A 52,662-nucleotide genomic window follows, 5' to 3' on the forward strand; every position below is an offset into this window, starting at 1 on the left:
CCCGCGGAGCGGGTCCCATAGCGCTGCGCGCTATGCAAGCGAACACCCGCGCTGCGCGCGGGTGTTGCGCTCACGCTCCGCGTGAGCGCTGGCGGGACGCTGCGCGTCCCGCCTTTGGGTGCCTCCCACACCGCTGCGCGGTGTGGGAGGCGGAGCCATCGCGCTGCGCGCGATGCAGGCAGGGTGAACCACTGCGCTGCGCGCAGTACACCGAACACCCCACCGCGCAACATGCGATGAGTGAATATCCCCGCTGCGCGGGGATATTGAAGTTCTGCCTTCAATTGGCGGCCCGCTACGCGGGCCTGCCGATCCCCTCCACTATGGAAGAAGCATGACGTTTCGTCCGCTGCACTCCCGAAATCGAGAGGGATGCTTCGCTACACGAAGCCAGCCCGGGGCCGGCGGGTCCGCTGCGCTCCCCCGCCTAAGCACGCCACTACATGGTGCCCCAAGTTGATGCAGCATGTACCAATGGCAGAAACACGAGACACCCAAAAACCTCACACAGCCAGCATTTGATCAGACGTCAAAACTTGGCAGCCTTCAACCCCAGCCACAGAACAACAACCCCACAAAACCCGAAACCAAAAAACCAGCCGACGGAGACACAGAAGACGAACGGCCCCCAGGGCCGAGCGGCGAAACCACCCACCCACACCGGCCACCCCTGCCCTTGCCTGTCCGTCACGGCCGGCACCACCCGAGACTCAGCAACGCTCCAGCTGTCCCCAACCCGCATCCAACCCACCAACCCGCACGCGAAGCGAGCCCAACCACAACACCCCAACCACCACGAACGAGTGATCATCAACGACGCCACGTGATGTTGCCACCCCTGTGAGGGGCAGGCCCTCACCCGTTCAGGACCCAGTTGGCGTCTTGTGACTACCTAAGAGGGCCCACGGCCTGAAAGAGCTCTGACCTGGGCAAACGTCGAATGGGGTGTTCTAGATCTCCAGAACAAGGGAGGGTCAGTTTGTTCTGGAGATCTAGAACAAACTCGGAGCGTGTCATGGGCTGCAGCAACTCGTTACGGACATGGCTTGTTCTAGATCTCTGAAACAAGACGGTTCCCCTAGTGATACCGTTCGGGCAGCTCGATGATCTTCCCTGGAGGCGTTGATGGAGCAGCTGCCAGTCGTTCGGCCCGGCCAGCGCGTGGTCGCGCGGTCTGACGGCAAAGGCGGCATGGTCGTCAGCGTCGAAAAGATCCAAGGACGTGAGTTCGCGGTCAGCGCGGAGGTCAAGGGATACGTCCTGGACGCACGGCTACTGATGGACGTCCTGGGCAGCCTCAAGATGCCAGGTAGCTGGTTCCAGGTGTGGTGCAAGCTCATGGCCGCTCAGGACCCGGCGTACCACGGAGTGGACCGTACGAAGGCACCTCGCGGGTACGTCCCGATCAACCAGCGCGACCTTCAGCAGTTGTGCAACCTGTCCGCCGCCTCGGTGAGCGAACCCTCGCAGTTCTTCCACCACATCGGCTGGATGCGGACCTCGAAGCCCGGCGTACTCCAACTGAACCCGTGGCTCACGGTGGCCGGCACCTCCGTAGAGCAGGAGCAGTGGCAGAAAGAATGGAACGCCGCGAAGGGCCCAGCCTGCATCATCCCGGCCCCGAACTACCCCGCCGAGTGGCGTGCGGAACGGGCGAAGGCGAAGAAGGAAGCCGAAGCCACCCGCCGCCGCGAGAAGGTCGTGACGCTGTCTCGCCGCCGGCCGCCCGCACGGAAGGCGAGCGCGTGACACCCACTGGCATATCCTCAAAGCCAGACGACATCGACCAGGAGGCCTTCGTGAGCACCACTTACGTACCTGGCCCCCCGTCCAACGAGCCGATCATGCTCTCCCGCGACGCTCTGCGGATGCTCGCCCTCGTGGACATCTCCCTGACCGCCCGCCGCGTGCTCGATGTACTCCTGGCCCTCCAGGACCCGGACAGCGGCGCCGTCGGCATCAGTCAAGCTGAGATGGCCCACGAACTCGGAGCCGGAAAGCCCGCAGTGAACCGCGGCTTCAAGGAACTGAGGGAAGCCGGCCTCGCCTGGATCCTGCGCCGCGGCTGCTACCAGCTCCACCCCGTCCTCACAGGCGGCCGAATCGCCCGCACCGCAATGGCAGTCCCTGAGATCAACACAACGCCCGCAGAAGACTTCACAGAGCAGCGCCGGGCCCGCTTCGCCGCCCAGGTCGCGAACCTCGCCAAAAGCGCCTGAGGAACCCCACAGGGACCTTCCCGGCATCGCGGCACCGCCGCCTCCTGGGCTCTGCGGCGCCGGTCGCATCCCCAGGGCACTGCAAGACAACGTCGGTATCACCAGAGATACCGACACGTTCTAGATCTCCAGAACACAAGCACCGCCACGAGCGGGATGCGGGGCACACACCGCCCCCTCCGGGGAAAACCGCAGTTCAACAGCGCGCAGCGCGGGCGACGGTACCACCAGGAGAACCGTCTTGTTCTAGTCCTCCGGAACAAGACCCAGCGGCCCTGGAGGCACGTACACGGCTCCCCTCCAAGGGAAGCCAGCGGGAAAGACGGCAGGCTTCGACAGCACTACCGTCCAAGCAGCCCACTCCTGCCCAACCCCGGCTCGCGGACGCTATAGCCTCGCTGACCGTCCTCCTCGTCGACACCACCCACCCCCGCGTCCAGGCCATCTACGAGAGCTGGCGCTACCGCAAGATCGGCGAACGCCGGCCCTTCGCCGACTCCCCCGTGTACGCCGTCATGCTCCGCGGCCTTCCCGAGGCTTAGCACCTTGGACCGGATCGTCCTGTATCCCGCCTGACCTACCCGCGCATCGGAGCCGCCCGTGTCACCCCGTCCGTACGTCCTTTTGTCCGCCGCTGTCTCCCTGGACGGCTGCCTCGACACCCGGCCGGGTGAGGAGCGGCTGATGCTGTCCAACGCCGAGGACTTCGACCGGGTCGATTCCGTGCGCGCGTCCGTCGACGCGATTCTCGTCGGTGCCGGAACGCTGCGTTCCGACAATCCGCGGCTTTTGGTGAATTCCGCGCGGCGGCGTGCTGATCGGGTCGCTGCCGGGCTTTCGGAGTATCCGCTGAAGGTCACCATCACCGGGAGTGGCGATCTTGATCCGAAATGGAATTTCTGGCATCACGGCGGCGAGAAGCTCGTGTTGGCCGTCGGTAGTAAGGCCGCGGAGAGGGCCGGGAAGGCGCTGGGCGGCCTTGCCACCGTTCAGGGCGTTCCGCACGGTGCGACGTGGTCGGTCGCCCTCGACGTCCTCGGCGACGTGTACGGCGTGCGCCGGTTGATGGTCGAGGGGGGTGGAACCGTCCACACCCAGCTTCTTGCGCAGCATCTCGCCGACGAGCTGCAGCTCGTCATCGCTCCGCTCCTCGTCGGTCAGAGCGATGCCGTCCGCATGCTCGGCCCCGCCCACTACATGGGCGGACCCTCCGCACGCCTGCGGCTTCTGGAGACCCGGCAGATCGGCGACGTGGTACTCCTCAGGTACGCACCCAAGGACATCAGCACGGAGCCCCGATGACTTCCACACCCGCCCCCTCCCCCGGCCCCGGCAGCTGCGGACAGCCCGGCCCCGGTCCCGAGGCCACCACCGCGGACCGGGCCTGGCTCGCCCTCGCCTGCGAACTCGCCGCCCACTGCCCGCCCTCGTCCACCGCCTTCAGCGTCGGCGCGGTCATCGTCGCCGAGGACGGCACCGAGCTCGCCCGCGGCCACTCGCGCGAGAACGACCCCCACGACCACGCCGAGGAAGGCGCGCTCGCCAAACTCCCCGCCGACGAGCCGCGTCTCGCCGGCGCCACCGTCTACAGCTCGCTCGAGCCCTGCGCGAGACGCGCCTCACGCCCGACACCGTGCGCCCAGCTCATCAAGGACGCCGGGATCCTGCGGGTCGTCACCGCCTGGCGGGAGCCCGACACCTTCGTCCCCGGCGCCGACGGCACCGAGCTCCTCCAGCACGCGGGCGTCACCGTCGTCGAGCTGGCCGAGTACGCCCGCGCCGCGAAGGCGCCGAATCGGCATCTGCTGTAGACAACGAGGGCAGTTCGGGGATGACGATGAGGCTGGTCCCCTTCAGGGAAGTCCACGGCCGCCCTGCAGTGAGCCCGAACGGCGTCACACCGCCCTGACCTGCGCCTTACCCCGTCGATCCGGACCAGCACTGTCACCCACTGCACTGACACCGAACGGAGAGATCAGAGTCAGGCGCCCGCGTGGACGTGTGCGGCCCACACCGACGGCAGGTTCGGGTATTTCGTCCTGAGCTGCCTGACCGTGCGGTGGACGGCCGTCGACGCGCACAACGCACCGGATCGATCCGCGGTCAACTCGTCGTAGATCAGCCGACTGAAGGCTGGTGCCACGGCGTCGTCGACGCGCCAGAGCGTGCCGACCACCTGGGAGAACCCGGCTATCTGAAAAGCCGCCAACGGGTGGATCGCCTCGTCGGACAGGCGCGCGGTGGTGCGGGCCGTGTCGCAGGCCGACAGGAACGCGAACTCCGCGTTCCGCAGGCGCAGCCGGGAAAGGTCCAGCACCCGAAACGGCGCGCGGTCGTGGTCGTGCAGCGCGAGGTGGCTGTCCGAAGGGTTGTCCGGGTCGCTGTACCCGTGGCAGGCGAAGTGCGCCCAGCCACTGGCCGGCAAGGCGTCGAGAACGGCGGCACGAGTCGCGTCCGCGCCGATCAGGACCGTGGCGCCGGGTAGGAGAGCGGCCAGGTGGTCGGCTTCGGCCTGTGCGCCAGGCAGGTCCGGGGCGTCCGGAGTGTGCGGCATCGCGACCACCAGCAGCCGCGGCTCGTTCCGGTCGTCGCGGCGGCCCGCGCGGGCGTGGGCCAGAGCGCGGATCGTCGGCGTCGTCGAGGAGACGACGCGGTCGAGGAGCACAGGTCCGCCGTCGCGGTGGTGACCCGCCGCGTGCAGGGGGAGCAGGCTGAGTGACCCGACCGGGGCCCACCAGATCCTTGGCCACGGAGCATCCGCCGCCGGTTCCGCCGTCAGCCCCAGTTCGCCGAGCACCGGGCCCACGACGGTGTCCCACAACCACTCGAGCGTGTCATGGATCGCCTGCTCGGCGGCGAGCCGCCCTTCCGTGAACGCGGTGTGCAGAGCGCGTACGCGCTGACTCACGGTCTCTTCGCTCAGCCCGTCCAGCGCCCGTGACCGGACCCCGTCCGGAGTGATGTTCAGCGCGTCACACCGGTGCCGGCTGACATTGACGTACACGATCGGGCCCTGGTGCGCCTGCGCGGTGAGGTCGGTGAGCAGCGGGGGCCGTAGGAACCGCTCCATCCCGGGCAGCGCGCGGATCCGGTCGGTCACCGCGTCGAGCTCGTCGGCGAGGGCCACGCGGTCGCTCGTGGTGTCGGTTTCGAACTCCGCGGTGAGTGTCCGGAAGCGTTCGGCCAGCTCCGGTGCCCGCTCGCGCAGGTCGGAAAGATCGCCGCGGCTGTCGAGTGCCTGGGCGGCGAGCACGCAGCGTCCGGATTCGAGCAGGGTCACCGCGCTCACCTCGTCGCCGACGGCCAGCGCGCACGCGGCCGCGTCGGCGGCGACCCCGGCGAACCGGCCGAGCCAGTACTGGGCGTCCTCGCGGCCCAGGCGGCGCCCGGCGAGCCGGGGGAGCAGGCGGACCGCGGCGGCGTACCCCTCGGCGGCCACGTCGAACTGCCCGGCCTCGGCGGCCAGATCGCCCCACCGGTCCGCCGCTTCCGCCCTGCTCTCCGTCGGCGATCCGGCAGACGCCGCGGCCTCCCGGTAGCAGTCGAGCGCCTCGGTCAGCGCGTCGCCGGCGCCGAGGTGCCGGAAGCCGAGCGCCAGGACGTTGGCGACGCTGGTCAGCAGGCCCGCCCGGGAATAGGCGTCCTGCCCGGGCCTCCGCGCCGCACTCCGGGCCAGGCCGATCGCCTCGGCGAGGATGTGCGGATCCGGTGGCTCCCGTCGCGCGACGGCGGGTGCGGCGGGGTTCGTGCACCAGTCGCCAAGCGCGGCGGCCAGGTTCGCGGTGTACCCGGGCCAGTCCGGGCTGTCCTGCGGAGTCGCGGCCACGGACGCGCGGCGCGCGGCGATCGCGTCCCGCAACGCGTTCCGGTCGCCGAACTTCTCGTAGGCCACCCCCAGCACACCGCCGAGGTTGGCGAGCCGCCCGGCCCGGCCGGGGTCGTCGTCCGCCGTCACGTCCGCGGCCGCTCGGTGCGCGGCGATCGCCTCGTCGAGCACGCTCGCCTTGCCCGTTCTGGTGAACCAGTCGGACAGCATGGTGCCAAGGTTGGAGAGCCGCTGGGCCTGCCCGACGACCAGGTTCGCGCCGAGGCGGACCGACTCCCGCGCACGGTCGACCGCCTCCGCCAACACCGCCAGCTCGCCGGTCACTTGGAACCGGTTGTGCAGCATGGCGGCGAGGATCGCGAGCGAACGCGGGTGGTCGCCCTGCCCGGCCGTGACCTCGGCGGCACGGCGGGCGACGTCGATCGCGTCCATGACGTGGGCGAGGTCTCCGGTCGCGTGGAACAACGCGTTCAGGTTGACGGCGAGGTTGCCCATGAACTGGACCCGCAGCGGATGGCCCGCCGGCGTGCAGGCGACCGCCTCCCGCTCGATGCTGACGGCCTCCGCGAGCGCGGCGTGGTCCCCGAACTCTTCACCCCGGGTGGCCAGCGCCGTGGCGAAGTGGTCCAGCCGCACCCCTCGGTGGGGGTGCCCGGCGGGGGTCGCGGCCGCCGCGGAACGACCGAGCTCGATCGCCCGGTCGAGCAGGGCCGGGTCCCGGGTCTGCTTGAACTCGGCGGCGTACCGGCCGCACATTTCGGCTTGGGTATCGGCGCGTTCCGAGCCACTGTGCGATGTCGGGCGCTCGCCGGTGAGCGCGGCCCAGTCCCCTTCCGTGGTCGTCAGCTCGAAGAGGTTCTGCGAGTGCCGGGGATCGGTGACCGGGGTGTGGGCCACCAGCGTCTGCCGGACCCGAAGCACTTCGGCCAGATCATCCCGCGCTCCGTGAGCCCGGTAGCGGTCGTCGAGAAGGTACGCGAGGTTCTTCAACCGGTCGAGCACGTCGGACGACCCGGCCGGCGTGAGCTCCACCGCTCGCCGCGCTACATCGACGGCTTCCTCCACGACACCGGTCTCGCCTGTCTCACGGGACCAGTCGCGCAGGACGACGGCGAGGAAGTGCAGGCTCGTGGCGGCGGACTCGTCATCGGGGGAGCATGCGACGGCGGCCCGTGCGTGCTCGGAGGCTTCCGCCAGGGCGGCGAGATCTCCCGTCACGTTGAACGCCGTCCGCAGCGCGACAACGAGATTGCCCAGGTAGAACGCCTTGCTCGTGGACGGTTCCTCGTCGACGGCCGTCCGGCTCCAGTCCAGCGCGTCGGCCAGGGTTGCGCGGTTCTGGTTCTGCCGGAACGCGGTGTGCAGCAGCATGCCGATGTTGTTGGCGTAGCTCGCCGATTCCTCCGGGCTCTCGTACGCCAGGAGGTAGGCCTCCGTGACCGCACGGATGGCTTCCTGCAGGAACGCGAAGTCGCCGGTCTGGTGGTAGCGGGTCTGCAGCAGGCCTCCGAGGTTCGACAGGACCGAGCGGCGCTCGGCCACGTCCTCGGCGGCCAGCAGGGCATGGCCGAGGTCGATCGCCTTCTCGACCGACGCGGGGTCCGCGCTGTGCCGGGCTACGCGGAACGCCTCCCAGAACCGGTCGGCCAGGTCGTTCGCGGGCCCGCCACCCACGCGTCAGTCCTCGGTGCCGTTCGAGGTGCCGGCCTTCCCGCCGGGTGCCTCGTCCGGCTCGGTGACCGTGCGTTTCGGGGTGTAGCCGCGTTCCGTGGCCTCCTGCAGCAAGGCCGCCTCTTCGGGCGAGAGTTCGGGTTCGTGCGCCATCATCGCTCCTCTTCCGGCGCGGTCGCCGGTTCTCCGGGTTCGACGAACTCCAGCACGTCGAAGTCTTCCGCCCGCAGCCGCAGGCCTGCCGTCCTGTGCACGCGCGCGCCGAACGACCCGTCGGCACCCATCACGCGCGCCGATTCGAGGTACAGCTCGGCCGGGTGGGGGTACGAGGAGGCGTACGAGCGGTCCCCGTACCAGCCGCCCGCCCAGTTGCCGTCCTTGAGCCGCACGCGCACGAAGCACGGTTCGCGGTCGCGGAACGCGTGGTCCCAGGCGCTGGGCGTGAGCAGGAACCGAGCTTTGCGCCGCTGCCGATCCACCAGGGAGACGGTGACCGCCGCCATGGCCGGCACGACGAGGAACAGCACCAGGGCGACGAAGCCGACCACTCGTGGCCGCTCCACGAAGCCGTCCCAGTCGCCGCCGTCGCCTTGAGCCAGGCGAACCAGCGCCGGCCCCGCCACCACGGCGTACAGGGCGTCCAGCGCGATCGACGCGACGATCGCCCGCAGCACCCGCTCACCCAGATCACGCTCACCGGGCACCGGCCCGCGGCGGCGTTCCCGGACGAACTGATAGGTGACCCCGGGCAGCACCAGAAGGACGAGCAGAGCCAGCTGCACGACGGTCGCAGGCGCCTGCACTCACCACCCCCAGGTCACACGGACTCCGTTCAATCAGGCTACTGGCTTGCGTCTTCGAGCGCGAACACCGGTTGGATGTAAGGCAGTTGGGGGCCGCGCGCTCGGTTCGGGCCGCTTGCTCCGTGCGGGCCTGTTGCTCGGTGCGGGACCTTCGCGTCAGTGACTCCAGTAGTCGCGGCGGGGCAGCTCGACCCACACATCGGGAGGTCCGGCCACGGCACGCCTGTCGGTCAGCCGCAGTCCCGCGAAGGCGCAGGAGTAGGCCACGGCGTTGTAGTGGTAGAGGTACGAAGCCAACACCTCCTCGGAGGTGTCGTTCTCGTACGGTCCCCCGCCCGGGTGCAGGTCCCAGCCCTCGACAGTTCCATGACGGGCGATGCTGCCTTGGTTGCCGCTCTTGGGATTGGCGTACAGGCCGTAGCAGACCGTGTCGGCAGACAACCGGGTCAGCACGCCGGGCATTTGCGGCGCGTACCCCCAGGGCTGTGTCACGACGCAGCCGCCCGGCACGGACGTCACGCCGATGATCTGCAAGCTCTCGTCCATGCCGTACTCGTACGGATCTTCCAGCAGTTCATCGATGACTTCGTCCGCCACCGGCGCTGCCTCCAGACGGCGCACCGCCTCGGCCGCGTCGATGCCGGCCACGCAGGCCAGCCCCGTACCGTCGTAGTGGAATGTGCCCAGTGCCGTGGTGAGCCGATCGGCCTCTTCCGCTGCCGCACGCTCCGTGTCGGTCAGGCCTACCCGTTCCGGTACCGAGAACAGCCGCGGCGTCGGTCCGGCCAGGCTCAGCCGCCCCGGTGACCAGGCGCCGATCGACAGCCGCCAAGGGTCGGCCCCGGCAGCGGCGAGGGCTCGTGCATTTTCCGGCTTCCCGAACACGACGGCCTCCCAAAGTGCCGTCACCCCGTTCTCCAGCGCGTCCACCTGCGCAACTCGACCAGCCAGCTCCGCGACGACCTCCGAGGACCCGAACACCGCTGCGCGATGCAGCGGTCGGCCCCCGCTCCATTTCTCTGGATCGGCCCCTTCGTCGAGACGGCGGCGGATGTCGTCGACATCCGTCCAGTCCCAGCCCATGCCAGCCCAGCCGTCACTCTCTGCTGTCACCGCTCCCCCTCCCACACGTCGCGTGCTTCGCGCTACACGCTCGCACACGGGTCCGACAGCAGGGCCGACCAGCGCGATCAAACCCCGCGCTGCGTTGCACCTGGCGTTGCGGGGCGTTGACGCACCTGGCGTCGGAGGTTCCTCGGGCCGGGGCGTGGTCTGGTGTCGCTCGCCAGTCCGGGGAGGACCGTGCCGTGTGCCGCCCCCGCTCGGCCGGGCCTGGGTTGGCGCCCTCCCTGCGGCCCGTGGCCGATGGTTGTGAACAGAGCCCGCTCGCCTTACTGGTTCAGGCGCTCAAGGTCCTCGTGAGCCCGCTCGGCGGCGCGGCGAGCTTTGCGCAGAGCAACCTCGGCACTCTTGACGGCCCTGCCTCCCTCGGCCGCTGCTGCGTCAATCTCCCGCTGCGCCTGCCGGGCGTCCTGCAGCTCGCTCTGAAGTCCGTGGACCCGCTCGCCGGCCTCCTCGGCCTTCGCCGCCGCGTCCTCGTGCACCTGCCGGGCCTCGCCGAGCGCCTGCTCGCGCCGTTCAACCTCGGCGTCGGCTGCCTGCGCCGCCGTACGAGCGCGCTCGAGATCGCGCAGCCGCGCCCCCTCACGTCCCGGCTTCGACTTCGACTTCGGCGCGGGCTCCTCGGCCGGGGCCGGGCGGGCGGGCGCCGCCTCCGGGGTGACGGCGCCGAAGCCGACCGCCGCTTCGGGCACCTTCACGAGCCGGCCCTTCGACCACCGCCCGGCGACGTCCGGGTCGGCGAGTACGCCGTGGAGGGTCTGCTCGATCTCGTGCAGCACCGTGTCGCTCACCGGTTGACCCGCGTCCCGGGCCAGTGCGGCGGCGGTGCGAGCGAGCGCGGAGATGAGCTGGTGCTGCTGCCGGCTCGCCGTACGCAGCTGCTCGGCATCCAGCGTCCGGTGGGCCTGCCGGAGCGTCTCGCCCAACGCCAGGAACTGATCGGCCTCCTGGCGCCGCTCGCGCGCCAGTAGGTTCGCCGCCCACGCCGCGAGCCCCGGCCGGCGCAGCCCGCCGATCGCCTTCGCCGCCGCCGAGTCCTTCGCCTTTCTCGCCTGGGCGACGTACGCGTCCCGCGCCGCGGTGAACTCGGACGGCTTCAGCCCGTACAGCTCCTCGGCGACCTCCTCGACATCCACACCCCTCACTGTGCGACGCCCTCGGCGATCAGCGGGGGCGCACCTCCGTCGGGAGGCCGATCGCCACCTATTCGGAGCGATGCGGATCCGAATCCCTATCCCTGGGGAACTCGACCTCCGCCCGCAGCGCGGGCCGATCTGCGGGCTTGTCGATACCGAGACTCCCCCACGGCGCGCACACGTCGCAGCACGTCTCCAGGTCCGGGCACTTCCTCGACCGCGCCCATCACGCCGTCAGGGTCCAGGAGCCCCCGGCCCCCATGACGGCGTCCCTGCTCAGGCCGCCTCGGCGCCGGCGGCGCTCACGGCGTCCGGCTGGGCCTTCGGGTGGAGCTTCAGCTCCGTGCGGGCCTTCACCAGCCCCGGGTCCTTCTCCAGAGTGGCCCAGTACGGGTGGGTGACCACAGCGACCGACAGCTCCCGGACGAGGTCCCACAGGCGCTTCTCCTCGGCCTCCTGCTCCGGCGTGTACCCGGGGGAGGCGTCGCGGCCGCCCGTGATCTCTCCCGTGTGCGGGTGGGCTGCGCCGGGCCAGCCGGGCAGCGGCTCCACCGACCAGGGAAGGGCCCGGAACAGGGCCGTGTACTCGGCGCGGGCCTGGTGGAGACGCTGCTGGGTCTCGATCAGGTCGTCGGGGAAGGGAGGAGTGTCAGCCACATTCGAATCATACGCCTGTTCGATTTTCTGTTGCTGGTCCACTGCCCCGACTCGCAGGGGCCGTCACTCGCACGGGCCATCCCCGCTCCTCACGGTGGACCCGCCCGCGCCGCCCTCACGTCCCGGGCCGACTCCGGCGCTTCTTTCGACCCGGGGCGGCCGTCGACCGGCTGCGGGCCCGCGGGCCACGCTGGAGCGGCTGGAGGACACCGACCCCGTCCGGGTACGTGACGATGTGCCCGCCGTGCTCGGGGAGCGGAGTTCATCGCGTACACCGGACATCCGCGGGGCGTGCCCGTACGGGCAGATGCGGGCCCGCTGCCGGCAGGAGAAGGCCCTGGAGGTCGAATCCCGGCACGCCAGCTGCCCTGTAGCTCCGTAGGACAGGCATCTGGACAGCACCGATCACGGGCATGTCTTCGGCCTGGACCGCCACCAGCACTGGCCCACGCAGTGGAGGGAGGAAGCACTGGCCACTGACGCGCTCGCGCTCGCGCTCGTGCGGAACTTCGTCGACCAGGTGCTCGCGGCCGGACACCGTGGTGCCGCACCCGCATGCGGCATCCGTGACGTCGCACGCGTGGCTCTGGCGTGACTGAGCGTCTCAGGTGGCCCGTGGCCCGTCCGGCAGGCTGAGACTGCGCGTGCAGCTACGCGCTCCGGGTCAGTAGACCGGCGTCGATGACCTCAGCGATAAGAGTGGCGCCGCGGCTGTTCTGGTGGATGTGGTCGGTCGTGAGCACGAGACCTCGGCGCCGGGAGATCGTGTCGAGGCTGCGGCGCAGCACCGCGTGCTGGACGAGGACGCCGACGACCCCCGCGGGCGTCACCTCCCGGTAGGGAATCGGCGGCGGGTCCGCTCGGCGCAGTTCCTCGATCTGGCGTTCGTGGAGCGGAAGGTAGGTCACCTCATTGGTGACGGCGACCTCGGCGATCATCCGGCTGTACGCCTGCGATGCCTGTGCCGCTGCTCCGTCGAGTCGCTGGCCCAGTACCGGGAGCGACAGCAGGCCGATCGTCGCGTCGGTCTCCGCTCGCAGCCGTGCGACGACGGCTCCCAGGCACTGCTGGAACCAGCCGGCTGACGGGCGCTCGGGGAGTTGCTTGCGCTTCGTGGCCTTCTCTACGGGGTAGCCGGCGAGGCTCGCTCGGGCGTCGTTGGTCCCGATCAGCACGGTGATCACATCGGGCGGGTCCGCGACGACGGCGTCGAGGCGCTGCAGGAGGTTGTAGGCGAAGTCGCCGTTGGCGCCGAAGCGGGCACGCCGCACGTCACCGGAAGGGTGGCCTCGTCCGAGAAGATCCAGGTAGTCGACGCTGAACTGCGCGCGGGTGAGGCTGTCGCCGAGGCACGCGATGCGTGTCGTCACGGCGCTTCCTCCGGGCCGGGCGTGCCGGCGCGTTCGGTCGGGCGCGTGTCCGTCCGAGGGCGGTGGTCGGTGCCGAGGCTCGCGGTGATGGACAGGATGGACGTCGGACCCTCCATGTCGACCACGTGCCATACCCCGGCCGGGTTGACGGTGGCCTCGCCCGGCCCGAGCAGAACGCGGTCGAGCACCCCGTCCACGTCGCGGGTGACCGTCACGGACCCGCTGAGGCAGACGACCAGTTCGTCGCCCGCGGGGTGGCTCTCCCAGTGGTCGCCGAGCCCGTCGCCGTCGAAGATCATCACCATCCGGCCCTCGGCGCCGTCCGCCGCGACGGCGGCGCTGTAGGCATGCAGCACCTCCGGGTCCCAGGCGAAGCCCTCGACGGGTTTCGCTCTCGATCCCAGTCCGAGGTGCACGGGGGTGGTCCGCAGGTCCATGGCGTTGCGTTCGTGGTTGAGGAGTCTCATGCCGACGATCGTCCACGACAGCGGTCGGGCGGTCTTGAAGAAAAGGGAAGAGGCGGCTACCCGGCTCCGAGGAGGACTTCGCCGCGGCGCCAGGCCGTCGGCGAACGGCCCGTGAACTCGCGCCAGTCCCGCACGAGATGGGCCTGGTCGGCATAGCCGGAGACGGTGGCCACATCGGCCCACGGGAGCGGGTCCCGCGCCGCCGCCAGTTCGTGCGCGTGCTCGAAGCGCAGGACCCGGGCGAAGGTCTTCGGTGACAGGCCCACCTCACCGCGAAACCGCTCGGTGAGGTACCGGCGGCTCCAGCCGAGTTCCGCCGCGACCGCACCGACCTGCACGCAACCCCGCGCGGTGACGAGGCGGCGCCACGCCTCGGCCACCTCGGGGCGCACCCGGCGCACACGGTCGCCGCAGGCGCCACGGCCGACAGCCCGGAGGAGCGATTCGTCCAGCGTCGTGAACCGAGCCGCCCATGTCGTCGCCGACCGGAGCCGGTCGACCAGCTCGATGCCGAGCGCTCCGAGAAGCTCGTCGAGTGGGACCAGTCGGTGGGCGAGTTCGGCGGCGGGCATGCCGTAGACGGCCTGGGCCCCGAGCGGTGTCAGCGATACCTGCACGCCTTGCTGGCGTCCGTCGTGGTGGATCGCGACGGACCGGCACATCAGACCGCCGGCCACGCTGTTGAATCGGGTGACCGGTGACCCGTCGTCCACGCCCGCCGCCACCTCCAGAGGATCCGACAGGCTGATCACCGCAGTGAGCGCGCGGCTCGGCGGGCCGCAGTGCACCCCCGCCGGGAGCCCGCGGAGGTCGAAACCGACGTACGAGTCGACGTACTGCCGCAAGGCGGGCGCCGGACGTGCACCGATCCCGGTGGCCGTGTGGTCCTCCATTTTCGTCAGTGTACGAGGGACAGACGACTGCGGCCGCGCCCGAAGAGGGGGCGCGGCCGCGGGTACGCGGGTGGGGTTACTTCCAGGCGCAGTGGATGTGGGTGTTGTGGTCCGGGTCGCCGGGGCCGCGGACCTCGGTGGCGCCGAGGGTGGTGCAGAGCTTCATGACCTTCTTGTGGGGGGCGCCGCTGCCGACGTGGATGCCGTTGATGAAGTTGGCGTCGAAGGAGAGGCCGCGGTAGTGGCGGGAGTTCTTGCCGTGGACGCCGCCGACGAACTCGGAGATCCGCAGCTTGTATCCGTACCTGTCGTGCAGGGCGATCAGGGCGCGCAGCATACGGGGATCGAGCGGGACGCGCTTGTAGCCGACGTGGCTGTTGCCGCTGGTGGCGGCGCCGATGCCGTTGGCCATGTCGTGGATGTTCCGGTAGGCGGTGGAACGGGGGTCGACGGTCTCGGAGTGCTTGGTGGCGTAGGTGATCCCCCGCTTGGTAAGGAGCTGGCGGGCCAGGGCGGCGGGGCTGCCGGCCGGCTTGGGGGTGGTGGGCTTGGGGGTGGTGGGCTTGGGGGTGGCCGGGGTGGGCCTGGTGATCAGGGCGTTCCACGTCTTCGGGCCGACGGTGCCGTCGACCTTCAGGCCGGCCCTTGTCTGGAAGCCGCGGACCGCGGCCCTGGTGTGCCTGCCGAAGACGCCGTCGGTCTTCACGCCGAGCTGCACCTGGGCGGCCTTGACGGCCGGGCCGCGGTCGCCGAGGTTGACGGTGAGGGCGGTGAGCTTGCTCCAGGTCTTCGCCCCGACGACGCCGTCGGCCTTCAGGCCGGCGCGCTTCTGGAACTTCCCGACCGCGGCTGCGGTCTTCCTGCCGTAGATGCCGTCGGCGGACACCGCGTGGCCCCGGGCGGTCAGGAGGTACTGCACGCTCTTCACGTCCGTGCCCCGGGAGCCGGTCTTCAGCTTCGGCCACGCCCCGGTCCTGGCCATGGTGCCGGCGTGGGAGGCGCCGCGGACGACCGGCTTGCCCGACGCGTTCGCCTGGTCGCCGGTCGCGCTCACCGCGCCGAACGTGCCGCCGGCGAGGAGAACGGCCGCGAGGCCCTGGAGCAGAAGGTTCCTGGCGTTCTTACGCATCGTCATCCTCATCGGTAAGTCCCCTGTCTCCGCTCGCGGCGGAAGGGTGGGGGTGTTTCGCCGCCCGGCCGGGCGGCGCTGACGAGGTGAAGAGTCGGCGTACCGCCGTTCCTTTGAAAGCCGGATCCGCGTTCCAGGTGTTCCATCTGTTCCGGGCTCGCGCCGGCCCGTTCCGCAGGGCTATGACCTGGAGAAACAGGACGGTGGAACGCATGGCTCTGCGCACAAGCTGTGGCACCGGTCACGGATGAGCGCGGGCACCGGATGGCCGGTAGACCGGCTCGCGGCGCTGGCGGCCTCACTCGCGGCGCGCGGTCTACCGGCTCCCCGCACAGGGGCGTGGGCCCGTAGACCGCCGCGACATACGGGCGTGCGGCGGCCCCCTGCGGCACGCCGGGCAACTATTCGCCAGGGTTGGCCAGGGTGCGCCCGGTGTTCCGCCATCGGTGGGCGGGTGTCAAGTAGACGTAGGACGCCCCGATCCGAGGATGGGGGCGCCTTCGTGTCGGCTGGAGTCTTTTGGAGGGAGGTGAACATGCGAAAGCGGGTCAAGCGCCCGGGCCAGCGCAAGAGGATCGGCCCGGACATCCGAGCGCAGGTGGTCATTGCTGTGCTCGGCGCGGTCACATCGATCGCGGGGTGTGTGGCGCAGTTCGCGCGCTAGGAGCGCTGTGGGCGGGTGGATACCGGACGGCAAGTCGTGGCCTGAGTGAAGCGGGCCCGACCGGCACATGATCGGCCGGACCCACCTCGACGCCTCGCACACCGTGGCCGGGGTTCTGGTGGCACCCAGAGCCCCGGCCACTTCGTGTGTACGGCCTCCGGAGGAACTGGAGGGGCGCCTCCGTGTTCCGATTATGGTGTTCCTCCCCGATGGACGGCCCCCTAGCGAACCCGGGTTCCGACTGGCGCGCCATGGCGAATTGCGCCCCATAAAATACCTATTCGGTAGCTCATAGGCGATGTATGCCGTTTCGAGGTCGTCACTGGAATGGGAACGCCGACCGCCCCCGGCAGGTGCTGCCGGGGGCGGTTCGGGCAAGGTGGGGCCGGGTCAGCTGACGTAGAGGGTCAGGTTCTTGGGCCAGCGGGCCTGGTCGAGGCGCTTGAAGAGGTCCTTGATGTCAGTGGGCGTGAGCTTGATGCAGCCGAGGGACTTGTAGTCGTCGGCGTTCTCCCAGCGGTCGGAGTCGTCGCGGTTGGGGTCGTCCTCGCCCTGGCCGCCGGTGCGGGTCATCTCGCTGTGGATGAACAGGTCGGTACGGGTGACGCGCTGCTGCTTCGTGCCGGCCTTGGGCCGGCAGGGCTTGTCGGGGAGCTGGATGGCGTAGCCGTCGATGGCGTTGCCGTCGCGGTTGGTGAAGTGCCCCTGGACCTTGTACGAGCCGCTGGGCAGCCAGCCCACTTCCGAGGCGCACTCGTCCTTGTTCTTGCCGGAGCCGGCGCGCCAGGACTTCAGGGTCTTGCCGTCGCGGACGAGGGAGAGCTTGGAGTAGGTGGGGTACTTCCAGTTCTTCTCGAACTGGAGGGAGTAGCCCTTGATGACCGGCTTGGCGCTGGAGCCGGTGATCAGGGAGTTCCACGTCCTGGCGTCGACGACGGCGTTGCCCGGCAGGTTCTTCTTGGTCTGGAAGGTGCGGACGGCGGCCGCGGTCTTCTTGCCGTAGACGCCGTCGGCCTTCACGCCGAGCTGGACCTGGGCGGCCTTGACCGCGGACCCCTTGGCGCCGGAGCGGAGGGTGAGGGCGGTCAGCTTCGCCCACGTCTTCGGTCCGACGGCCCCGTCGGCCTTCAGGCCGGCCCGCTTCTGGAACTTCGCGACGGCGGCCGCGGTGTGCTTGCCGTAGACGCCGTCGGCCTTCACGGCGTGGCCGCGGGCGGCGAGGAGGTGCTGGACGGTGAAGACGTCCGTACCCCGGGACCCGGTCTTCAGCACCGGCCACACGCCCCGGAAGCCGGCGGGTTCGGTGGCGGTGCCGTGAGATCCGGCCCGGGGGCCGGGCTTCGTGGAGGCGTTGGCCTCATCGCCGGTGGTGTTCACCGCGCCGAGCACACCGCCGGCAAGGAGCACACCCGCGAGGCTCTGCAGCAGAAGGTTCCTGACGTTCTTTCGCATCTTCATCCCTCGATCACGTGACCCGCCTTCCCGCTGGTGCGGGAGGCGTGGGAGCGGTTACGCCGCCCGGCCGGGCGGCGCTGACGGAAGGAAGATTCGGGGTACCGCCGTTCCATCGGTAGCCTGATCCACTGTTCCAGTCGTTCCGCGCGTTCCAGTCGTTCCGCATGGCCTGCGACCTGCGAGAACAGAGAGCTGGAACGCCCGGTTTCCCGTGATCGTGTCGAGAGGGACGCGTGTTGTCCGAGGACGAGGGGCGCCCGAGAGGCGACCTGCCGGAAGTCGAGGCCCTCCGGGCCGAACTGGTACGGATCAAAGAGGAGAAGAAACTCTCCCTGACCGGCCTCGCCCGCGACAGCGAGATCTCCCGGTCGACCTGGAACCGGGTGCTGAAAGGCGAGTCGTTCCCGCCCCGCAAGGAGATCGAGCGGCTCAGCAGGAAACCCCGGTTCGAAGCGCAGCATCTGGTGGGGCTGTGGGAGGCCGCCGACGCGGCCATCAAGCAGGCCGACGCCGCGGCGGGCGGCGCCGGTCCCGTGGCCGCAGCCACGGCCACAGCCACGGCCGCCGTCCCGAGCGGCGATGCCACAGAACCTGGCGAGCTGCCCCTCCCGGGCACCACCACGGTGGCCGGGACCGGAGGAACTGCCGCTCCACCAGTTCCGGCCGACCACGAGGAGGACAGCTCCGCCGAGTCGGCGGCAGCCGCTTCCCCGCCGTCCCCCGTCACAGACACCCACGCCTCCGACGGGCGACCCACGGCGGGCGGGGAGCGCAGCGCCGCTCAGCCCGCCTCGGCACCGGGCCCGGCGGAGGTCGGCGTCGTCCGTCCGGTCCCCGCACCGGCGCCCGCCACCAAGACCGGGAAGAGCGCCAAGCTGCTGATCACACTCCTGGCGCTCACGGTGGTGCTCCTCATCGGTCGCTGGGCCGCTATGCCTGACCCTGACAAGAACGACATCGCGGCTCCCCGGGCCGGCGGTGAAGCCTCGCCCGGTGACATCGGGGGCGCCGGCGAAGGTAGTGGCACGGGCGACGAGCAGTCGCTCCAGGACGCAGCCCAGCCCTCCGGCGGCCCGACGACAGCGGGCGACGGCAAACCGCAGGACCTCCCCGCCGCCGGCCCCGGCGACAGCGGATCCCCCGGGCCCGGGACGTCGTCCGGCGTCGCGAACACCGCTCCCCCGGCCGACCAGGCGCCACGGGACGAGGCCCCCTCCTCTTCGGTCCCGACCACAGCACCGCAGACGGCGACGCCTACAGCGGCAACGACCGAGCCCGCGACGACACCGACGACAGCCGCGTCGCTCGGCGAGGAAGGGCGTACCGCATGCGCCCACTACAAGCCCAACCGTCGCGTGATCCTGGCCAAGGGCATGGTCGGCACCAACGTCGCCCAGGTCCAGTGCCTCCTCAACCACAACTACGACTACACCCTCGCCGAAGACGGCAGGTTCGGCGCCGACACCGAGACCGCCGTCAAGGCCGTCCAGCGTTGCTCCGGCATTCCCGTCGACGGCCAGGTCGGCCCCACCACCTGGAAATACCTCGACTACCCCAGACCCGCCTGCGGCCACTGACCCCTCCGGCTTCCGCCACACCGATACGGCGCGAACACGGGTTCAGATCTCGATGACGATCTTTCCCGCGGTGTGGCCTTCCTGGCTGAGGGCGAAGGCCGCTCCGAGTTCGGCGAGCGGGAACGTCGCAGCGACGTCGACCGTGAGACGGCCCTCGTCCGAGAGCCTGCCCAGAGCTGCGAGGTCCTCGCCGGACGGCCTGACCCACATCCACTGACCGCCCGCGCCGAGCACGGTGTGGTCGGTGATGGAGGCGTGCCGCCCGCCTTCGGCCAGGACGGCCAGGGTGGTCTCGAGGACCCCGCCCACGAAGTCGGCGACGACGGTGACTCCGTCCGGAGCCAGTGCGCGGACGCGTTCGGTCAGCCCGTCCCCGTAGGCGACGGGCTCGCAGCCGAACCCGCGCAACCGGTCGTGGTTGCGCGGGGAGGCGGTGCCGATGACCCGTGCGCCGAGCGCCCGGGCGAGCTGGACGCCGAAGGACCCGACACCGCCGGCCGCACCGTGCACGAGGACGGTGTCGTCGGCCGCCGTACCCAGACGCGTGAGGAGCTGGTAGGCGGTCAGGCCGGCCAGCGGCAGCCCGGCGGCCTGTGCCCAGTTCAACGAGGCGGGCTTGGCGGCAAGGGCGCGGACGGGCACGCTGACGTACTCCGCGAAGGTGCCGCCGTGCACGTAGTCCTTGCGGGCGTAGGCCATGACCTCGTCACCGACCGCGAACTCGGGTACGTCGATGCCGACCCTCTCGACGGTGCCGCTGACGTCCCAGCCCGGGACCGCCGGGTGGACGACGTCCATCAGGCTGTCGAGCCCGCCCGCCATGATCTTCCAGTCGACCGGGTTGACCGCGGCGCACCGGACCTTGACGAGGACCTCCCCAGGGGCGACCTTCGGCAGTGGCAGCCGGGTCTCGCGGAGCACCTCCGTCCCACCATAGGTCTCGTACGCCATCGCCCTCATGGTGTCCTCGGACATCCCGCAACCTTTCCCTGTGCCGTTCGCTGCGCCGTCTCATCTGAGCACGGCACGTCCCGGACGCGTCGAACGACTCGCTCGCACCCGGCGAGCGGTACTCGCGGAACATGAGGCGACATCAGGCCGTCATGCCGTGCGGCGCCACGGCTTGTCGTACGGGCCGCCGCAGGCGTGGCAGGAAGCGGTGTAGAGCGCGGCGGCCGGGGTCATACGGTCGGCGGGTTCGGCAGGGCGGGGCAGGCCGGAGATCGTCACCGACAGCTCCGGCTCCGGGCACCGGCAGGGGCCGCCCGAGGGCCGGCAGCGTGGTACGGCCGCCTTGGCAGCGGCCTTTCCGGCGGGCTTTCCGGCGGGCTTTCCGGCGGGCTTGGGGGCCGGGGCGACGGTGTACGCAATCCGCCAGCCGTCGATGGGTATCTTCCTGCGGCGCCGGGTGTTGCGGTCGAACCGCTGGGCGTCCTTGACCGTCTCGAACACCAGCAGCATCCCGGCCAGCAGCCGGAACGCCTCGCCGTTGACCAATGCCGACTCCGGGGCGAGGACCGCGACGGGTACGCCGTCGGGACCGATCAGCGGCGTGCCGCCGGCCCACCGGCGGTCATTGAGGCTCAGGCCCGCGGTCGCGGTGATGCCGTGTTCGCGGGCCAGGTGGTCCACCGCCTGCCGCAGGCCCCTGCGGGTCATGAGCTGCGCCTGCCACCTCGCCCCGGCCGGGGTGCCGTGCAGCCGGCGTGCGTCCGCCTCCGCCTTCGTGGCCCGCTCCAGCGCCGCCCGGCGCGAGGCGGCGTTCTTCTTGTCGGTCTCGGCGCGCTTCTTCGCCGCCTTCGCCTGGTAGCGGGCCCGTTGTTCCTCCAGCTCGCGCTGCCGCCTGTCCTCCTCCACCAGGTAGGTGTCCTCGGCGGCTGTGTACTGCGGTGCCGTCCAGACGTGCGCGAGCTGCCGCAGCGGGTAGCCGAGTGCCGTACGCGGGGCGTGGGAGACGACCTTGCCGGTGAAGACCCAGCGCAGGAAGTCGGTCAAGGTCGCCCCGGGCGGTACCGACCAGCCGCTGCCGGTGAATTTCACCAGGCCCTCGGCGACGACCAGGCCGCCGCCGTCCGCCGCGGCCAGTCGTATGGAGGGCACCGTGCCCAGCCACGGGGGCCGGGGCCGGTCGCTGAACCAGCACGAGGCGACGCCGTCCTCGCGCATCCGCGCCGTGCGGGCGGTGACGTCCGCCGCGGTGATCGGGGAGAGCTGGGCCTCCAGCGCGATCCGCCACGACCCGGCCGGATCGGTGGCCAGCACGTCCGCGCGCCAGGAGCCGTCCGGCGCCCGGACCTCCAGCTCGGCGTGGGCGCCCGCGTCCCGTGCGGCGTTGGCGAGTTCGAGCTTGAGCAGGTGGTGCGCCTCCGACTCGCCCTGGCGGGCGATCTCGCAGTCCGGGGCGTGCGGGGCGTGGGCGAAGAACTTGAGCCCGCTGTGGGAGGTCTTCGCGTGCATCGGGTGCCCGCACTCGGCGCAGCTGATCGGCGCGGGCGGACGCACCTTCCACACCGACTCCCACGCCTGCCCGCACCCCAGATCGGGCAGGTGCGCGAAGACGGTTCCCCACTCGGCGTGCATGGCCCGGAACGCCATGGTTCCCCCCTCTGAACGGCGATCAGCTCAGAGTCTCGCGGCCACCACTGACAGTCGGCACCGTGGGATTCGGACAAGCCGTGTCAGCGGCCGTATGTGCTGCGGCAGAGGTCCGCCGCGCCCATCGGTGCGCCGATCCGGCCGGCCTCGCGGCAGAGCGACCGCATGTCGGGGGCCTGACCGGCCGACGGCTGCCGGCGGCGAGCGGCGGGCCGCTGCTTCTCCTTGGGGGCCTGGACTTTCGGAATCACCCTCCTGGTGGTCGGCTTCGACGGCTTCGGGTTCTTCCGCTTCACCTTCGTCTCGGGGGCGGCGGCGGGGCGTTCGCGAGGCTGCGTGCGGCGGTCGGACGGGGCGGTGTCCGGCCGTGCACGGGGGCGCCCCGCGGGGACGGCGGCCGCGGGAGCCGCGGTTTTCGCGCGCTCGGGCGCGGGGCGGGGGTCGGTGGTGGTGAGTTCCTCGCGCGGGGCGGCCTGGGTGGGCTCCGGCCAGGTGGGGAGCGGGGCCGGGGGACGGTCGGCGGCGGGCGCGAGTCCTGCGGGGCGGGCGGGGGCGGCGGGGGCCGGGGCGTGGGGGACGGCCACGCATCCGCTGGTGAGGAGCGCGGCGAGGATGAGGAGCGTCGTACGGCGGGGGTGCATGGGATCACGCTGCCGGAGGCGTCATGGGACGGCGGGCGGCGCGGCCCGGGTCCACCCTGACGAGTGCACGGCTCCGGTTGGTGGACGTGACCGCGCCCCTGACAGGGGACACAGGGGAGGCAGGGGGCGCGGTGCGAGACGGGTTCGGGCGCTGCACCCGTCACGGGGTGGGGAACCGTTCCCCCGGAACCTGCGTGAAGCCTTGATGGTGAAGTCGGCTGGTGGGGGGATCTGATGAGAACGCAGGCGATGGTGCGCGCGGTGGTATCGGCCTGTGTCGTGCTGGCGGCGTGCGCCTGCGGTCCGGGGAAGTCGGAGGAGGACGCGGCCACGAAACCTTCGCGGCAGCCGTCCGCGTCCACGGCGGCGAAACAGCCGTCGGCCGTGCCGTCCCCCTCCGCCGGCACCGGGAAGCCGTCGGCCGCCGCTACCGGCAAGCAGCCCGCGCCCATGACGAAAGAGCGCGCGATCCAACGGTACGAGCAGTACCTCCACGGCCTCGGGCACGAGGACATCGGCACGGTCTGCGAAGTGGCCGGGCCGGGCGCGAAGAAGGCACAGGATCAGGGGTTCGGCCCGTGCACGTCGACGTACGTCATCGTGTTCCAGATGATCTCGCCCGAGCAGAAGAAGGCCCTGCGAACCGCGACGGTCGATCCGCAGCGGGTCGTCGTCCGCACCCTCGAAAAGATCGAGATGCCGCTCGAAGCGGTCAGGTCCTCCGCCACCTTCACCGAGAGCGACCTCGGCAGCTACACCCTGGAGTACCTCAAGAACGACTACTACATCACCGACGGACAGTGACCCGCCGTCAGCATTTGGACTTTCTGTTTATATTTGGATGCGGCGTCTAGGATGGGAGGGACGACAGTACCCCGCGAGTAGAAGTCGGAAGCGACCATGACAGCCGAACAGCACCTCGACGCCGTCGGTCTGTACGACCGGTCCGGGCAGCGGTACTCCCTGGACGATCCCCGTTGGCGCGGTGAGGACGGCAGTCCGCTCGCCGTCGGTGCGCTGCCAGGGCTCCGGCCTGGGCAGATCGACACCGCCGAGCGGTCCCTGTGGCGCTATCACGCCGTCCTGCCGGTCCCGTTCGCCCGGCGGGTGAGCCTGGGTGAGGGGTGTACGCCGATGGTCCCCCTGGAGTGGGGCGGGCGGCGCGTCCACTTCAAGTTGGAGTGGTTCAACCCGACCTCCAGCTTCAAGGACCGGGGCGTGTCGGTGATGGTGTCCCACCTCGTGGCGCACGGCGTCGACCGCGTCCTCGATGACAGCTCCGGCAACGGCGGTGCCGCGGTGGCCGCCTACGCCGCCGCCGCCGGTATCCGCGCCAAGATCATCGTTCCCGCCGCCACCTCGGCCGCCAAGATCCTCCAGGCCCGCGCCCACGGAGCCGAGATCGAGCTCGTGGGCGGCACCCGCGACGAGGTCTCGGACGAGGCGATCCGGCAGTCGGAGCGGATCCCCTACGCCAGCCACAACTGGCACCCCATGTTCATCCAGGGCACCAAGACCGTCGCCTACGAGATGTGGGAGTCCCTCGGCTTCACCGCGCCCGACAACGTCGTCCTCGTGGCCGGGGCCGGCAGCAACGTCATCGGGTGCGACCTCGCCTTCGGCGAACTGCTCGCCGCCGGCCAGATCGACAGGCGTCCACGCCTGTTCGTCGGGCAGCCCGAGCACTGGGCAACCATCGCCGACACGTTCAACGGCATCGACCCGGCCGGCCGCGGCGAGCGGGTGCCGACGATCGCCGAGGGCGCGTCCATCGCCCATCCGGTCCGGCTGCCCGAGGCCGTGGAGGCCATCCGCCGCTCCGGCGGCGGCGCCTGCGCCGTCTCCGAGGCGCGGATCCACGCCGCGGTCCGCGCGCTGAGCGCGCGAGGCCTGTACGTCGAGCCGACCAGCGGCGTCGCCGCGGCGGCCCTCGATCACTTCCTCGCGTCCGGGCAGATCGCTCCGGACGAGACCACCGTGGTCGTGCTCACCGGTGCGGGGCTGAAGTCCGCCGAGAAGATGGCCGCCGTGTTCGCGCAGGAACCGGGCGGCGCCCGATGACCCACGACGAGCACCTCCTGCAGGAGGCCGAGCGCATCGCCGTCGCCGTCGGGCGCATGTTCCCCGGCCTGTGCGAGGTCGTCCTGCACGATCTGCGCCGTCCTGACCACGCCATCCGCGTCATCGAGAACAACCTGTCCGGCCGCCAGGTCGGCGACTCCGCCACCGAGCTGGGCCTGCGCCGCATCGCCGACCCCGACTACCCCGGCGTCATCCAGAACTACGGCAACCGGTTCCCCGACGGACGTCCGGCCAAAAGCACCTCGATCGGCATCAAGAACGCCGAGGGACGTTATGTCGCGGCCCTGTGCCTGAACCTCGACGTCAGCACGCTGTCGCCGCTGGCCCTCACCCTGGCCAACCTCGTCGCCGCGGACGTCGCCCACCAGGGCGACGCCGCCCTGGAGACGCTGCGCGACCGCACCGGACGCGAACTCCGCTCGGCCATCGACTCCTTCGCGGCCGAGCGCTCCAGCACCCCGCGCGGTCTTCCCCGTGACCAGAAGCGCGAGCTGGTGCGGCAGCTGCGTCGCGAGGGCTTCTTCGAGACCCGGAGCTCCGCACAGCTCATCGCCGACCAGCTCGGCGTCTCCCGGGCGACCGTCTACAACTACTCGAAGTAATACCGAATGGACGAGCGGAGGACATGGCGGGTGGAGGCGACGGTGCCCTGGTGGGAGCGATCGGCCTGGGCTCGGGGGCGGGTGTGCGCCGCGTCCGCCGTGTTGCTCGCCGGCCTTCTGGCGTTCCACCGGGTGGTGCCCAACTCGGTGGGACGGGTCGGCAGTCTGCTGGAGACCTTTCTGCCGTGGCTCTGGCTCGTCGTCGTGGCCCTGTTCGGGCTCGCGCTGTCGCGCCGCTCCGTCACCGCGCTGGTGGCCCTGCTCCTGCCGGTCGCCGTCTGGACGTATCTCTTCGGGGGGCTGCTCCTGCCCGGCGAAGAGTCCGGCCACGACCTGGTCGTGGTGCAGCACAACGTCAGTGACGTGAATCCCGATCCCGCCGGTACCGCGCTCGCGCTGGCCGGCGGCCGGCCCGATCTCATCGCGCTGCAGGAGCTGGTGCATCCTGCGCTCGCCGTCTACGAGAAGACGCTCGCCCCCGCCTACCCGTACCACGCCGTCCACGGCACCGTCGGGCTCTGGTCGAAGCATCCGCTGACCGGTGACCGGCCGCTGGACGTCAGGCCGCGGGGGATCGCCGGGCCCTGGAGCCGGGGGCTGCGGGCCGTGGTCCGCACGCCGGGTGGTGACATCGCCGTGTACGTCGCGCATCTGCCCTCCGTACGCGTCCGGGCCAGTGGCCTCGCGTCCTCCTGGCGCGACGAGAGCGCCGGTCTCCTCGGCGCGGCCGTCGCGGCCGAGAAGGTGGAGAGGGTGATCCTGCTCGGCGATCTCAACGGCACGGTCGACGACCGCGGGCTCGCCCCGCTGACCTCACGGATGAACGTGGCGGAGCGGGGCCTCGCCTTCAGCTTCCCCGCCGCCTTCCCCGTGGCCCGGATCGACCAGGTCATGGCCCGCTCGGCCACCGTCGGCCGCCTTCGGACCCTGCCCGCCACCGGCAGCGACCACCTGCCGGTCGTCGGGAGGGTCACCCTGCGGTAGTTCCGGCGGGTCACCAGGCCTGATTCGTACGCGATGATGACCAGTTGGGCCCGGTCCCTCGCGGACAGCTTTCCCATGATGCGGCTGACGTGGGTCTTCGCCGTGAGGGGGGAGAGACTCAGGGATTCCGCGATCTCCGTGTTGTTCAGGCCCCTCGCCGCCAGTGCCAGGACCTGGCGTTCGCGGTCCGTGAGGCCCTCCGGGCCGCCCGTCTTCAGGGTGTCCGGCAGGGCGAGCGCCCGGGCTATCAGCCGGGACGTCGGGCCCGGTGACGGCAGGGCCTCGCCCGCCGCGACCGTGCGGATCGCGGCGAGGAGCTCCGCCGGGTGGATGTACTTGACGACGAAGCCCGACGCGCCCGCCCGCAGGGCCCGCATGACGTGTTCGTCGGTGTCGTACGTGGTGTCGAAGCCCTGGTGGAGGGCGTAGGTGACGGCCTTGGAGAGGAAGTCGGCGACGCCGTCGACGACCAGGGGGACGAGCCAGAGGAAGGGGCTGCGGTAGATGACGATCAGGAGGATCGCGACGATGGCGACCATGGTGTAGAGGAGCGGGCCGTCGAGGGAGTCGTAGACCTCGGCGGCGTCGGTGGCGAGGGCGCCGGGGCCGCCGACCTCGCCGCTCACCGTCGCGCGGACGTCGTGGACGAAGGCGTCCCTGGCGGTCTCGTCCGTGCCCGGTTCGGTGCTGGAGACGGCGTACAGGAGGGTGGTGCCGTCCTCGGAGGGGACGGCCTGCGGCGGCGCGGTGAGCGGGTGTTCGGCCGCGACCTGTCGTACTTCGCGGGCGGCGGTGGCCTTGTCGGCGGAGGTCAGTCCGCCGTCGCGGTGGTAGACGAGGACGAGGTCGGTGGAGTCGCCGCCGGGCATCCGCTCCATGATGTTCGCGACCTGGGTCGAGTCGGCGCTCGCGGGCAGGTAGTCGACGGCGCGGTCGCGCTGTACGTCGGCGAGCTTTCCGGCCAGGGGTGCGGCGAGGGCCATGACGATCACCCACAGGGTCAGCACCCCCCAGCCGATGGTCCTCTTGCGGCCCTCCATCGGGGCCTCCCTTCATCGGTCCTCTTCGGGTCGCTCCCAGATTCCCGCTGTTCGGGGGGCGATTCCTCGGGCTGAAGGCCGAGGTGAGAGGTACTTCGCGCGGTGGTGCGGGGCGGTGACTACTCCCGGGGGAGTACGGACGTGTGCACCGCCGACGGCCGGGCGCGGGGGCGTGAGCGCCCTTCCGCGCGGCCTCCGCCACGGTCCCGTGCAGTGATCGGGGGATGACTGCGGAATGTGTGGGGACTTCGGCCAAATAGCTAGAGTTGGCCCGTCGCAAGGCGCCAGCACTGGATCGTTCACGCCTATTCGGCGCACCGATCCGATATTCCCGGAGGAAGGAAGAATGACAACATTCGACACTGCCGCAACTGGCGTCCTCGATGCAGTCAAGGAAATCATCCCCACCCTGCGCAGCAACGGTCTTGAGACCGAAAAGCAGCGGAGGCTCCCTGACGAGAACATCGCCCTTCTCGAAAAGGCCGGCGTCTTCAGGATCGCCGTTCCCGAGCGTTTCGGCGGCCTGGACCTGCCGGTGGCCGACCAGTCCGAGATCCTGTCGGAGATCGCACGCGGTGACGGTTCGTCGGGCTGGGTGGCGATGGTGTGGGTGTCCACCGCCTGGATCGCCACGCTGTACCCGGACAAGGCCCAGGAGGAGATCTTCGCGGGCGGATCCGTCCGGATCTCCGGCGGGTTCACCCCGTCGGGCACGCTCAAGGAGGTCGACGGCGGGTACCTGCTCAACGGGACCTGGCGCTTCAACACCGGTGTCGGCGGCGCGGACTGGAACGTCCACGCGGCGCTGGTCGAGCGTGCGGACGGGCAGCACGAGGAGCTCTTCGCGATCGTGCCGCGCGCGGACGTCGACGTCGCCGACGACTGGGACGTCTTCGGCGCGTCCGGCACGGGCAGTGCGACCTCCACCGTGAAGGACCTGTTCGTGCCGGCCCACCGCGTGGTGGACGCCGCCGTGTTCGACGCCTCGACGCGTGACCGGTGGAACGCCGACGTGAACGGCCGCAACTACGGCCTGACCAGCTACGTCCTGGCGACCTGCGCGCCGGTGTACATCGGTCTCGCCAAGGCCGCCGTGGAGATCTTCACGGAGCGGACGCCCGGCAAGGCCGTCGCCTACACCGAGTGGACGGACCAGGCCCAGCACCCGCACACGCACATCCAGCTGGCTGTCGCCGCCAACAAGGTCGCCGCGTGCGAGGCGCTCGCCGGGAAGTGGCTGTCGGTCATGCAGAGCCGCGAGGACGCGGGCCAGAAGCTCAGCGTCGAGGAGAAGGCCGAGATCCGCGGCCAGGTCGGCTACGTGGTGCAGACGACGAAGGAAGCGGTCGAGACGCTCTACGCCATCAGCTCGGCGTCGACGATCCTGCGGAGCAACCCCTTCCAGCGGGTCTTCCGCGACATCACCGCGCTGTCGCTCCACGGCCTGCTCACTCCGGTGCCCTCCCTGGAGGCGCACGGCCGCGTCCTGCTGGGGCTCGAGCCCCGTACCGATTACATCTGACCGGTCGGATTCAGGAGGCACCACATGACCAGAACGCAAGAGGCTCCGACGCTCTTCGATTCCGCGTACTACCAGGATCCCTATTCGGTGTACGACTGGCTCCGGGTGAATTCTCCGGTCCATTCGTTCCGTTTCCCCGTCGGTGACGTACCGATGGTCTTCCTCTCCCGGTACGACGATGTCAAGGAGCTGCTGACCGATCAGCGGTTCAGCAATGACGGCGCCGCCTATGGCAGTGAGCAGTTCAAGCAGTCCGGAATGATATTCGGGGCCGACACGCTGATCGGCCGCATTCTCACGGTGCTCGACCCGCCGGACCACACCCGTGTCCGCAAGCTGGCGATGGGGGCGTTCACGCCTCGTCGCGCGGCCACGTGGACGGAGCCGGTCGAGCGCATCGTGCAGGAGGCGCTGGACGACCTGGCGAAGTCGGACCGCCCCGACGTCATGGACTTCGCGAGCAAGATCCCGGCGGTCGTGACCGGTGAGATCCTCGGCTTCCCGCTGGACCGGTTCGCCGACATGCTCCACGCCATCGAGCGCGCCTTCCGTGCCGAGCCGGACAACCCGAACAACGAGGCCGAGGTCTCGGCGGCGTTCGAGGAGATCGTCACCTACGGCCGTGAGCTGATCGTCGAGAAGCGCCGCAACCCCGGCGACGACCTGACGTCCGTGTTCATCCAGGCGCGGGACGGCGAGGACCGTCTGACCGAGGACGAGCTGGTCTCCATGGTCGCCGTGATGATCATGGCGGGGATCGACACCACCCGGAACCTGATCGGCTCCGCCGTCCTCGGGCTGCTCGACCACCCGGAGCAGCGGAAGCTGCTGGTCGACAACGAGGCGCTGGCGGGTCCCGCGGTCGAGGAGTTCCTGCGCTACGACGGGGCCTTCTGCGTCGGCCTGTTCCGCATCGCCAAGGAGGACCTGGTCCTCAAGGGCGTTCCGGTGCCCGCCGGCACCCCCGTGGTCGCCGGCCTCCAGGCCGCCAACCACGACCCGGAGAAGTACTCCGAGCCCAACCGCCTGGACATCACCCGCGAGGGCCCGCGGCACCTGGCCCTCGGCCATGGGCTGCACAACTGCATGGGTGCGGCCCTGGCCCGCCTGGAGACCGGCATCGCGGTCCCGGCGCTGCTGCGCCGCTTCCCGCAGATGCGGCTCTCGATTCCGCGTTCGGAGGTCCTGTTCGAGGAGAACTGGCTGCTGCGCAGCCTCCCGAACCTTCCCGTGGACCTGTACGGCGACGGGCCTCGCCCCGCCGCCAAGTGAGGGACCGATGACACACAAGCTCTCCGTCGACAAGACCGTCTGCACCGGGGCGGGCACCTGTGAGGCGATGCACCCGAAGCTGTTCCGGGTGGTCCCCGAGGGGTACGCGGTCGCGCTCAAGACCGAGCTCGACGACCCGGCGGACGTCACGGACGCGAGCAACGTCCTGGACGTCTGCCCGACCGAGGCGATCCTGCTGACCCTGGCGGGAGACGCGTAACAGCAACGAGCAACGAGCACGAGAACGAGCGGGGGCGGCGCCTACAGGCGCCGCCCCCGTCTGTCGTACGGCGGTCTCGGTTTTCCGTAGCCTCGCAGGTCAGCGAGGTATTGGCTCGTTCCGTACCGGGGTCGCGCCCCCGCCCTCGACGGTGGCCGGAATCCGGCATTCCTGGTGGGCCTCCGACGATGATCCGCCGCATACCGGAGGATGACTCTCCGTAGAGGGCGACGTCGTTTCCAGTGGATATGTTTTCGGTCAACACGCCGGGCAAGCAGGCATGTTCACGCCGCCCCGGCACACGCGGAAGGCGCGGAGTGACGGACCGTAGTCAGACAAACACGGCTGTCGAATCGCACTGCGGTGTCCAGAAAGCACCCACCACGAAGGAATCCATGTGAATCGTCATGGCGGAAATGACGCCCTCTCCTCGGACCGGACCATTGGCCGCCGGTCGCTGCTGAAGGCGGCAGGTGCCACGGCCCTCGCTTCCACGCTCGCCGCCACCACGGTCGGGCAGGCCTCGGCCACGGAGGAGCTGGCCTGGGACGCGATCGTCATCGGCGCCGGCTACGCGGGTGGCACGGCCGCCCGCGAGCTGGCGGCCAAGGGCATGAGGACCCTCGTGCTCGAGGCCCGGGACCGTATCGGCGGCCGTATATGGACCGGCTCCTTCGCCGGCGAGCAGGTCGAGATCGGTGGCGGCTGGTTCGGCCCCGGCCAGACCAACGTGGAGCGCGAGCTCCTGCGCTACAACATCACCACCAGCCACGACGTGGCGGCCACCCGTGCGGTCATGCCGAGCGGCACCGGCTTCACGAGCCAGGCCCCGGCGGACGCCTTCGGCCATCTCGGCACGCTCTTCGGCCAGTTCTACGCCGGCTCCGAGACGTACTTCGAGCGTCCCCTGGAGCCGCTGTACCGCCAGGACCTGCTGGCGAGCGTGGACGCCACCTCGCTGGCCGCCCGGCTGGGCCAGCTGGGCCTCTCGGCCACCGACCAGAAGTGGATCAACGGTTCCACCTCGGTCTTCGCCGGCGGCCCCAGCTCCACCGGCGGCCTGTCGGGCATGGCTCAGTGGTACCAGCTCGCCGGCGGTACGTACGACGGCTTCCTGTCGACCATGAGCCTCAAGCCCGCGGGCGGCATGATCTCCCTGCTCCAGGCGATGCTCGCGGGGTCCACCGCCAAGGTCCGGTACAACTCGCCGGTCACGGCGATCACTCAGGGCAGCACCGGCCTCACCACGGTCAAGACCGCCGCCGGCGTGTCCTTCCGGGCTCCCGTGGTCGTCGTCGCCGTGCCGGTGAACGTCTGGCGGACCATCACCTTCAACCCGGGCCTGCCCAAGGTGCACGCCGACGCGGCCCTCGAAGGCGTCGGGGTGCCGACCGCCACCAAGATCTGGCTGCAGGTGCGGGGCGTCTCCGACGCCGTCTACGCCCAGGCGCCCGAGGGCTCCCCGATCCTGATGATGCTGCCGCAGAAGCAGCTCGCCGACGGCAGCCGGCTCTACGTGGCCTTCGCCGGGGCCGGGCTCAACGTCTCAGACGCCGCGGCGGTCCAGACGGCCGTGCGGAACCTGGTACCGGAAGCCACCGTGGCCAGCTACCGGGCCATGCAGTGGGGCAAGGACACGTACACGCGCGGTGGCTGGGGCCTGCGCAAGCCGGGGCAGCTGCTGCGTCAGCTGCCGTCCATCCAGCAGCCGCACGGGAGCATGGTGTTCGCGGGCGCGGACATCGCCAGCGGCTGGTACGGGGCGTTCGTGGAAGGCGCCATCGAGTCCGGCCTCAGGGCCGCGCAGCAGGCCGCGGTCATCGCCGGCTGACGGACGGACGACGGGGAGCCCCCGGCCGGGGGCTCCCCCACCCCGCCGCCCTGGACCGGCGGAGTGCGCGCGCCTCACGTGCCCGGCCTGATCCGGACGACAGGCCCAGGGCCCGGACCACCTCCGAGGAGGTGGTCCGGGCCCTGCCGCGTGCCACGTGCACCGGGGGCATCGCCCTGGCCCGACGGGGGATCAACGGCCAGGGCGATGCGCATAGGGGATGGGGGAAGGGGTGGGGGGACGGCCACCCCGGAGGCGGACCTACTTCCTTGCGGACCTACTTCTTCTTGAGGAGTTCCACCAGGCTGGAGAAGCTGTCGGCCTCGTGCCCGGCGTTCATCCCGCGGCGGAAGAGCTCGACCACCATGGCCGGCAGGGCGGTGTCGACGCCCGCGTCGGCGTTGGTGTGCAGGACGTGCTCGACGCTGGCCATGCCCATCGCCAGGCGGTCCACGTCGCCGCTGTGGTCACCCGCGTCGATGCGCTTGGTGTAGAACTCGATGAAGTTCGGCATCGCGGCCATCGTCGCGTTGGCGTGCGGGAGGATGTCCTCCGCCTTGATGCCGTTGGCGTCGGCGAGGGCGACCGCCTGCCAGTAGCTGAGCATGGACGTCCAGAACATCACCATGCCGATCTGGTACATCAGCGCGGCGAGGCCGGGCTCCTCGCCCCGGTAGTCCGTGCTGGTCAGGGTCTCGAGGGTGGCGCGGTGCCGGTCGAAGGCCTCGCGCGGCCCGCTGTAGAAGGTGTACGACTCGCTGCTGCCGATGCCCGACGGCGGTACGGTGACCCCGCCCGTGATGTGGATGCCGCCGTGTCCGGCGATCCAGCTCGCACCCGCGCGGGTCTTCTCGGGCGTGTCCGAGCTGAGGTTGACGATCACCCGGCCGGCCAGCGCGCCGGTCGCGGGCTCCAGGACCTTGTACATCGCCTCGTAGTCGGTGAGGCTCAGGATCACCAGGTCGTTGGCCTTGACGGCGGCCTCGATGCTGGGCGCCAGCACCGCTCCCCCGGCGACGAGGTCGTCGGCGCGGGAGGCGGTGCGGTTCCAGACGGTGACGGCATGCCCTGCGTCGAGGAAGGCCCGGGCCATTGCCTGCCCCATGGGGCCGAGTCCGACGACGGTCACAGCCTGCTTGGTGCTCACTGGGAAATCCTTTGCTTTCGGGTAAGGACGGCATTGCTCCGGACGGCGTTTCGACTACTCACCCCACGGGAATAAAACGAACGCTCTATCCAGCGGCTTGGTGTAAACGTAACACAGCTCTAGAGCGAGCGCTCTATCTAGTACTCTGGCGCCATGGAGAATCAGCCAGGCACCCGGGACCGCATCGTCATCGCGGCGGCAAGCCTTCTGCAGCGCCAGGGCTACGTGGGCACGGCGATCAAGCAGATCGCCAAGGAGGCGAACGCCACGCTCGGCTCCGTCTACCACTTCTTCCCAGGCGGCAAGGAGGCCGTCGCGGTCGCCGCGATCAGGCACGGCGAGGGGGAGTTCGCGAGCGTCCTGCGCACCGCGCTGGACAGCCGGGAGGAGCCCGGCGCGGCCGTCGACGCCTGCGCCCGCGAACTGGCCGAAAATCTACGGAAGTCGGGGTGGACCGACGGCTGCCCCGTCACCGCGGCGGCCCTGGAGACCCTGGGCACCGACTCCGACATCCAGCAGGCGTGCGCGGCCGCCCTGCGTAACTGGGAACACCTGGTCGCGGAACGCCTGATCCGTTCCGGCTTCTCCGCCGCGGACGCCCGCGACCTGGCCACGACGGTCATCAGCGCCCTCGAAGGCGCCGAGGTGGCCTCCCAGGTCCGCCGCAGCGAGGACCCCCTGCACACCACGGGCCGTCACCTCGCCCGCCTGGTGGACTCCTACCCGACAGGACCCGCCGCTCAGGACTGACGGGAAGCGTCAGGCTCCTGCCGGCTCCTCAAGGAGGGCCGGGTCCCGGGCGTCCATGTCGCGGCCCGTGGCGAACTCGGCGGCGTAGCGGGCGTCGCCGAGGGCCGTGCGGACGGTCGTGGTGATGCGGTCGACGTCCCCGCTCTCGGTACGGGGCAGGGGGCGGCCGACGGAGGCGCGGGCGGCGGTGGCGGCGCCCAGGAGCCGGGCGGCGTGGGCGTGGCGGCCCGTCAGGGCGCTGGTGCCCGCCAGGCCTTCGAGGGCGAGGGCGAGGGCGCGGGGGTCGCCGGTCTCGCGGGCGGCGGCGTAGCCGGCCAGGTGGCGTTCGCGGGCGGTGGCGGCGTCGCCGCGCTGTTCGGCGATGAAGCCGAGCTCGGCCATGACGAGGGCGGTGCCGAGGTCGCCGTAGACGGCGCGCAGCCAGTCGAGCCACTTGGTGAGGTGGGCCTCGGCGTCATCGAGCCGGCCTTCGCGGCGGGCGACGAGGGCGAGGCCGGTCTCGGCGAACTGTTCGCCGCGTTTGTGGGCCTGGTCGGCGGCGAGGCGCAGCCCTCGCTCGTGGAAGGTGCGGGCGTCGGCGTGGTCGCCGGTGAGCAGGGCGATGCGGCCGAGTCCCGACCACTTGTAGGAGGCGTCCGTCCAGAGGCCCAGCTCTTCGGCCATGCGGAGGCCTTCGCGGTGCATGCGGGTGGCCTCGGCGTAGTCCTCGTGGATCTCGGCGAGTGAGGCGAGGGTGTCTCCGGCTCTCAACTGCCCCCAGCGGTCGCCGAGTTCGCGGAAGAGGGCGAGGCTGACGCCCGCGTCGTCGGCGGCGGCGGGGAAGTCGCCGCGGATGAGGGCGTGGCCGGCGGTGACGGCGAGGGTCGCGGCTCTGCCCCAGGGGTCGCCGAGTTCCTCGAAGGCGGCGAGGGCGGCGGTGACCCTGTCCTGGTTGGAGGCGAGGTCGCCGGAGCCGTAGAGGGTGAAGGAGAGCAGCCAGAGGGCGTGGGCCCGGTCGCAGGGGTCGGTGATGTGCTCGACGAGGGGGAAGGCGCGGGCGGCGGCCGCGGGGCCTTCGGCGTCGCCCGAGTGGAGGGCGAGGGCGGCGCGGCGGACGGTGGCGTCGGCGCGGTGCGCGCGGCAGACGTCGGTCTCCTCGGCCGGGACGGCGAGGGCGGTGTCGAAGGAGCGGAGGGCCTCGCCGAGGCGGCCGCGCAGGAACCAGTGCCAGGACTGGGCGATGACGAGGCGCAGGGCGTCGTCGGCGGCGCCGGTGCGCAGGCAGGTCTCCAGGACGGCGCGGAGGTTGCCGGCCTCGGCGTCGAGGCGCTCGAGCCAGGTGCGCTGCTCACGGCCGCGCAGGAGGGGGGCGGCGGTCTCGGCGAGCGCCAGGTAGTGGCGGGCGTGGCGGCGGCGTACGGCGGTGGTCTCGCCGGCGTCGTCGAGGCGTTCGAGGCCGTACGCGGCGACGGATTCGAGGAGCCGGTAGCGGACGCCGCCGGGGGTGTCGGCGGCGACGACGAGGGAGCGGTCGACGAGGCGGGCGAGGAGGTCGAGGACGTCCTCCTCCATGACGCCGTCGCCGGCGCAGACGGCCTCGGCCGCGTCGAGGGTGCAGCCGTCGGCGTGGACGCTGAGGCGGCGCAGCACGGTCTGCTCGGCGTCGGTGAGGAGTTCCCAGCTCCAGTCGATGACGGCGCGCAGGGTGCGCTGGCGGGCGGGGGCGTCGCGGCGGGCGCCGGCGAGGAGGCGGAACCGGTCGTCGAGGCGGGCCGCGAGCGCGTGCGCGCCGAGGGAGCGGACGCGGGTGGCGGCGAGTTCGAGGGCGAGCGGGATGCCGTCGAGGCGGCGGCAGATGGCGGCGACGGCGGGGGCGTTGTCGGCGGTGAGGGCGAAGCCGGGGTCGGCGGCCTGGGCGCGGGAGACGAAGAGCTGGACGGCCCCGGCCCGGCGGAGGGTCTCGGGTCCGGTGGCGGTGGCGTCGGGGAGGCCGAGCGGTCCGACGGGGCGCAGGTGTTCGCCCGCGATGCCGAGGGGTTCCTGGCTGGTGGCGAGGATGCGCAGGTGGGGGGCGCGGGCGAGGAGGGTGCCGGTGAGTTCGGCGACGGCGTCGACGATGTGTTCGCAGTTGTCGAGGAGGAGCAGGGCGCGTTTGGCGCGCAGGGCGGTGGCGAGGCGTTCGGCCGGGGTGTCGGGGCGGCCCGCGGTGTCGGCGGTGGGGTCGGGGGCGGTGTCGTCGCGCATGCCGAGGGCGGCGGCGATGAGGTGGGCCGTGCCGGAGACGCCGCCGGAGGTCTCGGTCTTGGCGGCGGGGCCGCTGAGTTCGACGAGCCAGACGCCGTCGGGGTGGGCGTCGGCGGTCTGGGCGGCCGCTTCGAGGGCGAGGCGGGTCTTGCCGACGCCGCCGGGTCCGGTGAGGGTGACCAGGCGCCGGGTGCCGAGCAGGGTGTGGAGTGCGGCGAGGTCGTCGGCGCGGCCGACGAGGTCCGTGAGGGGGGCGGGCAGGTTGCCGCGGGGCCGGGACGGGGTGGCGGTGGCAGGACCGGCGGGGGTGGCGGGCGCGGCGGGGCCGTGAGGGGCGAGGGTGGGACCGGCGGGGCCGGGACCGGCGAGGGTGGGACCGGCGAGGGTGGGACCGGCGAGGGCGGGAGCGGCGAGGGCGGGGTCCTGCTGGAGGATCGACCGCTGCAGGGCGATGAGTTCGGCGCCGGGGTCGATGCCGAGTTCGTCGCGGAGCCGGGTGCGGAGCCGCGCGTAGCCGTCGAGGGCGTCCTTCTGGCGGCCGGAGCGGTAGAGGGCGCGCAGGTGGATGGCGTGGAGGCGTTCGCGCAGCGGGTGGGCGGCGGCGAGGCCGGCGAGCTCGTCGGCGAGCAGGTGGTGTTCGCCGAGTTCGAGGCGGGCGGCGGCCTGTTCCTCCAGGGCGGACACGCGGTGTTCGCCGAGGTGCTGGGCGGCCCTGCGGGCGAAGGGCTCGTCCTCGAACTCGGTGTAGGCGGGCCCGCGCCACAGGGCGAGCGCGTCGGTGAGGAGGTCGACCTTGCGGCGGGGGTCGGTGGTGGCGCGCGCCTGGGCCGTCAGGTCCTCGAAGCGGCCGGCGTCGATCATGTCGGGGGTGGCGTCGAGGAGGTAGCCGGGAGCGCGGGAGACGACGAGGGCGCGTCCGCCGGGTTCGGCCTCCTCCAGGGTGCGGCGGAGCTGCCACACCTTGGTCTGGAGGGCCGCGGCGGGTTTGCCGGGGAGGTCCTCGCCCCACATGTCGTCGAGGAGCCGGTCCGTGGAGACGGGACGGCCGGCGTGTATGAGGAGGTCGGCGAGGAGGGCGCGGACCTTGGGTTCCCCCACGGCGACCGGTCTGCCGTCCGTGGTCCACACCTCAAGGAGACCGAGTACCCGAAAGCGCATGGCCGCACAGTAGCCCAGCCGTCGTGGGGCGGGGGTGCGGTGGTCGGGGCGGGTCCGTGAGGCGCCGTGAGCGGCCGTGAGCGCCCGTGAGCGGGCGAAGTGACATTCGGGAGTGCGCCGTGAGGATGCCGAGAGAAGCAGGGGTCAGGGTGGTTCTCATAAAGCCGTCGTAAGGGGAAGTGGAACGGCGGCCGGCACGCAGTGACTCCACAACGTTCGGTACCCCGGAGGGGGTTCCGGAACGTCGGGAGATCCGCAGATCCAGGAATCGAGGAATCGAGGACCCCATGTCTCGCGAATCCCGTAACACTCGTCCCAGTAGCCCCGGGTCGCGCGACCTGGCGGAGGGCGCGGACCGCGCCGGGAACGCCCCTGACTCGCGTCGATGGCTGGCGCTCACCCTGCTGGTCGCCGCGTTCTTCATGGTGATCGTCGACTCGCAGATCGTCATGCTCGCGCTGCCCGCCATCGAGACGGAGCTGGGCTTCGCGGCCGGCGGCGTCCAGTGGGTGATGAGCGCCTACCTGCTGAGCTTCGGCGGTCTGCTGATGTTCGGCGGTCGTACCGCCGACCTGCTCGGCGGGCGCAAGATGTTCCTGCTCGGCACCGCGCTGTTCGGTGTCGCCTCGGTCCTCTGCGGTCTCGCCTGGACCGACGAGGTGCTGATCACGGCCCGTGTCGTCCAGGGTGTGGCCGCCGCCGTCATGACGCCGACCGCCATGGCCGTGCTGATGCACACCTTCGCCGAGGGTCCCGAGCGCAACAAGGCGCTGGGCATCTGGACCGGTGTCGGCGCGTTCGGTGCCACCGCGGCGCTGCTCATCGGTGGTCCGATCACCGATGGTCTGGGCTGGGAGTGGATCTTCTACATCAACGTCCCTGTGGTCGCCGCGGTGCTGATCTTCGGCCCGCGTCTGCTGAAGGAGACCCCGGTCCGTCAGGGACGCCGTCAGTTCGACCCGGCCGGCGCCGTGACCATCACGGCCGCGATCGCTCTCCTGGTGTACGCGGTCTCCGAAGCCCCGCTCATCGGCTGGGGCAGCGGTCAGACGATCGGCATGCTGATCGCCGCCGCCGTGCTGCTCGTCATCTTCACCGTCATCGAGGCCAAGTCGCAGGCTCCGCTGATCCCGCTGCGGATCTTCCGCTCCCCCACCGTGGTCGGCGGCAACATCCTGATGATCATCGTCGCCATGGCGGTGTACGGCGGTGCGCTCATCACCTCGCTCTACGCCCAGCAGGTCCTCGGCTACAGCGCCGTCAAGTTCGGTCTGTCGACCGCCGTGTACGCGGTGATGTCGATCATCGGCGCCAACGTCAGCGCCCGGCTGGTCGCCAAGGTCGGCTACAAGCCGATCGCCATCGTCGGTATGACCCTGCTCTCCGTGGGTCTGCTCATGCTGACGCAGATCGACCCGAACGGCGGCTACTGGAGCGACCTGTTCTTCGGTCTGGTCATCTTCGGCGCCGGTATCGGTTCCACGAACGTGGCCGCCGCGGTCGCCTCCCTCACGGGTGCCAAGCCGGAGGAGTCCGGTCTGGTGTCGGGCATCAACAACGCCGTCTTCCAGATCGGCGCCGCCCTCGGTATCGCGATCGCCTCCTCGGTGGCCTTCGCCTACACCACCGGTACGGACGCCAAGGGTCTGAACGACGGCTTCCAGGCCGGGTTCCTGGCCACGGCGGTCTTCGCCCTGGTCGGTCTCGTCACCGCGCTGCTCCTCCTGCTGAGCCGCAAGTCGGCTCAGCCGCAGGCCGTCGCCGGTGACACCGAGCCGGCCGAGGCGCCGAAGGCGCACGTGCCCGTCGGGCACTGACCGGCCCGCACGTCCCGTACCACCGCGCAGGGGTAGCCCGAGTTCCATCCGGGCTGCCCCTGCGCCGTTCCCCGGCCCTTTCTCCCGGCCCTGTTCCCCGGCCCCCTTCCCTGGCCCGTTCCCCGGCCCGTCAGGAGGACCCCATGTCGTCGGTCGCACGCCTCCCCGCCCTTCGTACGCCGACCGCGGCCAGAGCCGCCGGCCGGAGCCGCCGGTGGGCGCTGCTCGTGCTGCTCGCCGCGGTGTTCATGACGACGCTCGACTTCTTCATCGTCAACGCCGTGGCCCCGGCGACCCGGCGGGACCTGGGCGCCGGGCAGGCGGCCATGCAGTCCGTCCTGATCGGGTACGGCCTGGCGTACGCCATCGGGCTGATCACCGCGGGGAGACTGGGCGATCTGTACGGGCCCCGGCGGGTGTTCACGGTGGGGCTCGCGCTGTTCACCGCCGCGTCCACGGCCTGCGGTCTGGCGGCCGGGGTGGAGATGCTGGTGGCGGCGCGGATCGCGCAGGGCGTCGCCGCCGCCCTGATGGCCCCGCAGGTCCTGGCCCTGATGGGCCGGTTGTTCGAGGGCGCGGACCGGGCCCGTGCCTTCGCCTGGTACGGGGCGACCGTGGGGGTCGCCGGCACGGGCGGGCAGGCCGTCGGCGGGCTGCTGCTCGCGGTCGACCCGGGCGGGCTCGGCTGGCGCGCCTCCTTCCTCATCAACATCCCGCTCGGCGTGCTCGCGCTCGCCCTCCTCCGGCTGCTGCCGGCCGACGGCCCCGGGCGGCGCGGCGGCCGGCGCCTCGATCCGGTGGGAACGCTGCTCTCCGCGGCCGGTCTCGTGGCGCTCGTGCTGCCGCTGGTGGTGGGCCGCGAGACGGGGTGGCCGACGTGGACGTGGCTCAGCCTCGCGCTGTCCGTGCCGCTGCTCGCCGGGTTCGCCGCGCACCAGCGCCGGCGGATCGCCGCGGGGCGCAGCCCGCTGCTCGATCCGGCGGTCTTCCGGGACCACGGTTTCACCCGGGGCGTGGTCTCCGTCGCGCTGTTGTTCGGCGGTTCGGCGGGGCTGACGTTCGTGCTGTCCCTCTATCTCCAGGAGGGCCGGGGGATGTCGCCGGTGACGGCGGGCCTGGTGGGTGTCGCGCTCAACGCCTCCTTCTTCGCGGCCTCGATGCAGACGGGCCGGCTGACGGGCCGGCTCGGCGGCCGGCTCGCAGTCCTGGGCGGAACGGTCCTCGCGGCGGGGCTCCTGCTGATCGGCTGGTCGGCCTCCTCGGTCGGGTCCGGCGGGCTGCCGTGGGGACTGGTCGCGGGTCTCTCGGTGACCGGCGCCGGCATGGGTCTGCTCATGGCCCCGCTGACGGCCGCGGCGCTGTCCGGGGTGCGGGCGCGGCTCACCGGGATGGCCGCGGGGGTGCTCGGGACGGCGCAGGAGACGGCGGGCGTCCTCGGCATCGCCGTGACGGGTCTCGTCTTCTTCCACCGGCTCGTGCCCGGCGGCGGCGCGACCCCGGGGACGGGCGCGGCGGACTGGCTGCCCGCCTTCCGTACGGCGACGGTGCTCCTCGCCGTCGCCGCGCTCGCGATAGCGGTGATCGCCCTGTCGGCCGCCCGCCGCCGGGCCCGTGACCCCGGGCCCGGGCCGGAGGCGGGGGTGGGGGCGGAGGCCGCCGCCGGTGACGCCGCCGCGCCGTCGGCCGCGGACGTCGTCCCCGCCCCCGTGGCCGTACCCGTCAGACGAGGCCCTGGGCGAGCATCGCGTCGGCGACCCGTTCGAACCCGGCGATATTGGCGCCGACGACGTAGTCTCCGGGGGCCCCGTAGCGGTCCGCTGTCGCGCGGGCGGTCTCGTGGATATCGCGCATGATGCCCGCCAGCCGCGTCTCCACCTGCTCGAAGGTCCAGGTCTCCCTGCCCGCGTTCTGCTGCATCTCCAGGGCGCTGGTCGCCACGCCGCCCGCGTTGGCGGCCTTGCCCGGGCCGAAGAGGACTCCGGCCTCGCGCAGGACGCGGACCGCCTCGGGGGTGGTCGGCATGTTGGCGCCCTCGGAGACCGCCTTCACCCCGTTGCGTACGAGGGTGAGCGCGGCGTCGGCGTCCAGTTCGTTCTGGGTCGCCGAGGGCAGGGCCACGTCGGCGGGGACGTCCCAGACCCGGCCGCCCGGCACGTACCGGGCCGAGGCGCCGCGCCGCTCGGCGTAGTCGCCGACGCGGCCGCGCTCGTTCTCCTTGATCTCCTTGAGGAGGGCGAGGTCGATGCCCTTCTCGTCGACGACGTAACCCCCGGAGTCGGAGGCGGTGACGACGTGCGCGCCGAGCTGCTGGGCCTTCTGGATCGAGTAGAGGGCGACGTTGCCCGAACCGGAGACGGTGACCTGACGGCCCTCCAGGTCCTCGCCGCGGGTCCGCAGCATCTCCAGGGCGAAGAGGACGTTGCCGTATCCGGTCGCCTCGGCGCGGACCAGGGAGCCGCCCCAGCCGATGCCCTTGCCGGTCAGGACGCCCGGCTCCCAGCGGTTGGTGATGCGCCGGTACTGGCCGAAGAGGTAGCCGATCTCGCGACCGCCGACGCCGATGTCGCCCGCCGGGACGTCGGTGTGCTCGCCGAGGTGCCGGTGCAGCTCCGTCATGAACGACTGGCAGAAGCGCATCACCTCCGCGGCGGAGCGGCCGCGCGGGTCGAAGTCGCTGCCGCCCTTGCCGCCGCCGATGTTCAGGCCGGTGAGCGCGTTCTTGAAGATCTGCTCGAAGCCCAGGAACTTCACGGTGCCGAGCCCGACGGTGGGGTGGAACCGCAGGCCGCCCTTGTACGGGCCGAGCGCGCTGTTGAACTCCACCCGGAAGCCGCGGTTGACGTGGACGCGGCCGGCGTCGTCCTGCCACGGCACCCGGAACATGATCTGGCGCTCGGGCTCCACGATCCGCTCCAGGAGCCCCGCCTCCAGGAGCTCCGGGCGTGCGGTGAGCACCGGCTCCAGGGACTCCAGGACCTCGCCGAGCGCCTGGTGGAACTCGGGTTCGCCCGGGTTGCGCCGCAGCACCTCCGCGTGGAGGGGGCGCAGCAGGGCGGGCATGTCCTGGTGAGGGGGCTGGGTGGGAAGGGAGGGCATGAGGTTCTTTCCTGTTCGGGTGGGACGGTTCAGCCTGCGATGGCGACGGCGGCCTGGGACGCCGGGAGGCCGGTTCTGACGGGCCGGGGGCGCGGTGCCAGGGTCAGTTCGTTGCCGGTCGCGTTGAGGATCTCGGCCTGGAGCCGGCGCACGTCCGGTGAGGGGGTGAGGCCGAGTTCGCTCATGAGGAGGCGGTAGAGGTCTCCGTACGCCTCCAGGGCCTCGCCCCGGCGGCCGGAGCGGTGCAGCGCGGAGATGAGCTGGCCGTGGAACCACTCGTGGAGCGGGTAGGCGCTGACCAGGGTGCGCAGTTCGGGCAGGAGTTCACGGTGGCGCCCGAAGTGGTTCTCGACCTCGATGTGCAGTTCCAGGGCCCGTATGCGCAGCTCCTCCACGCGGGCGCTCCAGCCGGCGAGGGCGGAGCCGACGGAGATGTCGCTGAGGACGGGTCCGCGCCACAGGCTGAGGGCGCGGGTGAGGAAGTCGGCGGCGCGGTCGGGGGTGCCTTCGGCGAACTCCCACTGGGCCCGTCTGACGAAGCCCTCGAAGCCCTTGACGTCGACCTCGTCGTCGTTCACCTGCAGGAGGTAGCCGGGGGCCCGGGTGACGAGCAGCTCCCGGTCGGGCGAGGTGACGGCCTCGTCGGCGAAGAGGCGGCGGGCCTGCGAGACATGGGTGTGGACGATCTTGAGGGCGCTCGGGGGCGCGTCGTCGCCCCACAGTTCCTGGACGAGGGCGTCGATGGACACGGTCTCGCGGGGCTGGACCGCCAGGAGCGCCAGCATCTGGCGGATCCTCGGTGCGCCGGGGGCGAGCTCTCGGCCGTCGTCCGTGGTGATCTCGAACGGACCGATGAGATTGAACTGCACTGCACACGCTCCTGTTCGGGTCGTCGGCGTCCGCTTCGCATGTGCCTCGGCGTCGACTGCACACGGTAGCCACGTTCGTCGGGCGGCCCACGGCCCTGGGCCGAGAGAGTGTCAATTGGGTTCGGCAGGGCGGTGGTTGGCGTGTCGCGGGCTTCTCGCGTGGTAGCGGAGCGGCGCGCCCGTCCGTACGAGGTCCGCGGAGGGCCGGATGGCCGACACATGACCACGGTGTGTCTGCACGGTCGCGGTAGGTGATCTTCCGGTGCTTTCCCTCTCCTGACTGCCGTGTTCGAGGAGTTCCGGGCGTCGAAGATGGCCATAACAAACCGGGTGTGTGGTTTCATTTGCTGTATGGCTCGCCGCGCGGCTCCTCGCACGGCATGGCTTCCCTCGGCGTGCCATGACCGGAGACGGACGCCACGGTTTCGCAGGGAGTTGATGGAGATGCACGCGACCTCGGACAGCCCGACGTTCCCCGAGACGCTCACCGGGGTGCCCCTCGACCTGTTCGCCTCGCTGCCTCGCAGCGACCAGCGGCTGAAGGCCGAGGAGTACGTCGCCGGGCTGCTCGCCGCGCACGGGCGCAAGACCCTGCGCAACGTGGCGGACCAGTTCGGCGGCGAGGCGGCCCGCAAGCAGAGCGTGCACCACTTCATCAGCGAGTCCTCCTGGGAGTGGGAGCCCGTCCGCCGCGGTCTCGCCCGGCACGCCGACGAGCTGCTCGACCCGCAGGCCTGGGTGGTGCGGCCCACCGTCGTGCCCAAGGCGGGCGGCCACTCGGTCGGCGTGGCGGAGTACTTCGTGCCGGCGCTCGGACGGACCGTCACCGGGCAGCAGTCCTACGGCGCGTGGCTGGCCTCGCCCGCCGCGGGCGTGCCGGTGAACTGGCAGCTCGTCCTGCCGGCCGACTGGGTCGAGGACGACTCCCGGCGGCGGCGGGCCCACATCCCCGAGACCAGCCGGGCCCTGAGCCCGGAGGAGAACGCGGGCGACGTCGCCCTGCGCGCCGCCCGCTCCCTGCCCGGGACACCCCACCCGGTGGTGCTCGACGCCCCCGGCCTCGATCCGCTGCGGATGGGCCGGCACTTCGAGGCAGCCGGCATCCCGCTGCTGCAGCGCGTCGACGACCGGATACGGCTCCGGGTGGACCCGCTGGCCCTCCCGGGCCACGGCGTCCTCCCGCACACGCCGGGCCGGCTCGTCGCCTCGCTGCGCCGACTCTGGCGGCCGTACGCCCCGCTCACGGGGGGCGGCCGGAGCCTGACGATGACCGTGCCGGTCACCCTGCACGAGGCGCGGGACGGCGGCGGCGGCCGGGAGGCGGGAGGGGCGCGGCTCCTGGTGGCCCAGTGGCCCGAGGCCGACCCGTCCGCCGTCCGGCTGTGGCTGGCGGACCCCGGGATGCGTCCCGGCGACGCGCTGCGGTTCGCCGCGCTCGCCGAGGTGGTGGACCGCGACGACGCCCTGGCCAGTGCGCGGGTCGGGCTGCGGGACTTCGCCGGCCGGTCCTTCCAGGGCTGGCACCGGCACATCACGCTCGCCTCGGTCGCCCATCTCGCCTGCGTACGGGCGGGCGGCGCGGCGGCGGGGACGGTGGGGGCCGCCGCCCACCGGGGCATGGCCAGGGCCCGCGTGGGCGCCGCCGGACGGCCGCTGTTGCTCAGGGCCGGCTGACGTGCCGAGCGTTTTTTCATGACCTCAAAACAGACCGTGTACCCCGTTTTTACTTCGTATTCACTCGTACCGGGCGCCGGAAAGCCCCGCGCCCGTGGCCGGCACGCCTGCGACGTCACCTTGAAGGAGAGTGCGTCATGCGGTTCACCCTCATGGGACCGTTCCAGATCATCGCCGACGACGGTGAGGTCCTTCCGGCGGCGACGCCCAAGGTCTCCCAGATCCTGGCCCTGCTCCTCACCCACGCCAACGACCTCGTCACGCCGGACACGTTCATCCAGGAGCTGTGGCAGCACAGCCCGCCCCGCTCCGCGCTCAACACCGTGCAGACCTACGTCCACCACGCGCGCCGGCTGCTGACGGGGGACGCCCGCCCGGACTCCGAACACTCGCTGCTGACCACGCGGTTCGGCGGCTACACCATGCACGTCGACGACTCGGCCATCGACATCAAAGTCTTCGAACGGCTCGTCGCACGGGGCAGGGACGACCTCGGGGCGGGCCGGTACGAGGCGGCGGCCGACGCCGTCGCCCTGGCGCTCGGCCTGTGGCGCGGCCCGGTCCTCTCCAACGTACCGACGGGCGACGTGCTCGCCGGCCGGGTGGTCCACCTGGAGGAGCTGCGGATCAGGGCCCTTGAGCTGCGGATCGAGGCGATGCGGCGGCTCGGGCGGCTGCGCGAACTCGTCCCCGAACTGCGCACGCTGGTCCACGACTACCCGCTCAACGAGTGGTTCCACGGCCAGCTGATCGCCGCCCTGCACCAGGCGGGGCGGCGCGCCGAGGCGCTCGACGCCTACCGGACGGTCCGGCGGATCCTCCGCGAGGAGCTGGGGCTCGAACCGTCGCCCGACATCCAGTGGCTGCACCAGCGGGTGCTGAGCCCGTCACGGGTCCCGGTGACACCGCCCGCGCAGCGCGGGGGCGGCGCGGTGGTGGTGCCGCTGTGGGAGTCGGCCCGTACGGGGTGAGGGGTGGGGTGGCCGGGGGCCCTCAGCGGGTCAGGCCCGGTGGGGTGGCCGGGGGCCCTCAGCGGGTCAGGCCGACGGTGGACTCGGCCGTCTCCGCCCGCCAGGCGGGCATGTCGTCGTAGAGGTGGGCGGCCCTGGCGGACGACACCTCCAAGCGTGGCAGGACGGTGGGGGTCGCGACGGCGGGCAGGAGGAGCTGGAGGAGCACGGCGACCTCACCGGGCAGGTCACGGCCGCCGGCGAGCCCTTCGCTCACCACGCGGACACCGGTCCAGGTGCACACGAGCATGCGGGCGATCTCGGCCTCGTCGACGTGCGGGAGGACCTCACCCCGCCCCTTGGCGTCCCTCAGGATTCCGGTGAGCAGCTCGATCCAGTCGGGCCAGGCGGTGCCGAACTGGCGGCGGGACTGGAGGTCGACCGCCAGCCGCAGGGCCGCGCTCAGCATGGGTTCGCGGGGCAGCCGGTAGGCGAGCAGCAGCAGGGTGTCGATCATCTCCTGCAGCTTGAGGGCCTGCGGGCGTACGCCGTCGGTGGTCACGGCGGCGTCGAGGACGCCGCGCGCGAGATCCCCCTTGGAGGGGAAGTGGAAGTACAGGGCTCCCTTGGTCACTTCGGCCCGCTCCAGGACCTCGGCGATGGTCGTCGACTCGTAGCCTCGCTCGTCGAAGATCACAGCGGCGGTCTCCAGGATGACCCTCCGGGTACGGATCGCACGTTCCTGCTGCGCCACAGCCACCCACCCCTCGTACTCGTGTTCTGAACTACCTTGAAAAGGACCGGTTACCCGGTATCTTATCTTGCGTCGGAACCCGGCACCTCAATCTAGGCCTGACCCAGGGGGGATCATGCCCAAAGCCCTGCTCTCCGATCGCCGACGGCACACCCATGCCATCCATCGGATGGCCGCACCCGTCCCGACCGTGCCCCAGGAGTACGTACACCTGCGCGAAACGGACGCCATCCTGCTCACGAACTGGTCCGCGCTGGGATCGGATCGCTACGCGGTGACCGCGCAATGGCCCGACGGGGGCGTCTACGGGAATTCGGTACCGCTGCTGATCACCCAGACGATCCGCCAGAGCGCCCTGCTCATCGGGCATGCGGAGTTAGGCGTACCGCTCAAGCACCAGACCCTGATGGAGTGGATGGACTTCAACGTCTCCGAGGATTTTTACGATCCCAAAAACAAACCGGACAACCTGTTCATTCTTTTGACCTGTACGCCCAACAACCCGCGCTCGTCCCGCGTCGAACTGTCGATCCTGTCGGAAGGCCGGCTGGTCGCGGAGTCGCTGCTCGACTACAGCTGGATCGCGCCGGGGGCCTACCGCCGACTGCGCGGCGAACACGCCGAGGTCGCGTGGGGGGAGATCCTCCCGACCGCTCCCGTGCCGGCGCACACGGTGGGGCGCGCCGCCGACCACGAGGTCGTCCTGTCGCCGAGCGGCCTCCCGAACCGCTGGGAGCTGCGCTCGGACGTGACCAACCAGGCGCTGTACGACCACCGGGTCGACCACGTGCCCGGTCTGGTCCTGATCGAGGCGGCCTACCAGGCCACGCACGCCGTCACCGGGCCGGGCCGACCCCCCGTCCGGGTGATGAGCACCTTCGACCGCTACGTCGAGTTCGACGCTCCGTGCTGGATCGACGCCGCCGTCGTGCCGGCCCCGGACGAGGGCGTCGTCCGCGTCGAGGTCACCGGGGTACAGAACGGCGAGCGGACCTTCTCCGTCTACATGGACTGCGCCGGATAGGTCCGCTCGCGTACGAGCGGTGGTACGCCCGTCCTGTCGGTGGTCAGCGGTTGACGTAGCCGCCGTCCACCGGCAGGACGGTGCCCGTGACGTACGAGGCCCGGTCGCTGAGCAGCCAGGCCGCGGCCTCGGCCACCTCCTCGGGAGCGGCGGTCCGCGACTGCGGGATCGTCGCCTCGATCTCCTGCTCCAGGCCGGGGTTGCGCGAGAACCAGTCGGCCGTGATCTCACTGCGCGTCAGACCGGGCGCCACCGCGTTCACACGGATCTTCCGGTGGGCGTACTCGTCGGCCGCGGCGCGGGTGAAACCGACCACCGCGTGCTTGGACACCACGTACGGAGCGGCGGTGGGGATGGCCACGAGACCGCCCACGCTGCTGTTGTTGACGATGGCGCCGCCCTCGCCCGCGAGCATCGCGCCTATCTCGGCGCGCAGGCAGTTCCACAGGCCTCGGACGTTGGTGTCGAGGATGGCGTCGTAGACCTCGTCCCCCATCTCGTGGAGAGGCGTCCGGTCCCCGCCGACGCCCGCGTTGTTGAAGGCCCCGTCGAGCCGGCCGAAACGTTCCGTCGCGTGTGCGACCGCCCGCCGCGCGTCCTCGGCGCGCGTCACGTCGCACACCACCGCCGAGGCCTCGAACCCCTTGTCGTTCAGCTCCGCCACCAGGGCGCCGAGCCGCTCCTCCCGGCGTGCGGCGAGCACCACCGACGCGCCTTCCCTCGCGAAGACGTACGCGGCCGCGGCACCGATGCCACTGCTCGCCCCCGTAATCAGAATCACCTTGTCACGCAGCATCTCACCCGTATCCAGCATGGCGCCGATGCTGCCACCGGACGGGTCGGTTCCGGCCACCTTCGGCCGAGGCGGGTAAAGGATGTGTCAAGTCGGAGGCCGGGGCGGTGGTCCGGGCCGGGGCACGCTGTCGCGCCCCGGCCCGGACCCCCGGATCAGACCCCGGCCCGGACCCCCGGATCAGACCCCGGCCGGCTCTCGTGTCCGCGCGGGCGGGAAGTGGCCCACCTCCACGAAGAACTCGACGTACTTGGCGAAGAGTTCGGCGGTCAGCGGCGGGCAGTCGACTCCGGTCCCCGCGAGGGCCGCGAGGGTCTCGGAGGTGTCGATCGGCGGGTAGAAGCCGTCGGTGTCCGAGGTCATCATCTCGAAGGCGTGCAGCAGCGGCCGGAGCGCGTTGTCGCCGTCCCCGCCGACCCGCTCGCTCCACGTGTCCCAGTCCTGCTCGGCCAGCTCGTAGCCGTGCGCCCGCAGGTACTCCACGCACTGGGCGAGGCTGAGGGAGCTCTGGTTGAAGAGGTGGAAGGTACGGCCGACGGTGTCCGGCCGCCGGGAGAGCGTGGTGATGGCGGCGCTGACGTAGTCGACCGGCAGCAGGTGGAACCGGCCGCTCGTGCCGGCGGGCACCGCCGCCGACTGGAGGATGCCCTTGAGGCTCAGCCAGACGAAGTCGCGGGTCTGGCAGGCGCCGCTGCGCGTGTCGCCGGATATGACGTCCACCCGGTAGACGGAGACCGGCAGGCCCCGGTCGCGGGCGATGCCGATGAGCTGCTCGGCGACCCACTTGCTCTGGAGGTAGCCGCTGGGCAGCGCCTCCGCCGGGCCGGTCGGGTCGGTCACCTTGAGCGGGACGCCCTCCTCCCGTACGCCGTCGAAGACGCCGACGGTGGACACGTAGTGCACGGGCACCGTGCGGTGACGGGCCGCCAGGCGCAGCACCTCCTCCGTACCGCGGACGTTGGCGTCCCGCAGCGCGGTGTACGGCTGCAGCCAGTGGACCCGGGCCCCGTTGTGGTAGACGGCGTCGACCGTCCGCGCCAGCGCGTCGAAGTCGTCCTCGGCGAGACCGAGCCGCTCCTCTGCGAGGTCGCCGAGGACCAGGGAGAGGCGGCTCTCGTCGACCTCGTCCCACAGCCGGTACCACTCCATGTTGGTCCGCAGCCTGGCCAGGGCCTCGTCCTGGTCGGCGCCGCGGACGAGGCAGTGGATCCGCGCCGTCGTCGTCCGCATCAGGTCGCGCAGCAGGAAGGCGCCGAGGAAGCCGGTCGCCCCGGTCAGCAGGACCTCGCGCGGGTCGTCGGCCGACCGTACGACCTCGTCCGCCGGGCGTACGTCCTCGGCGAGCCGCACCTCGGCCGCGAAGTCCACGGCGGGCGCCGCCGGGTCGCCGTCCGCTCCGGTCCCGCCGGCGAGCCGTCCGGAGACGAAGGCGGCCAGGGCGGCGGGGGTGGGGTGGTCGAAGACGAGCGTCGCGGGCAGCTTGGACCCGGCCAGCGCGCTCAGCCGGTTACGGAGCTCCACGGAGGTCAGCGAGTCGAAGCCGAGCTTCGTCAGCGGCTGGTCGGCGTTGACCGCGCTGGTGTCCGGGTGGCCGAGGACGGCCGCGATCCGGCCGAGGACCGCCTCCAGGACGGCCTGCTCGCGCTCGGGCCCGTCGAGCCCGGCGATCAGGTCCGCCAGCGAGCCGGTCGCGGTCGCGCCCTCCTCCGCGGCGGCCCGGCGGGCGGGCGCGGGCGCGAGGCCGGTGAGGACCACCGGGATACGGCCGGGCTGCTCCCGCAGGACGGCGATGTCCACCGGGGTGGCGACGACGTCCGGCAGGCCGAGCGCGAGCGCCCGGTCGAGCAGCGCGGGCCCCTGCGCCTGGGGGACGGGCAGGAAGCCGCTGCGGGCGATGCGGCCGAGGTCGGTCTCGCTGAGGTGGCCGCTCATGCCACCGGACTGCTCCCAGAGGCCCCAGGCCACGGAGGTGGCCGGCAGGCCGTGGGCCCGCCGGTGCTGGGCGAGGGCGTCGAGGAACTGGTTGGCGGCGGCGTAGTTGGACTGGCCGGGGCCGCCGACGACGGCCGCGATGGAGGAGAACAGGACGAAGGCGGTGACCTCAGCACGGTCCTGCGTGAGCCGGTGCAGGTTCCAGGCGGCGTCGGCCTTGGGCCGCAGCACGGCGTGCAGCCGCTCGGGGCCGAGCGTCGCGATCAGTCCGTCGTCCAGGACACCGGCGGCGTGGACGACGCCGGTGAGCGGACGGTCGGCGGGGATCGTGCCGAGGAGCGCGGCGAGCGCCGTGTGGTCGGCCGTGTCGCAGGCGGCGAGGGTGACCCGGGCGCCGAGCGCGGTGAGTTCGGCCGACAGCTCCCGGGCGCCGGGGGCGGCGGGGCCGCTGCGGCTGGTGAGCAGCAGGTGCCGCACACCGTGGACGGTCACCAGGTGGCGGGCGAAGAGGGCGCCGAGGCTGCCCGTACCGCCGGTGATGAGGACCGTGCCGTCCGGGTTCCAGGCCGGGGCGGCTCCGGGCGCGGGGGCGGCGGCCCGCGCGAGGCGGGGCACGAACGCCCGCCCGGCGCGCAGGGCTGCCTGCGGTTCGCCGGAGGAGACGAGGGCGGCGAGGAGGGCGGGGCCCCCGGAGCCGGGGGTGGTGGGGGCGTCAGTGTCGGTGAGGCCGTCCGTGTCGATGAGGGTGATGCGGCCCGTGTGTTCGGACTGGGCGGAGCGGAGCAGGCCCCAGACGGCCGCGCCGGGGAGGTCGGTGACGTCCTCGCCGTCGGCGGTGGCCACCGCGCCCGAGGTGACGACGGCGAGCCGCGTTCCCTCAAGACGCTCGTCGGCCAGCCATTCCTGTACCAGCGCGAGGACCCGCTCCGTCGTGGCGTGGACCGAGCCGGGCAGCGAACCCGCCGGCTCGGGCCCGACGCGGAGTACGACGACGGGGACGGACCGGCCGTCGGCGACGGCGGCGGCCACGTCGGCCGGGGTCGCGAAGTCGCCGCCGGCGCCGAGCGTGGCCGGCCGGGTCTCCCCCGCACCGGGCACGGCGAGGGGCGTCCAGTCCAGGTGGAACAGGGCGTCGCCGTGCCGGTCGACGGCGGTCGCGAGGTCGCCGCCGCCGACACCGCGCACCGCGGTCCCGGCGACGAGGGCGACGGGCTGTCCCGCCGGGTCGGAGAGTTCGACGCGCGCGTCCCCGGGGCCCTGCGGGGCGATGCGGACGCGGAGCGAGGTGGCACCGGTCGCGTGGAGCCGTACGCCGCGCCAGTGGCCTGCGAGCGGGGCGCCGTCCTCCGCCGCGTCGGACAGCAGGGGCCGTACCGCCGCGTCGAGGAGCGCCGGGTGCAGGGTGAACGTCTCCGCACCGGAAGCGGAAGTGGAACCGGAAGCGGAACCGGCCCCCGCACCGGCCTGCTCGGGCAGGACCGCCTCGGCGAAGAGCTCGTCGCCCCGGCGCCAGGCGGCCGTGAGGCCCTGGAAAGCCGGCCCGTACGCGAGGCCGGTCTCCGCGAGCCGGGCGTACAGCTCGTCGAGGGCGATCTCCTCTGCGTCGGCGGGCGGCCACGCGACCGGCTCGAACGCGGGCCCCTCGGCGGCGACGCTCAGCGTGCCGTGGGCGTGCGCGGTCCACGGCGCGTCGGGGTCGTCGGGGCGGCCGTGCACGGTGACCGGGCGGCGGCCGGTGGCGTCGAGGGCGCCCACACCGACCTGGAGCTGATGCGTGCCGCCCCCGGCGAGGACGAACGGGGCGTCGAGGACGAGTTCGTCGAGGAGCGTCGTCCCGAACTCGTCCCCGGCCCGGATCACGAGCTCCACGAGCGCGGCGGGCGGCAGCACCACGGAGCCGGAGACGGTGTGGTCCGCGAGCCACGGGTGGGTGCGCGGGGAGAACGTGCTGGTGAACACGGACCCGTCAGCGCCCGCGAGGGTGACGGCGGCGCCGAGCAGCGGGTGCCCGGTCGCCCGCAGACCGAGCCCGGCAGCGTCGGCGGAGGCGGCCGTCTGCTCGACCCAGTACCGCTGGTGCTGGAAGGCGTACGTGGGGAGGGGCACGCGGCGGGCTCCGGTGCCGGAGAAGAACGCGGCCCAGTCGACGGGGGCGCCGTGCTGGTGGAGCCGGCCGAGCACGGTGACGGCCGTGAGGGCCTCGGGCCGGTCGCGGCGCATGAGGGGGACGGCGGTGGGGACGAGGTCGGCCGCGAGGGCGGAGAGGATGCCGTCGGGGCCGAGTTCCAGGGTGGCGGTGACGCCCTGGGCGGCGAGGGTGTTCACGGCGTCGGCGAAGCGGACGGTGCCACGGACCTGGTCGGCCCAGTACTGGGCGGTACGGAGTTCCTGACCGGTGGCGACCTTGCCGGTAAGCGTCGAGACCACCGCGATACGGGGGGAGGCGTACGTCAGCCGGGACGCGACGGCCTTGAACTCCTCCAGCATCGGGTCCATCAGCGGCGAGTGGAAGGCATGGCTGACCGTCAGACGCTTCGTCTTGCGGCCCTGCTCCTCCAGACGCGAAGCCACCGCGAGAACCGCCGACTCCTCACCGGAGACCACGACGGACTGCGGCCCGTTGACCGCGGCGATCGACACCGGACCGTCCAGGAGCGGGAGGACCTCGTCCTCCGTCGCCTGCACGGCGACCATCGC

Annotated in this window: 37 protein-coding genes and 5 pseudogenes; 19 read left to right on the forward strand and 23 right to left on the reverse strand. The window is 71.7% G+C overall.

The window, feature by feature from the left end; translation table 11 throughout:
• The first annotated feature begins 1,125 nt into the window (after positions 1–1,125).
• The 4 genes and pseudogenes from ACIA8N_RS35535 to ACIA8N_RS35550 all read left to right on the forward strand — a co-directional run bounded on the left by ACIA8N_RS35535 (position 1,126) and on the right by ACIA8N_RS35550 (position 4,030).
• On the forward strand, positions 1,126–1,749 hold the full coding sequence (locus tag ACIA8N_RS35535) for a hypothetical protein (protein ID WP_365783024.1): 624 nt from the start codon (positions 1,126–1,128) through the stop codon (positions 1,747–1,749).
• Between the two features lie 50 nt (positions 1,750–1,799).
• Positions 1,800–2,219: a helix-turn-helix domain-containing protein gene (locus ACIA8N_RS35540; protein ID WP_365782962.1), complete on the forward strand. Its 420-nt coding sequence runs from the start codon at positions 1,800–1,802 to the stop codon at positions 2,217–2,219.
• A 398-nt stretch (positions 2,220–2,617) separates the two neighbouring features.
• A pseudogene (locus ACIA8N_RS35545) lies at positions 2,618–2,761 on the forward strand (GNAT family N-acetyltransferase); the annotation flags it as partial.
• Positions 2,762–2,819: 58 nt separating this feature from the next.
• Positions 2,820–4,030, forward strand: a pseudogene (locus ACIA8N_RS35550) (dihydrofolate reductase family protein).
• Between the two features lie 170 nt (positions 4,031–4,200).
• Here ACIA8N_RS35550 and ACIA8N_RS35555 read toward each other — a convergent pair.
• The 11 genes from ACIA8N_RS35555 to ACIA8N_RS35605 form a co-directional block, all read right to left on the reverse strand.
• The gene (locus ACIA8N_RS35555; protein WP_365782964.1) at positions 4,201–7,719 is read right to left on the reverse strand and encodes a CHAT domain-containing protein; all 3,519 of its coding nucleotides are present in this window, start codon (positions 7,717–7,719) and stop codon (positions 4,201–4,203) included.
• Between the two features lie 3 nt (positions 7,720–7,722).
• On the reverse strand, positions 7,723–7,869 hold the full coding sequence (locus ACIA8N_RS35560; protein WP_365782966.1) for a hypothetical protein: 147 nt from the start codon (positions 7,867–7,869) through the stop codon (positions 7,723–7,725).
• Complete coding sequence (locus ACIA8N_RS35565) at positions 7,869–8,498, reverse strand: DUF6338 family protein (protein ID WP_365782968.1); 630 nt, start codon at positions 8,496–8,498, stop codon at positions 7,869–7,871. The genes ACIA8N_RS35560 and ACIA8N_RS35565 overlap by 1 nt, the downstream gene beginning before the upstream one ends.
• A 177-nt stretch (positions 8,499–8,675) precedes the next feature.
• Positions 8,676–9,632: an ankyrin repeat domain-containing protein gene (locus ACIA8N_RS35570; protein WP_365782970.1), complete on the reverse strand. Its 957-nt coding sequence runs from the start codon at positions 9,630–9,632 to the stop codon at positions 8,676–8,678.
• 278 nt (positions 9,633–9,910) lie between these two features.
• Entirely contained in the window at positions 9,911–10,777 is an 867-nt protein-coding gene (locus tag ACIA8N_RS35575; protein WP_365782972.1) for a hypothetical protein, read from the reverse strand.
• A 276-nt stretch (positions 10,778–11,053) separates the two neighbouring features.
• Positions 11,054–11,434, reverse strand: coding sequence for a hypothetical protein (locus ACIA8N_RS35580; RefSeq protein ID WP_365782974.1), 381 nt, complete (start codon positions 11,432–11,434; stop codon positions 11,054–11,056).
• A gap of 650 nt (positions 11,435–12,084) precedes the next feature.
• Positions 12,085–12,804, reverse strand: coding sequence for a GDSL-type esterase/lipase family protein (locus ACIA8N_RS35585; protein ID WP_365782976.1), 720 nt, complete (start codon positions 12,802–12,804; stop codon positions 12,085–12,087).
• Positions 12,801–13,271 (reverse strand): cupin domain-containing protein, encoded by a 471-nt coding sequence (locus ACIA8N_RS35590; protein ID WP_365782978.1) that lies wholly within the window; start codon positions 13,269–13,271, stop codon positions 12,801–12,803. The genes ACIA8N_RS35585 and ACIA8N_RS35590 overlap by 4 nt, the downstream gene beginning before the upstream one ends.
• Positions 13,272–13,327: 56 nt before the next feature.
• Positions 13,328–14,164, reverse strand: a complete 837-nt coding sequence (locus tag ACIA8N_RS35595) for a helix-turn-helix domain-containing protein (protein WP_365782980.1) — start codon at positions 14,162–14,164, stop codon at positions 13,328–13,330.
• A 76-nt stretch (positions 14,165–14,240) separates the two neighbouring features.
• On the reverse strand, positions 14,241–15,293 hold the full coding sequence (locus ACIA8N_RS35600; RefSeq protein ID WP_365782982.1) for a peptidoglycan-binding protein: 1,053 nt from the start codon (positions 15,291–15,293) through the stop codon (positions 14,241–14,243).
• A 1,054-nt stretch (positions 15,294–16,347) separates the two neighbouring features.
• A complete protein-coding gene (locus ACIA8N_RS35605) occupies positions 16,348–17,409 on the reverse strand; it encodes a peptidoglycan-binding protein (RefSeq protein ID WP_365782984.1) in 1,062 nt (353 codons plus the stop codon).
• A gap of 239 nt (positions 17,410–17,648) precedes the next feature.
• Here ACIA8N_RS35605 and ACIA8N_RS35610 point away from each other — a divergent pair, with 239 nt between their 5' ends.
• Positions 17,649–18,989: a peptidoglycan-binding protein gene (locus ACIA8N_RS35610; RefSeq protein ID WP_365782986.1), complete on the forward strand. Its 1,341-nt coding sequence runs from the start codon at positions 17,649–17,651 to the stop codon at positions 18,987–18,989.
• A gap of 42 nt (positions 18,990–19,031) precedes the next feature.
• On the opposite strand, the gene ACIA8N_RS35615 is transcribed toward ACIA8N_RS35610, so the two are convergent.
• The 3 genes from ACIA8N_RS35615 to ACIA8N_RS35625 form a co-directional block, all read right to left on the reverse strand.
• On the reverse strand, positions 19,032–19,949 hold the full coding sequence (locus ACIA8N_RS35615; protein ID WP_365783026.1) for an NADP-dependent oxidoreductase: 918 nt from the start codon (positions 19,947–19,949) through the stop codon (positions 19,032–19,034).
• Positions 19,950–20,090: 141 nt separating this feature from the next.
• Positions 20,091–21,584, reverse strand: coding sequence for a competence protein CoiA family protein (locus ACIA8N_RS35620; RefSeq protein ID WP_365782988.1), 1,494 nt, complete (start codon positions 21,582–21,584; stop codon positions 20,091–20,093).
• 83 nt (positions 21,585–21,667) lie between these two features.
• Complete coding sequence (locus ACIA8N_RS35625) at positions 21,668–22,225, reverse strand: hypothetical protein (protein ID WP_365782990.1); 558 nt, start codon at positions 22,223–22,225, stop codon at positions 21,668–21,670.
• A gap of 450 nt (positions 22,226–22,675) precedes the next feature.
• Here ACIA8N_RS35625 and ACIA8N_RS35630 point away from each other — a divergent pair, with 450 nt between their 5' ends.
• The 4 genes from ACIA8N_RS35630 to ACIA8N_RS35645 all read left to right on the forward strand — a co-directional run bounded on the left by ACIA8N_RS35630 (position 22,676) and on the right by ACIA8N_RS35645 (position 25,893).
• The gene (locus tag ACIA8N_RS35630) at positions 22,676–23,029 is read left to right on the forward strand and encodes a hypothetical protein (protein ID WP_365782992.1); all 354 of its coding nucleotides are present in this window, start codon (positions 22,676–22,678) and stop codon (positions 23,027–23,029) included.
• A 96-nt stretch (positions 23,030–23,125) separates the two neighbouring features.
• Positions 23,126–24,286, forward strand: a complete 1,161-nt coding sequence (locus ACIA8N_RS35635; protein WP_365782994.1) for a pyridoxal-phosphate dependent enzyme — start codon at positions 23,126–23,128, stop codon at positions 24,284–24,286.
• Complete coding sequence (locus ACIA8N_RS35640; RefSeq protein ID WP_365782996.1) at positions 24,283–24,909, forward strand: PAS domain-containing protein; 627 nt, start codon at positions 24,283–24,285, stop codon at positions 24,907–24,909. Before ACIA8N_RS35635 ends, ACIA8N_RS35640 begins: the two co-directional genes overlap by 4 nt.
• 6 nt (positions 24,910–24,915) lie before the next feature.
• Positions 24,916–25,893: an endonuclease/exonuclease/phosphatase family protein gene (locus ACIA8N_RS35645; protein WP_365782998.1), complete on the forward strand. Its 978-nt coding sequence runs from the start codon at positions 24,916–24,918 to the stop codon at positions 25,891–25,893.
• 8 nt (positions 25,894–25,901) lie between these two features.
• On the opposite strand, the pseudogene ACIA8N_RS35650 reads toward ACIA8N_RS35645, so the two are convergent.
• Positions 25,902–26,297 (reverse strand): annotated as a pseudogene (locus tag ACIA8N_RS35650) (DNA-binding response regulator); the annotation flags it as partial.
• Positions 26,292–26,933: pseudogene (locus ACIA8N_RS35655) on the reverse strand (MMPL family transporter); the annotation flags it as partial. The pseudogenes ACIA8N_RS35655 and ACIA8N_RS35650, both read right to left, overlap by 6 nt.
• 346 nt (positions 26,934–27,279) lie before the next feature.
• Here ACIA8N_RS35655 and ACIA8N_RS35660 point away from each other — a divergent pair.
• The 4 genes from ACIA8N_RS35660 (at position 27,280) to ACIA8N_RS35675 (ending at position 31,778) form a co-directional block, all read left to right on the forward strand.
• Positions 27,280–28,455 carry an acyl-CoA dehydrogenase family protein gene (locus tag ACIA8N_RS35660; RefSeq protein WP_365783000.1) on the forward strand — a complete coding sequence of 392 codons (1,176 nt, stop codon included), beginning with the start codon at positions 27,280–27,282 and terminating at the stop codon, positions 28,453–28,455.
• 24 nt (positions 28,456–28,479) lie between these two features.
• Positions 28,480–29,727: a cytochrome P450 gene (locus ACIA8N_RS35665; protein WP_365783002.1), complete on the forward strand. Its 1,248-nt coding sequence runs from the start codon at positions 28,480–28,482 to the stop codon at positions 29,725–29,727.
• Positions 29,728–29,734: 7 nt separating this feature from the next.
• Positions 29,735–29,947, forward strand: coding sequence for a ferredoxin (locus ACIA8N_RS35670; protein ID WP_030223317.1), 213 nt, complete (start codon positions 29,735–29,737; stop codon positions 29,945–29,947).
• A gap of 397 nt (positions 29,948–30,344) precedes the next feature.
• Positions 30,345–31,778, forward strand: coding sequence for an NAD(P)/FAD-dependent oxidoreductase (locus ACIA8N_RS35675; RefSeq protein ID WP_365783004.1), 1,434 nt, complete (start codon positions 30,345–30,347; stop codon positions 31,776–31,778).
• Between the two features lie 277 nt (positions 31,779–32,055).
• On the opposite strand, the gene ACIA8N_RS35680 is transcribed toward ACIA8N_RS35675, so the two are convergent.
• A complete protein-coding gene (locus ACIA8N_RS35680) occupies positions 32,056–32,925 on the reverse strand; it encodes an NAD(P)-binding domain-containing protein (protein WP_030223323.1) in 870 nt (289 codons plus the stop codon).
• Positions 32,926–33,078: 153 nt separating this feature from the next.
• On the opposite strand from ACIA8N_RS35680, the gene ACIA8N_RS35685 reads away from it, so the two are divergent.
• The gene (locus ACIA8N_RS35685; RefSeq protein ID WP_365783006.1) at positions 33,079–33,675 is read left to right on the forward strand and encodes a TetR/AcrR family transcriptional regulator; all 597 of its coding nucleotides are present in this window, start codon (positions 33,079–33,081) and stop codon (positions 33,673–33,675) included.
• Between the two features lie 9 nt (positions 33,676–33,684).
• Here the strand turns inward: ACIA8N_RS35685 and ACIA8N_RS35690 are convergent, their stop codons facing one another.
• Positions 33,685–37,056, reverse strand: coding sequence for a BTAD domain-containing putative transcriptional regulator (locus ACIA8N_RS35690; protein ID WP_365783008.1), 3,372 nt, complete (start codon positions 37,054–37,056; stop codon positions 33,685–33,687).
• A 287-nt stretch (positions 37,057–37,343) separates the two neighbouring features.
• On the opposite strand from ACIA8N_RS35690, the gene ACIA8N_RS35695 reads away from it, so the two are divergent.
• Together ACIA8N_RS35695 and ACIA8N_RS35700 are read left to right on the forward strand one after the other, a co-directional pair.
• Positions 37,344–38,873, forward strand: a complete 1,530-nt coding sequence (locus ACIA8N_RS35695) for an MFS transporter (RefSeq protein WP_365783010.1) — start codon at positions 37,344–37,346, stop codon at positions 38,871–38,873.
• A gap of 143 nt (positions 38,874–39,016) precedes the next feature.
• Positions 39,017–40,300: pseudogene (locus ACIA8N_RS35700) on the forward strand (MFS transporter); the annotation flags it as partial.
• 292 nt (positions 40,301–40,592) lie between these two features.
• Here the strand turns inward: ACIA8N_RS35700 and gdhA are convergent.
• On the reverse strand, positions 40,593–41,933 hold the full coding sequence (gdhA, locus tag ACIA8N_RS35705) for an NADP-specific glutamate dehydrogenase (protein WP_365783028.1): 1,341 nt from the start codon (positions 41,931–41,933) through the stop codon (positions 40,593–40,595).
• A 65-nt stretch (positions 41,934–41,998) separates the two neighbouring features.
• Positions 41,999–42,838: an AfsR/SARP family transcriptional regulator gene (locus tag ACIA8N_RS35710; RefSeq protein WP_365783012.1), complete on the reverse strand. Its 840-nt coding sequence runs from the start codon at positions 42,836–42,838 to the stop codon at positions 41,999–42,001.
• Between the two features lie 438 nt (positions 42,839–43,276).
• Between ACIA8N_RS35710 and ACIA8N_RS35715 the strand changes: the two genes are divergently transcribed.
• Both ACIA8N_RS35715 and ACIA8N_RS35720 read left to right on the forward strand, forming a co-directional pair.
• Positions 43,277–44,512 (forward strand): transposase, encoded by a 1,236-nt coding sequence (locus ACIA8N_RS35715; protein ID WP_365783014.1) that lies wholly within the window; start codon positions 43,277–43,279, stop codon positions 44,510–44,512.
• 137 nt (positions 44,513–44,649) lie between these two features.
• Complete coding sequence (locus ACIA8N_RS35720; protein ID WP_365783016.1) at positions 44,650–45,483, forward strand: AfsR/SARP family transcriptional regulator; 834 nt, start codon at positions 44,650–44,652, stop codon at positions 45,481–45,483.
• A 58-nt stretch (positions 45,484–45,541) separates the two neighbouring features.
• Here the strand turns inward: ACIA8N_RS35720 and ACIA8N_RS35725 are convergent, their stop codons facing one another.
• A complete protein-coding gene (locus tag ACIA8N_RS35725; protein ID WP_245685118.1) occupies positions 45,542–46,222 on the reverse strand; it encodes a ScbR family autoregulator-binding transcription factor in 681 nt (226 codons plus the stop codon).
• A gap of 163 nt (positions 46,223–46,385) precedes the next feature.
• Here ACIA8N_RS35725 and ACIA8N_RS35730 point away from each other — a divergent pair, with 163 nt between their 5' ends.
• Positions 46,386–47,240, forward strand: coding sequence for a ScbA/BarX family gamma-butyrolactone biosynthesis protein (locus ACIA8N_RS35730; protein WP_365783018.1), 855 nt, complete (start codon positions 46,386–46,388; stop codon positions 47,238–47,240).
• Between the two features lie 43 nt (positions 47,241–47,283).
• On the opposite strand, the gene ACIA8N_RS35735 is transcribed toward ACIA8N_RS35730, so the two are convergent.
• Together ACIA8N_RS35735 and ACIA8N_RS35740 are read right to left on the reverse strand one after the other, a co-directional pair.
• The gene (locus ACIA8N_RS35735; protein ID WP_365783020.1) at positions 47,284–48,054 is read right to left on the reverse strand and encodes a glucose 1-dehydrogenase; all 771 of its coding nucleotides are present in this window, start codon (positions 48,052–48,054) and stop codon (positions 47,284–47,286) included.
• A 159-nt stretch (positions 48,055–48,213) separates the two neighbouring features.
• Entirely contained in the window at positions 48,214–52,659 is a 4,446-nt protein-coding gene (locus ACIA8N_RS35740; RefSeq protein WP_365783030.1) for a thioester reductase domain-containing protein, read from the reverse strand.
• Between the last annotated feature and the right edge of the window lie 3 nt (positions 52,660–52,662).

It is taken from the genome of Streptomyces sp. NPDC051822, from assembly GCF_044452745.1.
Classification (GTDB): domain Bacteria; phylum Actinomycetota; class Actinomycetes; order Streptomycetales; family Streptomycetaceae; genus Streptomyces.

Bases quoted from the DNA above. Each gene is read 5' to 3' on its own strand.
- ACIA8N_RS35640 (WP_365782996.1), top strand. From the start codon at position 24,283: ATGACCCACGACGAGCACCTCCTGCAGGAGGCCGAGCGCATCGCCGTC.
- ACIA8N_RS35685 (WP_365783006.1), top strand. From the start codon at position 33,079: ATGGAGAATCAGCCAGGCACCCGGGACCGCATCGTCATCGCGGCGGCA.
- ACIA8N_RS35660 (WP_365783000.1), top strand. From the start codon at position 27,280: ATGACAACATTCGACACTGCCGCAACTGGCGTCCTCGATGCAGTCAAG.
- ACIA8N_RS35590 (WP_365782978.1), bottom strand. From the start codon at position 13,271: ATGAGACTCCTCAACCACGAACGCAACGCCATGGACCTGCGGACCACC.
- ACIA8N_RS35620 (WP_365782988.1), bottom strand. From the start codon at position 21,584: ATGGCGTTCCGGGCCATGCACGCCGAGTGGGGAACCGTCTTCGCGCAC.
- ACIA8N_RS35715 (WP_365783014.1), top strand. From the start codon at position 43,277: ATGGAGATGCACGCGACCTCGGACAGCCCGACGTTCCCCGAGACGCTC.
- ACIA8N_RS35615 (WP_365783026.1), bottom strand. From the start codon at position 19,949: ATGAGGGCGATGGCGTACGAGACCTATGGTGGGACGGAGGTGCTCCGC.
- ACIA8N_RS35740 (WP_365783030.1), bottom strand. From the start codon at position 52,659: ATGGTCGCCGTGCAGGCGACGGAGGACGAGGTCCTCCCGCTCCTGGAC.
- ACIA8N_RS35720 (WP_365783016.1), top strand. From the start codon at position 44,650: ATGCGGTTCACCCTCATGGGACCGTTCCAGATCATCGCCGACGACGGT.
- ACIA8N_RS35595 (WP_365782980.1), bottom strand. From the start codon at position 14,164: ATGGAGGACCACACGGCCACCGGGATCGGTGCACGTCCGGCGCCCGCC.
- ACIA8N_RS35665 (WP_365783002.1), top strand. From the start codon at position 28,480: ATGACCAGAACGCAAGAGGCTCCGACGCTCTTCGATTCCGCGTACTAC.
- ACIA8N_RS35735 (WP_365783020.1), bottom strand. From the start codon at position 48,054: ATGCTGGATACGGGTGAGATGCTGCGTGACAAGGTGATTCTGATTACG.
- ACIA8N_RS35730 (WP_365783018.1), top strand. From the start codon at position 46,386: ATGGCCGCACCCGTCCCGACCGTGCCCCAGGAGTACGTACACCTGCGC.
- ACIA8N_RS35635 (WP_365782994.1), top strand. From the start codon at position 23,126: ATGACAGCCGAACAGCACCTCGACGCCGTCGGTCTGTACGACCGGTCC.
- ACIA8N_RS35695 (WP_365783010.1), top strand. From the start codon at position 37,344: ATGTCTCGCGAATCCCGTAACACTCGTCCCAGTAGCCCCGGGTCGCGC.
- ACIA8N_RS35645 (WP_365782998.1), top strand. From the start codon at position 24,916: ATGGACGAGCGGAGGACATGGCGGGTGGAGGCGACGGTGCCCTGGTGG.
- ACIA8N_RS35560 (WP_365782966.1), bottom strand. From the start codon at position 7,869: ATGGCGCACGAACCCGAACTCTCGCCCGAAGAGGCGGCCTTGCTGCAG.
- ACIA8N_RS35690 (WP_365783008.1), bottom strand. From the start codon at position 37,056: ATGCGCTTTCGGGTACTCGGTCTCCTTGAGGTGTGGACCACGGACGGC.
- gdhA (WP_365783028.1), bottom strand. From the start codon at position 41,933: ATGCCCGCCCTGCTGCGCCCCCTCCACGCGGAGGTGCTGCGGCGCAAC.
- ACIA8N_RS35630 (WP_365782992.1), top strand. From the start codon at position 22,676: ATGACGAAAGAGCGCGCGATCCAACGGTACGAGCAGTACCTCCACGGC.
- ACIA8N_RS35605 (WP_365782984.1), bottom strand. From the start codon at position 17,409: ATGCGAAAGAACGTCAGGAACCTTCTGCTGCAGAGCCTCGCGGGTGTG.
- ACIA8N_RS35600 (WP_365782982.1), bottom strand. From the start codon at position 15,293: ATGCGTAAGAACGCCAGGAACCTTCTGCTCCAGGGCCTCGCGGCCGTT.
- ACIA8N_RS35625 (WP_365782990.1), bottom strand. From the start codon at position 22,225: ATGCACCCCCGCCGTACGACGCTCCTCATCCTCGCCGCGCTCCTCACC.
- ACIA8N_RS35670 (WP_030223317.1), top strand. From the start codon at position 29,735: ATGACACACAAGCTCTCCGTCGACAAGACCGTCTGCACCGGGGCGGGC.
- ACIA8N_RS35535 (WP_365783024.1), top strand. From the start codon at position 1,126: ATGGAGCAGCTGCCAGTCGTTCGGCCCGGCCAGCGCGTGGTCGCGCGG.